Genomic DNA, 50,268 nt, shown 5'->3' with positions numbered 1-50,268 from the left:
GGGCCGGGGATACAATAGCGGCTTGCCACTGCGAGATTGTTACCATCTCGCACGACGTCGATCGCCAAAAGCGAACGCAACTCCCTATTTGGGCTTGCCCCAATCGAGATTCTTCCGCCCCTCCCCGCCCGCCACCGAATAGAGGGCGTTGGGGGCGTTGCGGGTCGCCTGGAACTGCTCCAGCGTCTCGCCGCGCATGGCGGCGTAGATATGGAGGTTGGAGACGCCGACCACGGCGCCCAGCTTTTCCAGCATGAAGAAGATCACGCCGTAGCGGATCAGCCCGTCCCAATCGCGGCGGCGCACCAGATCCCTTTCCTCCTCGCTCAGCTCCCAGGCGGCGAACGCCTCCTCGGGGCTTTCCAGGAAACGGCGGCGATGGCCGGGATCGATCATCCGGTGGAGGAACTTGTTGAGGCGGTAGGCCTTGACGCTGGCCGCCAGGGTGAAGGGATGGGTGCCGGGGATGGCCTCGACCCCGGCCAGTTGGCGGCCCATATGGGCGCGATGCTCCGCCGCCGTGTCCCTGGGCAGGGGCTGGTCCATGTTCTCGTACACCGCCGCGACGATGCCGGTCATGGACGGCAGGTAGTAGGATTGGTGCAGCACCCTGACATTGGCCGACAGGGCGCCGCGCATGATCAGCCACATGATCACCTCGGCCCCCTCGACGCCGCCCAGTTCGGCGTAATCGGCGACGGTGAGGCGGGTCAGGGCCTCCGGGTCCTTCTCGAACAGCTCCAGGAACGCATGGTCCCACCCGGTATTGTTGAAGCCGGCCCGCGCCCCGTGCACCTGATGGGACAGACCGCCGGTGGCGACGATCGCCACGTCCATGTCCTCGGGATAGCTCTCGATGGCCCGGCGCAGCGCCTTGCCCAGCTTCCAGCAGCGCAGGGCCGAGGGAATCGGGAATTGCAGCACCCCCACCGCCAGGGGCACGATGGGAACGGGCCAGCCCCCGGCGCCGTGGTCGCACAGCATGGAAAGCGGCGACAGGCCACCGTGATCCAGGCGCTTGTCCTGGAAGAACGCCATGTCGAACTCGTCGGCGACCAGCGAGGCGCCGATATGCTGCGCCAGGGCGGCGTGCCCCTTCACCGCCGGCAGGTCCCGTTCGCCGCCGCCCTCGTCGGCGACGCCGTATTCCGTGCCGATGCCCAGGGCGAAGGCCGAGTAGTGGTCGAAGAAGAACGACGTCACATGGTCGTTGAAGATCATGAACAGGGCGTCAGGTTTCTTTTCCCGCAGCCAGCGCCGCGCCGGCTCGAAGCCTTCGAAGATGGGGGCCCAGACCGGATCGTCGCGCTTGTTCCCGTCCACCGCGAAGCCGATGGTGGGGGTATGGGAACAGGCGATGCCGCCGATGATGCGCGCCATTGCTTTCCTCCTGGACCCGCGGCATGCCGATAGGGTGATGTTGACTATAAGCGGGGGAGAAGCGTCAGGGGCATTGCCCATTCGTGAAGATGCGTTCTAATTTTGTGATGTTCTATTCTATTTCCCCGCCGTTCGGCGCTACACTCCGGCCATGCCGCCCGTCCGGGATGGGGCCGGGCAACAAAATTGCATCCGCGGGGACAGCGAGAGTCCGATGGGCAGCGCCGGCATGGACATCATCGATCCGGAACAGGGGCTGTCCCATCTGCGCGCCTTCCTGTCGGTGGCCATGACCGGCAGCATCGCCAAATCCTCCGACGACATCCTCAAGGCGTCGTCGGCCATCACCCGTTCCATCCGGGAACTGGAGGGCGCGCTTGGCGTTGCCCTGTTCGAACGCAGGCCGCGCGGCATGCTGATCAACGCCTACGGCAACGCCGTGCTGCTGCGCGCCGTCCGCATCCACGACCAGGCGGAGCAGGTCGCCGATGAACTGTGCCGCTCCAAGTCCCTGGGTGCCATTTCCCGCAACGTGGTCTTCAACCTGATGTTCAGCGGACGGAAGCTGCAATTGCTGGAGCAGCTCTCCGAACTGCGCCACCTGTCGGCCGCCGCTGCCAAGCTCGGCGTCTCCCAGGCGGGGGCCAGCATGTCGCTGTCGCGGATCGAGAGTTCCGTCGGGCAGCCGCTGTTCCATCGCATGCTCCAGGGCATGATGGCCACCGACACCGCCGACAAGCTGGTGGCGGCGGGCAAGCGGGTCTTCGCGGAGCTTCGCCACATGGAAGCCGACATCTCGGCCATCGCCGGCACCCAGCAGGGCACGGTGATCATCGGCGCCCTGCCGCTGGGCCGTACCTACATCCTGCCCACCGCCATCGCCCACGCCTTGAAGAGCCTGCCCAACATCCGGGTGAAGATGGTCGAGGCCCCCTACGACGTCCTGGTCTCGGGGCTGCGCACCGGCGACATCGACCTGATCTTCGGCGCCCTGCGCCCCGAAGTGCTGTGCCGGGGGTTGATCACCGAGCCGCTGTTCAGCGACCGGATCGGCATCCTGGCCCGGACCGGACACCCGCTGGCCGGCCTGTCCGGCATCCCCCTGGGCGATCTGCTCAACGAGCAATGGATTCTGCCCCGTTCCGATGCCCCCGGCCGCCGCCTGATCGACGATTCCTTCGCCGAACTCGGCCTGTCGCTCCCCAAGGCCTCGGTGGAGAGCGGCGACCTGGCCATCGTCCGCCAGTTGCTGCGCAGCAGCGACATGCTGACCGCCATGTCGCCCCGCCAGATGCGGGTGGAAATCGAGAGCGGCATGCTGGTGGAACTGCCGGTGGCCCTGGGCCAGACCACCCGACGGATCGGCCTGACCCTGCGCGACGGCGCCCGGCTGCCGCCCATCGCCCATTCCATCCTGGACAGCATCCGGCTCCATGCCCGCGACCATTCCGGCAAGACCGGAGCCCCCGGTCATGGATGATTCCGGAAAGGTCTCGCCCCTCTCCCTTCTGGTCCTCTTCACCCGGCTGGCGCTGATCGGCTTCGGCGGCGTCCTGCCGTGGGCGCGGCGCAGCCTGGTCGAGACGCGGAAAATCATGACGGCGGAGGAATTCGCCGAGGTGCTCGCCCTCGCCCAACTGATCCCCGGCCCCACCATCTGCAACCTGGCCATCATCATCGGTCACCGCCGGAGCGGCGTTGCCGGCGCCTGCGCCGCCCTGTGCGGGCTGGTCGTCCCGCCCTCGGCCGTGGTCCTGGCCCTGGGATACGGCTATGGCCGGGTGGGGGATATTCCGCTGATCCAGGACGCGTTGCGCGGCATGTCCGTGGTCTCCGCCGCCCTGATCGCCGCCATGGCGGTCCAGATGGCCCGCGCCCTGCCCATCGCCATCGGACCGCTGCTGTTCGCCTCGGCCATGTTCGCCGGAGTCGGATTGCTCCACTGGCCGCTGCTCGCCGTCATGGCCGGGCTGTTCGTCCTGTCGCTGGCCGTTGGATCATGGAGGCCGAAATCATGAACTCGGACATGGAGATTTCCTCGGCGATCTTCCTGCACTTCGCCCTGCTGTCCATGATGGCCATCGGCGGCGGGGTGATCGCCCTGGCCCCCGACATGCTGCGCTTCGTGGTCGAGACCCATGGCTGGATGAACGCCGAGACCTTCGTGCGCTGCTTCACCCTGGCCCAGATCGCCCCCGGCCCCAATTTCCTGTTCGCCACCCTGGTGGGAATGCAGGCGGCCGGACTGGCCGGGGCCGCGGCGGCCACCGTGGCCCTGGTGGTTCCCCCCGCCGGGCTGGCCATCCTGTCCCTGCATTTCGGGTCGAAGATCCGCTGGGGCGGCCGGGGACGGGCCTTGCGGGCGGCGGTCCTGCCCCTGTCCATCGGCATGGTCGGCACCACCGCATGGTCCCTGGGGACCATGACCGTCCATTCCACCGGGCAGGGCCTGCTGTTCCTGGCGGCGACCGGCGTGCTGCTCAAGACCCGCCTCAACCCCCTTTGGCTGATCGCCGCCGGAGCCGCCGCCGGCGCGGCCGGCTGGGTCTAGCCCCCCGCATTTGGAAGAAGGAGAAGGACGATGACCGACGAACAGGCCATGGCCGCCGTGCTGGCCGCGACCGCCAAGGCGCGCTCCATGGGATTGCGGATCACCGCCGTGGCGGTGGATGCCGGCGGCCACCCCAAGGCCCTGGTGCGCATGGACGGCGCCCCGTTCCACGGCGTGGTGATCTCCACCGACAAGGCGAAGACGGCGGCGGGCTTCGGCATCCCCACCGCCGCCTGGAAGGCGCGGATCGGCGAACGCCCCCATGTGCTGGAGGGACTGAACGGCCGCGCCGGCTTCATCCCCATCGGCGGCGGCGTCCCGGTCCTGGCGAATGGAGAACTGATCGGCGCCCTGGGCATTTCCGGCGCCCACGAGGACCAGGATTGCGAAATCGCCGCGGCGGGCGTCGCGGCGATCCCCGGCCCATAGCCACCGGAAGAGTCAAGGCGGCGAACAATGCCCCGTCGCGCACCGGATCGGCGCCACATCCATTTGGCGTTAAAATTGTTAATAGAACAACTATCGATAATCGCCACTCATAATTCGCGCATTTTTAAGAGAAATAATCAAACAAGAGGCCATTCCCACCCCACGAAAAACACCCCGCGTCCGATACGAAGCACGAACATGCTTGCTTTTGATCGACAATCGACCAAGACTGTCCGAGTCGATCATGCCATGAGCAAAATTCAGAGATGGTCGGCATCTGATGCAGGCCGCGAAGCGCGTGGCTTGTCTATCTCAATTTCGGAGAAATCTTCATGCCGAATGGCAGCGTCAAGTGGTTCAACAGCACCAAGGGTTTTGGCTTTATCGCTCCGGACAATGGTGGTCCCGACGTGTTTGTGCACATCTCTGCCGTCGAGCGGGCGGGCCTCTCTGGGCTGAATGACGGCCAGAAGGTTTCCTTCGAAGAAGAGCGCGACCCCCGCAAGGGCAAGACCTCCGCGGTCAATTTGAAGGTCCTCTAGCCTTCCAATGGCACGGCCGGCATCAATACGCATGCCGGCCGTGTTCATGGAAGAATGGGGAACCCGCCTGGGCGCACCCCGCCCCTACTGATCCCCGAAACTCATATAGCGGGTATCGTCCTGGACAAATCCGCCCGCCATCTTCATGAAGGCTTCGGCGGTCAGGACAGCATCAAGCAGAGCCCCATGATGTTCGAACCGGTCGGACCGGTCGACCCACAGACGATCGCACAGCACGTCCAGTGATCCGGGGACGCCGGGAAAGAACTGCCGGGAAAGGTCCTGGGTGCAGACGAAATCCGTGGCGCCGAAGATCATCTCGTCGAATCCGCAACGCCCTGCCCTTGCATACTCGAAATTGAGAAACTCCATCTCGTTCTCGGCACTGTGGGCAAGCAGCACGTCCTGACCGATAAAGGCCTCAAATTCATCCAGGACATCGCGGAATGATGGGGCGTTCTTCAGTTCCGCGGGATTAATCCCATGGACATCGATCGACGCCTTGGAAACCGGTCCACCTGGCTGGATACGGCGCTGCCAGCTTTCGCCGGCCTTCCATCCGTCATCACCATTCCGCAGCAATTCGAGACAGCCGATCTCGATGACAACGCCGGGCAGGCGCAGCCCCTTTGGCATCTTCTTGATCTCGGCAGGGGATGGAACCCTGAACCCCGTCGTCTCCGCATCGATGGCGACGATCCGCTCGATGGAGGTCAAATCTTCAAGGGACAGCATGGCAGCTTATTCCTGAGGGCTGTGGATGGAATGCAAAGCCGGCCCCCGCCGCACGACTGGAAATCGCGGCCGGCCTTGTCAGGCCAGAACCTCGACATGAACCGCGGGCGTGAAGAACCGGGGGTCGGTCAGCGCGGAAACGGAGATGATCCGGGTCTCCCCCTGATGGAGGAAACTCTCCATCCGGACGTGCGGAATACCGTCAACCGTCTCCCAAACCCGGGACACCACCCAGACCTTGTTGGGTTGGTCCCCGATCTTGACAAACCGGTCTCCCGGCTTAACGGGAGGGGGGGTGCGCTTAAACCAGGACATTTGTCGGCTCCATCCGAACAACATACCACGTTGGAGCAGCAAGGAGTGCTATCTGACTGCCCCGCTTTCCGGATCTTCAATCCGGCAGACGGCGGCAAGGCCCCAGATCGAGGCGCGCCTGGGGGCGGTCGTGGATTGATGGGCCGGGCTGTAGTGCCGCCCCTCACCTCCCGCCCCGGAGCCATGCGTGGCGAATGTCTCCACGAAATATTTGAAGAGCTAAGGGTAGCCGGCCGAGAAATCACGGTAGCAATGGACGGCTAGCCCAGCCACTTGTCCCGCAGGGATTGCCGTTCCAGCGTCAGCCACTGGATGGCCAGCACCGCCATGGCGTTGTTGATGCGTCCGTCGCGGCACATGGCCAGGGCCTCGGCGGGATCGACGACGAACACCCGGATGTCCTCGCCCTCGTGGGCCAGTCCGTGGGTGCCGGCGATGGTCGACGCATCGACCCTCGCGCAATAGAGGCGGCAGCTTTCCGACGACCCGCCGGCGGTCACCAGATAATCGCCCACATGGACCATGTCGGTGGGGTCCGAGCCCGCTTCCTCGCGGGTTTCGCGCCTTGCCACATCCTCGGGATGCTCGCCCTCCTCGATGATGCCGGCCACGCATTCGATCAGCCAGGGATGCCAGCCGGCGGCATAGGCGCCGGGCCGGAACTGCTCGATCAGCGCGATCCGGTCGCGGTCGGGATCATAGAGCAGCACCACCACGGCGTGGCCGCGCTCGAACACCTCGCGCATCATCTCCTCGGTCCAGCCGCCGGCGAAGGTGCGGTGGCGCAGACGGTAGCGGTCCACCTGGAAATAGCCCTTGAAGACCGTCTCCCTGGAGATGATCTCCACGTCCTTGTCGCGATCCATGGCCATCACGCCCCCAGGAGCGAGCCGGCCACCCCGACCACGATGCTGAGCAGGCCGAGGATCAGGTTGACGGTGACGATGTGGCGGATGCGGACCTGATATCCGGCGGCCTTGGGGAAATCGCCATCGGCGAAGGCCCGCTTGAAGCCCTGCCAGGGTCCGAAGAACAGCTGGAAATACAGGGCGATCATCACCAGCCCGATCAGCTGCATGATGTCCACATGGCCGGGACCGCCGGTAAAGCCGGCCTTGAAGCCCAGCAACAGGGTGGAATAGCCGGTGGCCAGCAGCACGGCGATGCTGATCCACACCCAGAAGAAGAAGCGCGGGAACACCCCGCGCCATACCGCCAGCCGCTCGGCCGCCGCCCGCTCGGCCAGCACCGGACGCAGGATCAGATGGGCGAAGAACATGCCGCCCACCCAGACCACCGCCGCCAGGGTGTGCAGCGCCATGGCGATGGCGTAGGCATGGTCGGAAAGCATGGCGGCGAAGTCGCTCATGATGTCAATCCAGTCCCAGGATGCCGGCGATCTCGTCGGCCAGCGCCTTGATCTCCTTGGTGGCGGTATGGCTGGGATTGCTTTCCACCACGCCCTTGCCCTCCATCATGGAGGCGGCGAAGGCCACTCGGTTGCCCAGCACCGTCTGGGCCACCGGCACCTCGGAATCCTTGATCTTCTTGCGCACCGCGTCCACCAGCTTGCCGCGCGACGGCGTGCGGTTGAACACCATCAGGGCCGGCGATTTCTCCTTGCGCGCCATGTCCAGCGTCGGGCCGGTGGCCCACAGATCCATGGGCGAGGGCTGCATGGGGACCAGGATCAGGTCGGCGGCGCGTACCGCGATGCGCACTTCGGTCTCGGCGTGAGGCGGCGAATCGATCAGCACCAGATCCACGTCGCGCTTCAGGCGTTCCAGTTCGGTGGACAGCCGCCAGCCCGAGGCCTGGACGAAGGTGATGCCGCCGCCCGTTTCCTCGACCAGCGCCTTGCGGATGTCGTACCAGGCGGCCAGCGAGCCCTGGGGATCGATGTCCAGCAGCCCGACCCGGCGCCCGGCGCGGGCGAAGGCCACCGCCAGTTGCGCGGCGATGGTGGTCTTTCCGGCGCCGCCCTTCTGCTGGGCGATGGTTACGGCCTTGGCCGCCATGATGTCCCCCTCGTCACGATTGCTGGCAAGAAGGCTATCCCTTTGGCCTCATTTTGCAAGGGGGGTTGAGCCGTCGCAGCGGATTCCCAGGGTAAAGACGGTTTCCTCACCCGCCTCGCAGCGGTCGTCCGGAGCGAACCTTCCCAGTTCGCGGTTCGCCCAGGTTGGCAGCCGGTGCCCCTGGCTGCCGCGGAACACCGTGCAGGGCCAGGCGGCCACCACCTCGGCCACGCTCATGGGCTTGTTCCACTGCATGAAGCCGCTGCCCCACCAGGAATGCTCGTTGATGAACCAGGTGTAGTGGTCCTTGGGCATGAACTCGGCCAGCCGGGGCGAATAGCGGCCCTGGGAATTCATGTCGCCGCGCTGCAGGGCGTAGGGCAGGCTGGACGCCGAATCGTAGTCGATCTTGGCGCAGGCCTTGAACCGGCTCATGTCGAAGGCCTGGGTCTCGGCGGTCCAGCGGGCCAGTTCGGCATATTGCTTCCACGAGGCCTGGGCGCTGACCGCCACCAGGACGAGGCCGAGCACGCCCCACGCCCGCAGATGAGGCCGGGACGGAAACACCTTGGCCGACAGAACGAACAGAATGGCGAGGCTGGGCCCGGTCAGCAGCAGGGCCGGCACCAGGTAATGGGCGGCGGGCTGCTTGGCCACCGCCAGGATGGTGAACACCTCGGCCGCCACCAGACCGGCCAGCAGACCGGCCAGCCTGTCGGCCTTGATCAGGCCGCGCCGGCGCAGCCGGACATAGCCGCCCAGAGCGAACAGCGACAGCCCCACCACCATGGTGAAGATGATCTTCGAGCCGAACAGGCCGACCACCGCCTTGCCGTAGCGGCCGGACTGGACCATTCCTGCCTCGCCGGCGCCATAGGCGCCGCTGTGGGTCAGCACCTTGGCCCACCAGCCCAGGAAGATGTCCAGCGACGGCAGGGCGGGCGAAAAGAAGATCAGGAACCCGGCGATGGTGGAGAGCGGCAGCACCAGGAACAGCCGGCGGCGGTCAAGGATGAACAGCGGCACCAGCCCCAGCGCCACGAACTGAATCTTGCAGGCGATGCCGAAGCCCAGCGCCAGCCCCAGCCACCCCACCTGGCGGTCGGTCGGCGTCCCGGCCCTCGCCACCTTCAGCGCGGCGACCAGCACCCAGCAGACGGCGATGATCAGGAAGCCCTCGGGCTTGGGATGCAGGCCGAACTTGGGGATGATCATGGACAGGAACGGCGCGCCCTGGGCCAGCAGGGCCGGGGCCAGCCGGCCGGTGGCCGAGCGGAAGCCGTGGCCCAGCGCCACCAGCGACAGGCCGATCAGCAGGTACATGGCATAGGAGACCATGGCCAGATGGCGCTCGGGGTCGCGCAACACCGCGTCGACGATGGCCCCGGTGGGCTCGCCCACATGCATCAGCCGGAAGACCAGGGCGAAGAACACATGTACCGGCGTGCCGGGATGGCCCATGTCGGTGGGAGCCAGCCCCTCGACCAGCAGCAGGCCGTTGGTCAGGTAATAGTAGTCGGGGTCCAGGTTGAACACCTGCCAGAACGGCTGCGAGGCGATCCCCATGGCGAACAGCAGGGCGGTGAACAGGGCGGGCAGGACCAGGAGGGCAAGGTTACGGTTCACGGCTTCACCTGCAGGACGGCGATCAGGTTGGCGCTCCAGATCTCGGGCGGATTGAGCAGGGCCCAGGACAGCAGCCTGCCGACCACGGCGTCGGTGAAACGCCGCCGGGCCGAGCCCTGGCGCTGGCCGTAGAGCAACGGCGCGGCGAAGCCGGCGGCGTCGGCCAGCTGGCGCACGGAAATGGGGGCGAAGGCGGTGCGGTGGGTGAGATCGCCGTACTGGTAGGGCAGCCCCCAGGGCGAACCGGCATTGGGTACCTTGAGGATCACCCGCCCGTCCTCGGCGAGGCGTCCGCGCAGGGATTGCAGCAGACGCAGCGCGTCGGAAGCCTCGAAATGCTCCAGCACGTCCAGCAGGACGATGCGGTCGAAACGGCCCAGGGAATCGTCGGCCAGCACCTCCCACACGTCGCGGCAGAGGAAATCGTCACGCGCCGCCTCGGGCATCACCTTGGCCAGGGCCGGATCATGGTCGATGCCCAGGACGCGGCGCACTCCCTTGCCGCGCAGATAGGCGAGGAAGCCGCCGGTGCCGCAGCCGATCTCCAGAAAGGAATGGGACGACGCGCATCGGGCCGGCTCCCAGATTTCGGCGTCGAAGCGCCTGACCTGCTTCGGGCCGATCTCGGGCGTCGCATAGCCCTTGTGGCTGGCATAGGTGCCGTAGAATCCCGGCGCACGCTGGTTCAAACCGGCCTCCCCTGTCTGTGCGTTGGGTGTAACGGATCAAGGCGGCCTTGGGCAAGCCGGCGATTTGGCCCTATAGTGCATGCTCCAACCGCGCGCGAGGACCCCATGCCCGGCAAACCCGCGTCCCCCGGCAAGACGAAAGCCCCCGCTCTCCTCTTTCTCACCGTCAACGGCGCCGAGCGCAACGCGGCCATAGCCGACGGCGACATGCCGCTGATCTACTGGCTGCGCGGCGAACTGGAGCTTACCGGCACCCATCTCGGCTGCGGCAAGGGCGAGTGCGGCGCCTGCACCGTGCTGATCGACGGCCAGCCGGCCCGCGCCTGCCAGATTCCCGTGGCGGCGGCGGCGGGCCGGTCGGTGACCACCATCGAAGGCCTGGGCACCCCCCTGGCGCCCCATCCGCTGCAGGCGGCGTTCATCGCCGAACAGGCCGCCCAGTGCGGCTGGTGCACCCCCGGCATGGTGATGGAAGGCGCCGCCCTGCTGGCCCGCGACGCCCAGCCCGGCCGGGACGAGGTCAAGGCGGCGCTGGACGGCCATCTGTGCCGCTGCGGCAGCCATCACCGGGTGCTGCGCGCCGTGCTGCGCGCCGCCGGGGGAGCCAAGCCATGAACCCGGCCCTGTCGCGCCGCGCCCTGCTGCGGGCCGGGGCAGCCCTGACGGTGGCCTTCGCCCTGCCCCGCCCGGCCAGGGCCGCCGCGGCCAAGACCAACGACCCGGGCGAGGTGGACGGCTTCCTGAGCATCGGCGCCGACGGCCGGGTGACGGTCTATTGCGGCAAGGTCGATCTCGGCCAGGGCCTGCGGGTGGCCATCCGCCAGATGGCCGCCGAGGAGTTGGGACTGGGCATGGACGCCATCACCCTGGTGGAGGGCGACACCCTGCTCACCCCCGACCAGGGCCCCACCGCCGGCTCCACCGGGGTGGCCCGGGGCGGCGTGCAGATCCGGCAGGCCGCCGCCACGGCGCGCCACGCCCTGATCCGTCTGGCCGCCGCCCGGCTGGACCGCCCGCCCCAGGACCTGGACCTCAGGGACGGCGTGGTCGCCCCGGCGGATGGCGGGCGCTCCATCGCCATGGGCGATCTGATAGGCGAGGCGGGTTTCGCGCTCAAGCTCGATCCCCAGGCCAGATTGCGCGATCCGGCGGAATACCGGTTGGTGGGCAAGCCGCTGCCCCGTCCCGACCTGCCGGCCAAGGTCTACGGCAGTCACACCTATGTCCACGACGTCAAGCTGCCCGGCATGCTGCACGCAAGGGTGATCCGCCCGCCCGTAGTGGGGGCCACGCTGCTCAAGGTGGACGAATCCTCCATCAAGGCGGTCAAGGGCGCCCGCGTGGTGCGCCTCAAGGATTTCCTGGCGGTGGTGGCCGGCCGCGAATGGGAGGCCGTGCGCGCCGCCGCCCTGCTGAAGGCCGTCTGGTCGGATTCCGCCCCGCTGATGGGGCACGGGGCGGTGCGCGGCTGGCTCAAGGCCGGCCCCTTCGCCGCCGAGGAGGTGCTGAAGGCCAAGGGCGACGCCACGGCCCGCCTGGCCGACGCCCCACCCCCGGTGGAGTATTACTGGCCGGTGCAATCCCACGCCTCGCTGGGGCCGAGCTGCGCCGTGGCCCAGGTGGGGAGCGGCGCCGCCACCATCTGGACCGCCTCGCAGGCCACCCACCGCTTCCGCCCCGCCTTCGCCGCCATGCTGGGGCTGCCGGTGGACAAGGTGCGGCTGATCTATCTCGACGGCTCGGGCTGCTACGGCATGAACGGCCACGACGACGCCGCCGCCGACGCCGCCCTGCTGGCCAAGACGGTCGGCAAACCGGTGCGCGTCGCCTGGAGCCGCGACGACGAGTTGGGCTGGGACCCCAAGGGACCGCCCCAGCTGATCGCCATGCGCGGCGCCATGTCACCGGCCGGACAGGTGCTGGGCTGGAGTACCGAGATGTGGCTGCCCAAGGCCACCGCCGGCCTGTCCCATGTGCCGCTGCTCGCCCCCGAGGCGGCGGGCATCGCCCAGCCCAGAGGCCTGGTCACCGGCCTGCTGGCCCAGAACGGCGATCCGCCCTATGCCGCCGTCGACCTGGAGGTCAAGGTCCACTGGCTGGCCGACGCCCCCTTGCGCCCCAGCAACATCCGGGCGCCGGGCAAGATCGCCAACAGCTTCGCGGTGGAAAGCTTCTTCGACGAGCTGTGCGCCCGCGTCGGGCTGGACCCGCTGGTCACCCGCCTGATCGGGCTGCGCGACCTGAGGGGCGTCGCGGTGCTGACCAAGGCGGCGTCCATGATGGCCTGGGCGCCGCGCCCCATCCCCAATCCCCGGCGCGACGGCACCGGGCGCGGCATCGCCTATGTCCACTACAAGCACTCGGAAACCTACGTGGCCATCGCCATGGAGGTGGCCGTCGACGCCGAGGCCGGGCGCATCGCCGTAAAGCGGGTGACCTGCGCCCATGATTGCGGGCTGGTGATCAATCCCGACGCCCTGAGGATGCAGATCGAGGGCTGCATCCTGCAGACCCTGTCGCGCACCCTGCTGGAGGAAACCACCTTCGACCGCGCCCGCGTCACCGCCACCGACCAGTCGGGCTATCCGATCCTCGGCTTCCTGGGTGTCCCCGACATCGCCGTCGAGTTGATCGACCGGCCCGGCCAGCCGCCCATGGGCGGCGGCGAGGCGGCGGCCACCCCGGTGCCCGCCGCCCTGGCCAACGCGGTGTTCGACGCGGCGGGACTCCGCCTGCGGACGGTGCCGTTCACCCCGGTGCGGGTGAGGGAGGCGTCACAAGCCTTGTAGTTCGCTATCCGGCTAGCTACATTATTGCTATGGTAATTATACGGAAACTACACCAGCCATGACGGACATTCGCGACGGCTTCCTCGACTCCATCGGCAACACCCCCCTGATCCGCCTCAAGCGCGCCTCGGAGGAGACAGGCTGCGAGATCCTGGGCAAGGCCGAGTTCCTCAATCCCGGCGGTTCGGTCAAGGACCGCGCCGCCCTGGCCATCATCCGGGACGCCGAGGCCAGGGGTCTTCTGAAGCCCGGCGGGGTGATCGTCGAGGGTACGGCGGGCAATACCGGCATCGGCCTGGCCCTGGTGGCCAACGCCCTGGGCTACCGTACCGTCATCGTCATGCCCGAGACCCAAAGCCAGGAAAAGAAGGACATGCTGCGGCTGGTGGGCGCCGATTTGCGCCTCGTCCCGGCGGTGCCCTATGCCAATCCCGGCAATTACGTGCGCTATTCCGAGACCCTGGCGGGCGAGTTGGCCAAGACCGAGCCGGCCGGCGTGCTGTGGGCCAACCAGTTCGACAACGTCGCCAACCGCATGGGCCATTTCCACACCACCGGCCAGGAAATCTGGCGCCAGACCGACGGCAAGGTGGACGCCTTCACCTGCGCGGTGGGCACCGGCGGCACCCTGGCCGGCACCGGCATGGCGCTGAAGGAGCACAACAGGAACGTCAAGGTGGTGCTGGCCGACCCCCTGGGCTCGGCGCTCTACAACCACTACGCCCACGGCGAGCTGAAGGCCGAGGGCACCTCCATCACCGAAGGCATCGGCCAGGGCCGCATCACCAAGAATCTGGAGGATGCCCCCATCGACGATCAGGTCCAGGTCACCGACCACGAGGCGCTGCCGCTGATCTTCAACCTGGTCAGGCAGGAAGGCCTCGTCCTGGGCGGATCGAGCGGAATCAACGTGATGGCCGCCATCAAGGTGGCGCGCATACTCGGTCCCGGACACACGGTGGTGACAGTGCTGGCCGATTATGGTACCCGCTATCAAAGCAAGCTGTTCAATCCGGCCTTCCTGCGCGAGCGCGGTCTGCCGGTGCCCGATTGGCTGGACTGAGCGGCGACCAAACAAGAGCAAGCCCGCAAGGGGGGAAGCAAGCATGACCTATCCCAATCCGGACGCCCTCGTCAGCACCGAGTGGCTGGCCTCGCACCTCGCCGCGCCCGACGTCCGCGTCGTGGATGCCAGCTGGTACACGCCGGCCCAGAACCGCAACGCCCGCGAGGAATACGACGCCGAGCACATTCCCGGCGCCGTGTTCTTCGACATCGACGAGATCGCCGATACGGATTCCACCCTGCCCCACATGCTGCCCGCGCCGGAGAAGTTCTCCAGCAAGGTGCGCAAACTCGGCCTGGGTAACGGCAACAAGATCGTGATCTACGACGGCTCGGGCTTCACCAGCGCCGCGGCGCGCGCCTGGTGGATGTTCCGCACCTTCGGCCACCGCGATGTTTCGGTGCTGGACGGCGGCTTCCCCAAGTGGCTGCGCGAGGGCTTGGCCGTCGAGGACCTGCCGCCCGTGCCGCGCACGCGGCACTTCATCAGCCACTACAACCACCTGCTGGTCCGCGACCTGGACCACATGAAGGCCAACCTGGAGAACAAGCGCGAGCTGGTACTCGACGCCCGCGCCCGCGCCCGCTTCAAGGGCGAGGCGGCCGAGCCGCGCCCCACCAAGCACCAGGGTCACATTCCCGGCTCGGTCAACGTGCCCTTCGCCGACCTGATCGACGAAAAGACCCGCTGCATGCTCCCCGCCGACCAGTTGAAGGCCCGCTTCGACGCCGCCGGCATCGAGCCCAAGCAGCCGGTGGCCATCACCTGCGGCTCGGGCGTCACCGCCTGTACCGTGGCGCTGGCGCTGGACCTGCTGGGCCACAAGGACGTGGCGGTCTATGACGGCTCGTGGGCCGAATGGGGCAACCGCGACGACACCCCCGTCGAGAAGTAATTCCCCCCTGCCATCCCTCCCCCCCGAAGCCACACCGGCGGCTTCGGGGGGGATGCCTATTCCGGGCTCCACTCCCCCATCACCGCCATCATCTGTGCCACCGTCGCCTCGTCCAGGTCGACGATGGTGAAGCGGGCGCGCCCTTCCTTGATGCGCATCCTCAAGATGCGCAGGCCGCTTTCGTGCTCCACGGCGGAAAAGGAAATCTCGCGGCTCCACGGTGCCGCCAGGGTGGCGAGCGGAGTGACGGCTTCCTTGGCGAATTCGGGATCGTCGGTGGTCACGGCCGGTCCTTTCAGGTTTCCACCACCCGCTGGTGATAGCGCGCCCGGTAGAGCAGACGCGGCATGGCGGGATCATCGCGGAAGGGTTCACGGGTATGGAGGGGGTTGTTGGAGACCAGCCCCTGGCCGGGCTCCAGCACATGCTCGAAGACATGGGGCGACGGCCCGTCCAGCAGGCGCCGGATGGAAGCCGCCGCCGGGGCGGCGCGCTCCGACCAGATCACGTGGCGCGAGCGCGCCGTGTAGCGCATGTGGAGCGAGCCGTCCGGGCCGACCGAAAACACCGGCCCCACCGTCGCCGGGCGGGCCAGGCCTTCCTCGTCGTTGCCGGGAATGGTCATGGCATCGGGCGCCATCAGCGCCCGGACCAGTTCCGGGTCCTCGTCCCGGAGCAGGATGTACAGAATATCGTGGTCCATCAGCCGGTTGGCCCCGCCGTCCGCCGCCTTTCCGGCGCAATGGAGCAGCAGCGCCCGCACATTGCGGTCCGGCGGATTGTAGTAGCCGTCGGTATGCCAGGCGATGGGCCGCTCGGTATAGGGGATGTAGCGGGAACGCGCGCCCTCGCGGTGCACCGTCAGCGGCGTGATGCCGTCGTCGTCGGCCAGGGCGTTGGCGTCCAGCGAGACCAACCCCAACCGTTCCCCCAAGGCCTTCAACGCCGCCTTGTGGTCGCGTCCCGGCTTCGGCCCCTCGGCATAGACCGCCATGTTGGACCGGCGCAGGCGCTCCAGCAACGCCCGGTGCTCGGCCGGGGTCAGCGCCGTGATGTCGCCCACCTCGACCACCAGACCGGCGACGCAAGTGGGGGCGGCGGCCAGCCGCCCGTCCCGCCAGCGTCCATAAGCCTCCCGGTCGTCCATACGGAAACAGCCTGGAATCATTGAAGCTTTTCCTCCCTCGCCATTTTCATGCGAATTCGCTAAAGAATCCACTTGGATCGATGCCTTCCGTAATATTATCATCCTCGAATGTAATCGGCCGCATAGAACGGCCGGACGAATCAGGAGAGGTCCGGGAGCAACGCTTCCCAACGGATCGCACAATTCATCCAGCGTATTGCCGCGCCGCCTTGGCGTGCGTGCGGGCGCATAGTGACGACGGCGAGGGAGCGAGAAGCAATGACCAAGAAGATGCCGCCCACCCCCATGCTCGACCAGTTGGAAAGCGGTCCCTGGCCCAGCTTCGTGACCGGCCTGAAGCGCCTGGCCGAAGGCGACGAGGGCAAGGCCCATTCCGGCATCATGAAGAGCCTGCTGGGCCAGCTGGAGCACAGCTACCAGACCCGCAAGGGCTATTGGAAGGGCGGCACGGTGGGCGTGTTCGGCTATGGCGCCGGCGTCATCCCGCGCTTTTCCGAGGTGGCCGAGCAATATCCGGAAAGCTCGGAATTCCACACGCTGCGCATCATGCCGGCGCCGGGCTTCTTCTACGACACCAAGACGCTGCGCCAGATGTGCGACATCTGGGAAGAGCACGGCTCGGGCCTGATCGCCTTGCACGGCCAAAGCGGCGACATCATGTTCCAGGGCTGCCGCACCGATCAGGTCCAGCCCGCCTGGGACAAGCTCAACGAGATGGGCTTCGACATGGGCGGCGCCGGGGCCGGCGTGCGCACCGCCGCCTCCTGCGTCGGCCCGGCCCGCTGCGAGCAGGCCTGCTTCGATACCCTGGAAGCCCACCGGACCATCATCAACGACTTCACCGACGACATTCACCGGCCCTCGCTGCCCTACAAGCTGAAATTCAAGTTCTCGGGCTGCGCCAACGACTGCGCCAACGCCACCCAGCGGGCCGACGTGGCCATCCTGGGCACCTGGAAGGACGACATGCAGGTCGACCAGACGGAGGTGCAGGCCAAGGTGCGCCAGTTGGGCCGCAAGGAATTCATCAACCAGGTGATCCGCATGTGCCCGACCCAGGCGCTGGGGCTCAACGACGACGACACGCTCGACATCGACAACAAGTCCTGCGTGCGCTGCATGCACTGCATCAACGTCTGCACCAAGGCCCTGGAGCCGGGCAAGGACAGAGGCATCTGCATCCTGGTGGGCGGCAAGCGCACCCTGAAGATCGGCGACCTGATGGGCACCGTGGTGATCCCCTTCATGAAGCTGGAGAGCGAGGAGGATTACGAAAAGCTCCTGGAACTGGCCCACAACATGCTCGACTTCTTCGCCGACAACGCGCTCGAGCACGAGCGCACCGGCGAGATGATCGAGCGCATCGGGCTGGTCAATTACCTGGAGGCCCTGGGCCTGCCGCTCGACGTCAACATGATCAACCAGCCGCGCACCAACTCCTACATCCGCACCGACGGATGGGAAGAGGAGGCCCGCAAGTGGGCCGGGCGCAAGACCTCAGCCGCCGAGTAGGAGACAACGACCATGAGCGAACTTCGTCGTCCCATCGAAAGCGGCGTGCCGGATTCCAAGCAATTCATGCATCCGGCCCTGGTCAGGAATTACGGCAAGTGGGCCTTCCACGACCGGCCGCGCCCCGGCGTGCTGCGCCACGTCTCCGACACCGGCGAAGCGGTGTTCACCGTCAAGGCCGGCACCCAGCGCCAGCTGGACGTCTTCACCATCCGCAAGCTGTGCGACATCGCCGACGCGTTCTGCGACGGCCATGTGCGCTTCACCATCCGCTCCTCGGTGGAGTTCATGACCACCGACGAGTCCAAGGTCCAGCCGCTGATCGACCGCCTGGAGGCCGACGGCTTCCCGGTGGGCGGCACCGGCAATTCGGTGGGCTTCATCAGCCATACCCAGGGCTGGCTGCACTGCGACATCCCCGGCACCGACGCCTCGGGCGTGGTCAAGGCGCTGATGGACGAACTGGTCGACGAGTTCAAGTCCGAGGAGATGCCCAACCGCGTCAAGATCACCACGTCATGCTGCCAGATCAATTGCGGCGGCCAGGGCGACATCGCCATCAACGTCCAGCACACCAAGCCGCCGGTGATCAACCACGCGCTGGTGGCCGGCGTCTGCGAGCGCCCGGCGGTGATCGCACGCTGTCCGGTGGCGGCCATCCGCCCCGCTTTGGTGGACGGCAAGCCCTCGCTGGAAGTGGACGAGAAGAAGTGCGTGTGCTGCGGCGCCTGCTATCCGCCCTGCCCGCCCATGCAGATCAACGACCCCGTCCATTCCAAGATCGCCATCTGGGTGGGCGGCAAGCATTCCTCCACCCGCTCCAAGCCCATGTTCCACAAGCTGGTGGCCGCCGGCCTGCCCAACAACGCGCCGCGTTGGCCGGAAGTGGCCGAGGTGGTGAAGAAGATCCTCAGCGTCTACAAGGCCGACGCGCGGGCCTGGGAGCGCATGGGCGAGTGGATCGAGCGCATCGGCTGGCCGCGCTTCTTCGAACTGACCGAACTGCCGTTCACCAAGTACCATGTGGACAACTGGCGCGGCGGAAGGGCCAATCTCAACGCCTCGGCGCACCTGCACTTCTAGGAGGACGGAGCATGAAGTTCGCCGTTCTGGTCAATGAAGGCCCCTACAACCACCAGGCCGCCGATTCCGCCTTGCAATTCTGCAAGGCGGCGGTGGACAAGGGACACGAGATCTTCCGGGTATTCTTCTATTACGACGGGGTCAACAACGCGACCAAACTGGGTGAGCCGCCCAGCGACGACCGCAACGTGACGAGGAACTGGCAGAAGCTGGCCGAGGACCACAAGGTCGATCTGGTGGTCTGCGTCGCCGCCGGCCTGCGCCGCGGCATCACCGAATCCAACCTCGCGCCGGGCTTCCGCATCTCGGGCCTGGGACAGCTGATCGAGGCAGGCATCCATGCCGACCGCCTCGTGACTTTCGGGGATTAAAGCCATGGACGATATGGAAAGCGGCATCGTCAAGAAGTTCATGTTCGTCAACCGCAAGGCCCCCCATGGCACGGTCTACGCCCTGGAAGTCCTCGAGATGGTGCTGATCTCGGCGGCCTTCGACCAGGATGTCCATCTGGCCTTCCTCGACGACGGCGTGCTGCAGATCAAGAAGGGCCAGACCCCCGCCGGCATCGGCGTCAAGAACTTCTCGCCCACCTACCGGGCGCTGGAGGGCTACGACATCGAGAAGCTGTACGTGGAGGCGGAAAGCCTGGCAGAGCGCGGCCTGACCGAGGACGATCTGCTGGTCCCCGTCGAGGTTCTCAGCCGCGCCGAGATGGGCAAGCTGATGGCCGGGATGGACGTGGTTCTGACGGCGTAACTCCGAGGGGCGCAGGCCCCGAGGCAAGGGCAAGGCCCGCCGCGCCTTATGGCGCGAGAGCCAAGGGTTTCGCGAGAAACCCGCCCGACGATTGAGGGCAAAAAGGAATCTTGCAATGAGCACGCTGCACACCGTCAACAAGTCGCCCTTCGAGCGGTCCTGCCTGGATGCCTGCCTGGGCCACGCCCAGCCGGGCGACGCCATCCTGCTGATCGAGGACGCCGTCATCGCCGCCCTGTCCGGCACCGCCTTCGAGGGCAAGATGGCCGATGCCGCCAAGACCCTGAAGCTGAATGTCCTGGGTCCCGATCTCGCCGCGCGCGGGCTGGACCCGGCCAAGGTGATTAAGGGCACCCACGTTGTCGATTACGCCGGATTCGTCGATCTGGCGGCCGGGACCAGGGCGACCAACGCCTGGCTGTAACTCAAGAAGAGACCTTAGGAGAGGAACACATGGCTTATACCAGCAACGGCGCCGCCATCGAGGCCGATGAAGAGGGCTACCTCACCGATATCAACCAGTGGAACGAGGACCTCGCCGGGCAGATCGCCAAGGACGAGGGCATCACCATGACGCCCGAGCACTGGGAAGTGGTCAACTTCCTGCGCGAGTACTATTCCGAGTACCAGATCGCCCCGGCGGTGCGCGTGCTGACCAAGGCCATCGCCAAGAAGATGGGACCCGACAAGGGCAACAACAAATACCTCTACGAGCTGTTCCCCTACGGTCCGGGCAAGCAGGCGTGCAAGATCGCCGGCCTGCCCAAGCCCACCGGCTGCGTATAGCAAAAATCCCCGGAGCGCGGGCGTCCCGCCCGCCTCCTTTCCGGGACCTGCGGGCGGGACGCCCGCGCTCCGACGAAAGGGCCGTCGTGACGATCTTTTTCGCCATCCTCTTCAGCGTCTCGACCCTGGTCTTCGTCGCCGGGCTGGCGATGAAGATCGCCCAATACGCCCGCACGCCGGCGCCCTTGAAGATTCCCACCACGCCGGCCCCGCTGACCAAGGGCGGCGTGGCGCTCCGCCTGGGCCGCGAGGCCTTGCTGTTCGAAAGCCTGTTCCGCGGCGACAAGCTGCTGTGGTTGTTCGCATTCGTCTTCCACCTGGGCCTCGCCGTGGTGCTGGTCCGCCACGCCCGCTATTTCCAGGGCGAGGCCGGGCCGCTGGTCGCCCTGGTCCAGCCCCTGGCCCAGCCGGCCGGGCTGGCCATGGTGGCGGGCCTTACCCTGCTGCTGGCGCGGCGCTTCGTGATCGAGCGGGTGCGTTACGTCACCGGCCCCTCGGACATCCTGATGCTGGCGCTACTGCTGGCCATCGGGGTGACCGGCATGCTGATGAAATGCGTCATCCACACCGACATCGTCATGGTGAAGGCTTTCTTCACCGGTCTGATGGGATTCGAGCTGCGCCCCCTGCCCGCCGACCCGCTGCTGGGCCTTCACCTCCTGCTGGTCTGCCTGCTGATGATCGTCTTCCCGTTCTCCAAGCTGCTGCACGCGCCGGGCCTGTTCTTCAGCCCGACCCGCAACCAGACCGACAACCCGCGCGAGGTGCGCCATCTGGCCCCCTGGGCCGCCAAGCTGGACGAAGGGCAATAAGCATGGCCGCCGCTCCCTTCGACATCCCCGCCTTGGGCGACCCGGCCGAACATCCCGTTCCGGCCTTGAAGCCCGGCGCCATGGCCGCCTCCAAGCCCTATGTGGCCGCCGAGGCGCACCAGCAGCCCCTGGGCTTTCCCGGCGAGTTGGCCGAGGGCTGGGAGAAGCGCGCCATCGATCACATGGGCGGCTTGCTGTCCAAGTACCGCTCGCTCCAGGTGTTCATGGACATCTGCGTCAAGTGCGGCGCCTGCACCGACAAGTGCCACTACTTCCTGGGGACAGGCGACCCCAAGAACATGCCGGTGGCCCGCGCCGACCTGTTCCGCAGCGTCTACCGCCGCTATTTCACGCCCGTGGGCAAGATCGCGCCCGGTCTGGTGGGGGCGCGCGACATGACGAGGGAGGTGCTGGACGAGTGGTACAGCTACTTCCACCAGTGCTCGCAATGCCGCCGCTGCTCGGTGTTCTGCCCCTACGGCATCGACACCGCCGAGATTTCCATGGCGGCCCGCGACATCATGGATTCCATCGGCCAGGGCCAGAAGTACTGCAACGAGATCATCGGCAAGGTCCACAGGATCGGCAACAATCTCGGCCTGCCCGCCCCGGCCCTGCTGGATACGCTGGAGGGGCTGGAGGAGGACATCCTCGACGAGACCGGCGTGCCGGTGAAGCTGCCCGTCGACGTGGCGGGCGCCGAGGTGCTGCTGGTCACCCCCTCGGCCGACTTCTTCGCCGAGCCGCATGTGCTGGGCCTGATCGGCTATGCCAAGGTCTTCCATGCCGCCGGCGTGTCGTGGACACTGTCGACCAAGGCCTCGGAAGCCGGCAATTTCGGCATGTTCATCGGCAATTACGAGCAGATGAAGAAGATTTCCATGCGCATCCGCGAGGCGGCGCGGGAACTGGGCGTCAAGCGCATCATCTTCGGCGAATGCGGCCATGCCTGGCGCGTCGCCTATTCCTTCCTCAACACCCTGGCCGGGCCCTGGGACTTCCTCGATTCCCGCTATCCAGTGCCCCAGCACATCCTGGAATTCACCAGTGACCTCATCCGCCGCAAGGGCATCAGGCTCGACAAGTCGGGCAATGACGGCATGGTGCTGACCGTCCACGATTCCTGCAATGTGGCGCGCGGCGCCCGCATGGGGACCGAGCCCGGCGGCCAGTTCACCATCCCGCGCGCGGTGATCGCCGCATCGGTCCCCAAGCTGGTGGACATGCACCCCGACACCATCTGCGACAAGACCTTCTGCTGTGGCGGCGGCGGCGGATTGCTCACCGACGAGCTGATCGAGCTGCGCGTCAAGGGCGCCAGCCCCCGCATGGAAGCCCTCAAGGACGTGGTAGACAAGCAAGGCGTCACCCACATGGCTGCCATGTGCGCCATCTGCAAGGCCCAGTTCACCAAGATCCTGCCCTATTACGACTTCGACCGGGAAATGGTGGTCAGCGTTCACCAGTTGGTGAGCAACGCCATCGTGCTCGGCGACAACGACTAAAAATCATTCGGGGAGACGACCCATGGCCGCCAGGACCAGCGCCGAGACCATCACCGAGGGACGGAACTACCGCCGCTACCAGGACGGCGATTTCAAGCCCAGCCAATGGCAGGACGAGATCTTCAAGGCCGGCTGGTCGCACAAATGCCCGACCTATGTGCTGAGGACGCCGCCCTGCTCGGGCTCGTGCCCGTCGGGCCACGACATCCGCGGCTGGCTGGACATCGTGCGCGGCGTGGAGAAGCCCCCGGCCGGCATGGCGTGGCAGGAATACGCCTTCCGCCGCATGGTCGAGGCCAACCCCTTTCCCGCCGTGATGGGCCGTGTCTGCCCGGCACCGTGCGAAAGTGGCTGCAACCGCAACATGGTCGAGGAACACGTCGGCATCAATTCGGTGGAGCACCATATCGGTGACTGGGCTATCGCCAACAAGCTGACCTTCCCCAAGCCGGAGCATGAGACCGGCCGCCACGTGGCGGTGGTGGGCGGCGGCCCGGCCGGCCTGTCGGCGGCCTATCAGTTGCGCCGCGCCGGCCACGCCGTCACCGTCTTCGAGGAAAAGGCCGAGCTGGGCGGCTATGTCCGCTACGGCATCCCCGGCTACCGCACGCCGCGCGAGGTGCTGGACGCCGAGATCAACCGCATTATCGATATGGGCATCACGGTGCGCGCCAGGTGCCGCATCGGCACCGACATCACCGTCTCGGAACTGGAAGAGAAGTTCGACGCCATCTTCTGGGGCATCGGTACCCATGCGGGCCGAGGCCTGCCCATTCCCGGCTGGAAGGACACCGTCAACTGCGTGTCGGGCGTCGCCTTCCTGAAGGCCTTCAACGAGGGCCGGTTGCAGCACGTTCCCGGCCGCATCATCGTTGTGGGCGGCGGCGACACCTCCATCGACGTAGCCTCGGTGGCGCGGCGCCTGGGCCATATCGACACGGTGTCCGAGCAGGACCGCGCCGACAACGTCATCCTCGGCCACGTGGCCCACGACGTGGCGGCCACGGCCCGGCGCGAAGGCGCCAACGTAACGCTGACCTCGCTGTTCGCGGTGGAGAAGATGTTCGCCGCCCAGCGCGAGATCGACGACGCCAAGCGCGAAGGCGTCGACATCCGGGGCGGCATCATGCCGCTGGAGGTGATCCTGAGCGCGGGCGGCCGCGCCACCGGCCTCAAGCTCTGCCGCTGCACCATGGAGGGCATGGTTCCCAAGCCCATAGAGGGCACCGAATTCATCCTGGACGCCGACCTGATCGTCTCGGCCATCGGCCAGAGCGGCGACTTGGCCGACCTGCCGGAGATGGATAACGGCAAGGGCTTCATCAACGCCGACAAGGCCTATCGCGTGCCGGGCAGGCCCAAGCACTTCGTGGGCGGCGACGTGGTCAAGCCGCATCTGCTGACCACCGCCATCGGCCATGGAAGGGTGGCCTCGGCCGGCATCAGCGAATTCCTCGAGCACGGCGACGTGGCCAAGCGGCCCAAGGTGGACGTCCATCACTTCAACCTGCTGGCCAAGCTGCACGAAAGCAACCTGGACCCCGCCCCCTACGCGGCTGGTCCGGTGCGCGGCACCGATGAAGCCAAGTTCGCTGTCCACAATTTCGAAAACCGCGCCGCCGCCGAGATCATTCCCCATGACGACCTGTTCCTGGGCCACTTCACCCGCACGGCGCGGCACCACCGCCACGAGGTGCACATCGACGCCGACAAGGTGATCGGCAATTTCGACGAGCGCCTGCTCCTGCTCACCGACCAGGAGGTGGTGGACGAGGCCAAGCGCTGCATGTCGTGCGGCCTGTGCTTCGAGTGCGACAATTGCGTGGTGTTCTGCCCGCAGACCGCCGTCAGCCGGGTGCCCAAGACCGAGCGCACCACCGGGCGCTACGTGGAGACCGATTATTCCAAGTGCATCGGCTGCCACATCTGCAAGGACGTCTGCCCCACCGGCTACATCCAGATGGGGCTGGGGGAATAGGGATGCTGACGCCGAGAACCCCCACCCCGCCCCTCCCCCAGGCAAGCTGGAGGAGGGGGATCATCGCCTCCCTCCCCCGCCTTTGGTGGGGGAGGGTCGGGGTGGGGGCCTTGGCCGTCCTTATCACGCTGCTTGCCCTGCCCGCCTTCGCCGCCGACCTGCCCCAATGGCCCAAGGCCAAGGGCGAGGCCTGCATCGCCGCCAATGACGTGATGCGCCGCGAGCATCCCGACATGCTGAAGCACCAGCGCGACGACACACTGCGTCTGGGAATTCGGGGTGCCAAGGCCTCGCTGAAGGCCTGTGTCGAGTGCCACGCCGCCACCTCCGCCGATGGACATGCGGTGCCGGTCGACGCTCCCGGCCAGTTCTGCCAGTCCTGCCATTCCTACGTGGCGGTGAAGCCCGACTGCTTCGAGTGCCACGCCACGACGCCCAAGGCGACCGTCCGGGAGGCGTCGCGATGATCAACCGCCGCCACATGATCCTCGCCTCCGGCGCGATGCTGGTCGCCGCCCCCGCCACCGCGCGGCAGGCCGGGCAGCCCGCCTCCGCCGCCCAGCGCTGGGGTCTGCTGATCGACACCAGTAAGTGCGGCGTCGAATGCACTGTGTGCGTCGAGGCCTGCAAGGCCGAAATGGGACTTTCCGGCCACGACCGGCCCCGCACCGACGCCCAGTACGTCCGCAAGGTCAATGTCCGCGATCCCGCCACCGGGGCGGCCCATTCCGTGCCGGTGATGTGCCAGCACTGCGCCAAGCCGCCCTGCGTCGACGTCTGCCCCACCGGCGCCTCCATGAAGCGGGCCGACGGCATCGTGCTGGTCGACCGTCACATCTGCATCGGCTGCCGCTACTGCATGATGGCCTGCCCCTACAAGGCGCGCTCCTTCGCCCACGAGGATCAGAGCGGCCAGCAGCCGCACCTGCCGCGCGGCAAGGGCACGGTGGAGGGCTGCACGCTGTGCGTCCACCGCATCGACGAGGGCAAGCCCCCCGCCTGTGTCGAGGCCTGCGCCGCCAGGGCCAGGGGCGCCATGCTGTTCGGCGACCTGAACGACCCGAAATCGGAAATCGCACAAAAGGTGGCGCGCGAGGCCACCACCCGCATCCGCGCCGACCTGGGGCTGGAGCCCGGCGTGCGTTACCAGGGGATCTGAGCCATGAGCGCCATCACCAGCTACACCCAGGTGCGCCCCTACACGCGGGGCTGGCTGGCCCTGATGGCGGGATTGGGCGCGGTGATCGCCGTGGCGCTGGGCGCCGTCTGGCATATGGAGCACCAGGGCCACTGGGTCACCGGCATGACCAATCAGGTGGTGTGGGGTCTGCCCCACGTCTTCGCCGTGTTCCTGATCGTCGCCGCCTCGGGGGCGCTCAACGTCGCCTCCATGGGGTCGGTGTTCGGGCGGGTGGGGTACCAGCCGCTGGGCCGCCTGTCCGCCCTGCTGGCGGTGGCGCTGCTGGCCGGCGGCCTTGCCGTGCTGGTCCTCGACCTGGGCCGGCCCGACCGTCTGTCCGTCGCCATGACCCACTTCAACTTCAAATCCATCTTCGCCTGGAACGTCATCCTCTATTCCGGCTTCATGGCCGTGGTGGCCGCCTACCTGTGGACCATGATGGACTGGCGGGCGAAGCGCTTCTACAAGCCGGCGGCGCTGGCCGCCTTTGGCTGGCGGCTCATTCTCACCACCGGCACCGGCTGCATCTTCGGTTTCCTGGCGGCGCGCGAAGCCTATGGCGCGGCGGTGATGGCGCCGCTGTTCATCGCCATGTCCTTCGCCTACGGCCTGGCGGCATTCATCCTGGTGCTGTCGCTGTCGTTCAAGATGACCCGGCGGAGCATGGGCGACGCCCTGCCGGCCCGGCTGGTGCGGCTGCTCGGGCTGTTCGTCGCCGCCAACCTCTACTTCACCGCGTTGCATCATGTCACCCAGCTGTATTTCGCCGGCCGCTCCGGGGTCGAGGCGTTCATCCTGTGGAACGGCGGCATCCACACCGCCCTGTTCTGGGGGGGCCAGGTGGGGCTGGGCGGCATCCTGCCCCTGGCCGTCGCCTATGGCGGCTGCGGCCACGCGCCGCGCAAGCGGGCCATGATGGCCTCGGTCATGGTGGTGCTGGGCGGGCTGGCCCAGGTCTGGGTCATCGTCATCGGCGGCCAGGCCTGGCCGCTGGACCTGTTCCCCGGCATGGAGGCGTCCTCCACCTTCGCCGACGGACATGTCCACGACTATGCCCCCAGCGCCTGGGAGGTCATGCTGGGCCTGGGCGGCATCGCCATCGCCCTGGTCGTCACCACCCTGGGAATCACCGCCTTGCGTCTGCTGCCGGCCCATCTGGGGGAAGCAACCGGATCGTGCCGCTCGCCCGATTAGGACACATATGACGCGCCACCAACTGAAGTATGGTTCCGTTAACAATTTATTGATGTTTGCGCCACTCCATGTCCATCCTTGCCGTAGGGTTATGGGCAAATAACCATCACTTCCCGGGGGGGAGAGTGTGACCGCAAGCATCAACACCCGCAAAGGGTCTGCAGCGCAGCAGCAGGATGATGGATTGGACGCGGTGCGCAATACGCTGCGCACCCAGGTCTCCGACATCCTTCGCATCAATATCGGACAACTTTCCGCGGTTCCGCAGCATGAGGTCTACGACCACGTCCTGAACACGCCGGGCCTGCTGCACGAATGCTTCCAGGTGTTCCGCAGCCAGCCGGACCTGTTCCGCAAGGTGGTGCTCCGCAAGGACAAGCGCCCGGCGACCGAAGGCGGCGAGGAACTGTGGTGCGGCCGCACCCTGGACCATGTGGTGGCGCTGGTGGTGCGGGCCTCGGCCAAGCGCTACTTCCGCGATGCCATGCCGGCCCCCGAGGCGCCGCCGCCCGTCGCGGTCCAGGCGCCGTCCCTGCTGCACAAGACCGCCATCAAGCTGGGCATCAAGAAGCCCATCCACCGCGCCCCCTACGTGGCGGCCAAGGGACCGGGCGACAAGCTCTACGAGGTTTTCCGCGACAACCTGCGCTATGAATGGCAGGCCCAGTTGATCCCCAGCTACTCGGCGCTGCATCCCAGCACCGTGCGCGTCCTGGGGCCGCGCATCCTCAAGCTGCGGGAATCCGCCCAGATCGACATCCTGGCGGCCGAGGGGCTGGGCCCCGACGGGCGCCTGCCCCTGCTGCTGGAGGACGCGCGCCGCCTGCGCGCCGTGGATGGCAGCATCGATTCCAACGCCCTGATGGAGGCCTTCACCAAGCAGGGCCTGGAGGCCGTATTCCCCGAGTTGGACGAAGTGGCGCTGCGCAAGGCGGTGTCGCAGATCGCCGTCATGGAGACCAAGACGGTGGACATGATCTTCCCCGCCCTGGAATTCGCGCTGAAGCCGGTGACGGTGTTCCTGTTCGCCGCCTACACCAAGCTGGAGATGAAGGGTTTCCGCCAGGCCTTCGGCCCCCACTGCGCCCTGTGGGCGGTGCAGAAATTGGGCAAGCACCTGGAGACCCAGCGGCCCTGGCCGCGCTCCATGCCCGGCATGAAGGCGGCCTCCCTGGCCGCCATGGCCCACGCCATCGACCTGGACAGCGGCATGCCGGCCAGCGCCACGGTCCGGCCGCCGCCGAAATCGGTGACCGGCGTGCCCAGCAACGCCGCGGTGCCGTCCATGGCCTCGGCCCCGCCGCCCCTGCCGCCTTCGCTCAAGCCCTCGGGCACCGCGGCCAACAACAGCGGCCTGGAGCGCGCCTCGCGCCGCGCCAAGCCGCTGTCCAGCGCCGGGGCGCGATAGTTCACCCCCAGCCCCGGTCGTGCCCGCCGCATGACCGGGGTCAAGGCTTCCCCCGCCGATTCCGCCAAGCATTCCCGCCGTGCAGCGGTCGTCATTGACACCGCGTGGCGGGCGGTGCTGTTGTTTGCCGCGAGAAGGCTCGAGGAAGACATCATGGCGTGGATCAAGGCGGCATTGACGGCGGCCCTGCTGCTGACCGGAATTGCGGCGCAGGCGGCGGAACCGGGCGGCTCGGACTGGGCGTCCAGCGAATCCGGCAAGGTCCGCCTGATCTCCGCCACCACCGGCATCGGTGAAAAGGGGGCCGGCGAGGCCGGTCCGCTGCGTCTCGGCCTGCATTTCAAGCTGGAACCGGGCTGGAAGATCTATTGGCGCACCCCCGGCGACGCCGGCTATCCGCCCAAGCTGGACTGGACCGGCTCGGCCAACCTGGACAATCCCCTGCCGCGCTGGCCGGCGCCGCACCGCTTCGTGCTGGCCGGGCTGCAGAACTACGGCTACATGGACGAGGTGATCCTGCCGCTGGACGCCACGGCCGCCGACGCCTCGCGCCCGGTGGCGGCGCGGCTGTCGGTGGACTTCCTGGCCTGCGCCCAGATCTGCGTGCCGCAAAAGGTCGACCTCGCCCTCGACCTGTCGCCCGGCCCGGCCGCGCCCTCGTCCTTCGCCCACGACATCGGCCGCTTCACCGCCCTGGTGCCCGGCGACGGGCGCCGCCACGGCCTCGCCCTGGATTCCGCCGAGGCCCTGGGCGGCGGCGACACCGCCGCCCTGCGGCTGGCGGTATCCTCCATGGAGCCGTTCACCGACCCCGACGCCTTCGTCGAGGCCGAGGAGGTGGCGGCCTTCGGCCAGCCGCGCGTCAGCCTGTCCGCCGACCGCCGCCGCGCCGTGTTCGAGATTCCGGTGCCGCCCGGCGGGCTGCTGAAGCCGCTGGCCGGCGCCGCCATGACCGTCACCGTCACCGACGGGTTGCGCGCCTTCGAGACCTCCATGATTCCGGTGCCCGGCAGCGCCGCCCCCATGGCGGCGGGCGATGCCCCCGGCCTGGGCGGGATGCTGCTGATCGCGCTGCTGGGCGGGCTGATCCTCAACCTGATGCCCTGCGTCCTGCCGGTGCTGTCCATCAAGGTGCTGGGCGTGCTGGGCCATGGCGGCGGCGAGCGCCGCCATGTGCGGGCCAGCTTCATCGCCTCGGGGGCCGGCATCGTCGTGTCGTTCCTGGCCCTGGCGCTGCTGGCCATCGGGCTGAAACAGGCCGGGGCGGCGGTGGGCTGGGGCATCCAATTCCAGCAGCCGGGCTTCCTGGCCGTGATGGTGGTGCTGCTGGCCCTGTTCGCCGCCAATCTGTGGGGAATGTTCGAGATTCCCATGCCCGCCGTCCTGTTCAGCCGGGGCGGCGGCGCGGCCCACCACACCGTGCTGGGCCACTTCCTGTCGGGGGCCTTCGCCACCTTGCTGGCCACCCCGTGCTCGGCGCCCTTCCTCGGCACCGCCATCGGCTTCGCCCTGGCGCGCGGCCCCGTCGAGATCGCCCTGATCTTCACCGCCCTGGGGCTGGGCATGGCCGCCCCCTATCTGGCGGTGGCGGTCTGGCCGGACGCCGCCCTGAAGCTGCCCAGGCCGGGGCGCTGGATGGTCACCGTGCGCAAGCTGCTGGGTCTCGCCCTGGCCGGGACCGGGCTGTGGCTGCTCACCGTGCTGATGGTGCAGGCGGGGACGCTGGCCGCCCTGGTCACCGGCGGCGCCATGGCCTGCGCCGTGGCCGTTCTCGGCCTGCGGCACCGGCTGCCGGCGGCGGCGCGGCCGGCGGTGACCGCCTGCGTGGTGGCCCTGGCCGGCCTGGCCCTGGCCGCCCCCTTCCACGGCTCGGCCGACGGCGAAAGCGGCGGCGAGACCGGCGGCGCGGTGGCCTGGGGCCGCTTCGACAGCCAGACGCTGGCCCGGCTGGTGTCGGACGGCAAGGTGGTGTTCGTGGACGTCACCGCCGACTGGTGCATCACCTGCAAGGTCAACAAGGCGGCGGTGATCGAGCGGGGCGAGGTGGCTAGCCGCCTGTCGTCGCCCGGCGTGGTGGCGCTGCGTGCCGACTGGACCCGGCCCGACGAGGGTATTTCCCGCTATCTGGCGTCGTTCGGGCGCTACGGCATCCCCTTCAACGCCGTCTACGGCCCCAGCGCCCCGGACGGCATCGCCCTGCCGGAACTGCTGAGCGAGGCCGAGGTGCTGGCGGCGCTCGACAAGGCGCGTTAGATCCGGAACGGCATGGGCTACCGCGCCGGAACCGCCGCCGGTGGTGGCTTGGGCTTGGCCGGGACGGTGGGGGCCGGGGCCGGAAGCTTCGGCTTGGGCGGCTGGCCCGCCGGCTGAGCCGCCGGGGGCGTGCCGGGCTTGGCGGCGACGCCGGGGGTGGTTTCCTCGACCCAGCGCATGGGGCACAGGCCGGCATCGCGGCTGTGCCAGTCCTTGATCAGGGTCGAGCGCAATTCCTCGGTGGGGCGGCCCTTGGCGTCGCGGGTGGTGCGGCGCAGATAGACGCTGACCGAGGGGAAATGGTTGGAATCGAAGCGGAAACTTCCGCGTACCGAGGGGAATTCGGCGCGGCGCAGGGCGTTGCGCACCGCCTCGCGGTCGTTGGTGCGCCCCCCCGTGGCGCGCAATGCGGCGTCCAGCATCTGGGCGGTATCGTAGCCCTGAGCCACCCAGCCGGTCACCGGGCGGCCGAATTCCTGCTCGAAATCCGAGATCAGGCGCTTGCCCAGCGGCGTGTCGAGATCGGGGCTCCACGGCGCCACGTTGAGCACCTCCATGCCGGAATCGGTCATGGCGGGCAGCAGGGGACGCTCCCAGCCTTGCCACACGCCGATCATGGGAATGTCGGTCTTCAGCCCGGCGGCGGCGTATTCGCGGGCGAAGGCGCCGCCCATGCCGCCGGTCAGCAGGTTGATCACCGCGTCGGGGGCGGCGTGGCGCATGGCGGCGATCTCGTCGGGAAAGCGGGTGGCGCCGTGGCGGGGGCGCAGCACCTCGGCCACCTCGCCCGGCCAGGCGCGGCGGATGGTGGCCACCGCCTGGTCGGTGGCGGGGGCGTCGGTGCCGATGATCACCACGCGGCGCATCTTCTCGGCGGCCAGATGGATGCCGATGGCCTCGTGCACCGCCTGGACCGGCGTCGCCACCTGGAAGAACCAGGGCGAGCAGCCGGCCCCGGCCAGGCTGGCCGGGGCGGCGTCCAGATTGAGGACGAAGGTGCGGGACTCGGTCAGCGTCCTGACCATGGCCGACATGGAGGGCAACGGCACCGCCGTCACCACGAAGTCGACCTTTTCGCGCTCCAGCAGCTTGCGCGCCACCGCCAGGGCGGTATCGGGCGAGCCCCTGTCGTCCTGGACGACAACCCGCACCTCCTGGTTGGCGAAGCGGCCGCCCAGGTGGCGCATGGCGGTGGTGAAGCCGTCGACGCTGTCCTGCCCGGCCATGGCGCCGGGCCCCGACAGCGAGGCGATCACCGCCACCACGATGGTGGGATTGGACACGCCGGTCGCCGACGGCAGGGCAAGGGCGGCGGAGGAGGACAACAGCAGCAGAAGGACGGCGAGGGCGGCGCGGACGCGGCGCATTTACGGCCTCAGCCGCTCGGCCACCCGCTCGAAGCTCTCCACCTTGCCCAGGGGGCCGATGGCGGCGAAGGTGGGGGTGCCTGCGAACAGGCGCCGCGCCACCCGGGCGCAATCCTCGGCGGTGATGGCCTCCACCTTCTCGACCACCTCGGCGACGGGCACGGGGCGGCCATAGACCACCACCTGGCGGGCCAGCTGCTCGCAGCGCGACGTGGTGCTTTCCAGGCTCATCAGGATCGAGGCCTTGAGCTGGGCGCGGGCGCGCTGCACCTCGGCCTCATTGACGCCGCCGCACACCTTGACGATCTCGTCGCACATGACGGGAATCAACTCGGCCACCTCGTCCTCGCCGGTGCCGGCATAGACGCCGAACAGGCCGCCGTCGTTATAGGACGAGGCGAAGGAATAGATGGAATAGACCAGACCGCGCTTCTCGCGCACCTCCTGGAACAGACGGCTCGACATGCCGCCGCCCAGCAGGGTGGACAGCACCGAGGCCGAGTAATAATCGGGGTCGTCATAGGCGACGCCGTTGAAGCCCACCACCACGTGGACCTGCTCCAGCTCGCTCCGCTCCTCGCGGAAATCGCCGCCCACGTAGCGGGCCTGATCGGTCACCGCCGCCTGATGGGGCGGCAGTTGCGAGAAGGCCGCCGCCGCCGTGGCCACCAGATGGTCGTGGTCGATGCGGCCCGAGGCCGACAACACCATGCGCGGCGCCGAATAATTGCCGCGCAGGTAGCCCATCACCTGGTCGCGGCTCATGGAGCGCACCAGTTCCTCGCTGCCCAGCACCGGGCGGCCCAGGGGCTGGTCGGGATAGGCGGTGGACTGGAAGTGGTCGAAGATGATGTCGTCGGGGGTGTCGATGGCCTGGTTGATCTCCTGGACCACCACCGCCTGCTCGCGGGCCAGTTCCTCGGATTCCAGGGTCGAGTGCTGCAGGATGTCGGCGATGATGTCGAGCGCCAGCCCGGCATCCTCCTTCAGCACCTTGGCGTAATAGGCGGTATGGTCGCGGGCGGTGTAGGCGTTGAGGTGGCCGCCCACCGCGTCCATCTCCTCGGCGATGTCGAGCGCCGAGCGCCGCGCCGTGCCCTTGAAGGCCATGTGTTCGAGCAGATGGCTGACGCCGTTGATCTCGGCCGGCTCGTGCCGTGTCCCGGCATCGACCCAGACGCCCAGCGACGCCGTCTCCACCGTGTCCATGGGATCGGTGACGATCTTCAGCCCGGAAGGCAGCCGGGTCTCGCGGATGGTGCTCATGCGCTTGTCCGTCCGGCGAAAGTCCGGACATAGCCCTTCAGGGCCTCGGCATCGTTGCCCAGGCGGTCCAGGCGCTCGGTCCGCGAGAACAGGTCGGCCATGTGGGGCGGCAGGCCGGGGCGCACGCCCGTGGCCTTCTCCACCGCGTCGGGGAACTTGGCGGGATGGGCGGTGGCCAGGGCCACCATGGCGCAATCCTTGGCGGCATGGGCCTTCAGCGCGGCGGCAACGCCGATCACCGAATGGGGGTCGAGCGTCTCGCCGGTGGAGCGCTTGAGCGAGCGCATGGCGGCCAGGGTCGCCTCGTCGTCGAAGCAATAGGCCTCGAAGACCTCGCGCATGGCATTCCAGGCGCCCTGGGGCATGACCATGGCGCCGTTCTTGCGGAAGTCGTCCATCAGCTTGGCCACGGCGGCGCCGTCGCCGCCCAGGGACAGGAACATCAGCCGCTCGAAGTTGGAGGAAACCTGGATGTCCATGCTGGGCGACAGCGTCGGCACCACGCCGTCGGTCTTCATGATTCCACCCTCGAAGAAGCGGGTCAGGATGTCGTTGGTGTTGGAGCCGACGACCAGCCTGTCCACCGGCAGGCCCATCAGCCGGGCGGCATAGCCGGCGAAGACGTTGCCGAAATTGCCGGTGGGCACCGAAAAGCTCATGGGCACGTCGGGCGCCCCCAGCGCCACCCCGGCGGCGAAGTAATAGACGATCTGGGCCATGACGCGGGCCCAGTTGATGGAGTTGACCGCCGACAGGTTCATCTCGTCGCGGAAGGCCGCGTCGTTGAACAGCGCCTTCACCAGATCCTGGCAATCGTCGAAGGTGCCATCCACCGCCACGTTGCGCACGTTGGCGGACAGCACGGTGGTCATCTGGCGGCGCTGCACCTCGGAGACGCGGCCGAAGGGATGCAGGATGACGATGTCGACGGCGGCGCGGTCGCGGCAGGCCTCGATGGCCGCCGAGCCGGTGTCGCCCGAGGTGGCGCCGACGATGGTGACCTTCTGGCCCTTCTTCTTCAGGACGTGGTCGAACAGGCGGCCGACCAGTTGCAGGGCATAGTCCTTGAAGGCCAGCGTCGGGCCGTGGAACAGCTCCATGACCCACTGGTTATGGCCCAGCTGCTTCAAGGGCGCCACCGCCGGATGGCTGAAGGCGCCGTAGGATTCGGCGCACAACCGGGTCAGCTCTGCATCGCTCAGGCAGCCCTCGACGAAGGGGCGCATGACCCGCGCCGCCAGTTCGGCATAGGACAGGCCCCGCATGGCGCGGATTTCGGCGGCCGAGAACACCGGCCAGCTTTGCGGCAGGTAAAGGCCGCCGTCACGGGCCAGACCGGCCAGCAGGACGTCGTCGAAATCAAGGACCGGCGCGGCGCCGCGGGTGCTCACATACTTCAAGGGAAGCCTCGTCAAGGGCGAAATGCAAAAGTGGGATACACTAGCGATGCCGGAACGGCGGAGCAAGCATGCCGCTGTCCGGGGGGTAAACCCAAAGCGCAAAGGAATAAGCCTGAACTTTCAGGTTGATACGGGTTTCACCTGACCATACTCTACGAATAGACATATTTCGCTACATTTCGTTTCAGCGGGGTCGGGAAGCGGTGGTGGCTGGCATAACGGCGAGAAGCGAGGGGATGGACGCCGTGGGATCAGGCGAAAACCGCTTTCGGGACAATATGGTGCGACGGTTGGCGACCATGCCGCTGAACGTCCTGTTCGTAGGCGGAAGCGTGTTCGCCGTGGTGGTCGCCGAACTGGTCGCCGCCTCGGTCAGTCTGATGATGATCGGCCATGTACCGCCGGTGGTCTGGGTGGGAGCCTTCTTCGCCCCCTTGGTGGTGGCGCCCGCCGAACTGGCGGTGCTGGTGGCGGTGATCGGCCGCCTGCGCGACGAGACAACCCGCCGGCGTCAGGCCGAGCGCGACCTGCTCGACGATTCCTCCCGCCGCCGTCAGGTGGAGGCGGAACTCCATGCCAACGAGGCGAAGCTGCGCGCCATGTTCGAGATGTCGCCGCTGGGCATGGTGCGGACCACCCCGGACGGCGCCTTTCTCGAGGCCAATCCGGCCTTTCTCGGCATGGTCGGCTACAGCCTGGAGGATCTGCGCGCCCTGAGCTATTGGGATCTCACTCCGGTCCGCTTCGCCGAGGATGCGGTCCGCCTGCTGGACAGCCTGGAGAGAGAGGGGCATTTCGGTCCCTACGAGAAGGAGTACATCCACAAGGACGGCCGGCGGATTCCCGTCCGCCTGTCCGGGGTGCTGATCACCGGCGGCGACGGCGAGGGCTACGTCTGGTCGATTATCGAGAACATCACCGAATCCCGCATGGTGGAACGGACCCTGACCGCCAAATCCGAGGAACTGGCCCGTTCCAATGCCGACCTCGAACAGTTCGCCTTCATCGCGTCCCACGACCTGCGCGAGCCGCTGCGCATGGTCAGCGCCTATATGGGCCTGCTGGAGCGGCATTTCGGCCCGATGGTCGGCGCCGAGGGCGCCGAATACATCGCCTACGCCAAGGAAGGCGCCCAGCGTATGGACCGCCTGGTCCTCGACCTGCTGGAATTCTCCCGCGTCGGCCGCATGGAGGAAGCGCCGGAACCCGTCCCCCTGGACGAGGTGCTGGACGGCGTGCTCGCCAACCTCTCTCCCACCCTGGCGGAATGTGGCGCCCAGGTGGGGCGTCCGGCCCCGCTGCCCGCCATTCCGGCCGTACGGGGCGAGATGGCGCAGGTGCTCCAGAACCTGATCGGCAACGCCGTCAAGTACCGCGACCCGTCCCGCCCCCTGGTGATCGAGGTTTCCGCCCGCCAGGAGCCGGGGCAATGGGTGGTGGCGGTGGCCGACAACGGCATCGGCATCGCCCCGGAATACCGCGAGCGCATCTTCCGCATCTTCCAGCGCCTGCATACCCGCGAGCGCTTCGAGGGGACCGGCGTCGGGCTGGCCATCTGCAAGCGCATCGTCGAGCGGCACGGCGGCCGCATCTGGGTGGATTCGGTGCCGGGCGAAGGCGCGATCTTCAGCTTCTCCCTGCCCGCCTGAGCGGTTGCCGGCCAAGAATACAGACGGCCTGCGGAAGACGGGCTTGACAGGAAAGCGCCCCTAAATCACGTCCGCCAGGGTCTTGCCGTCGAACACCGCCAGGAAGGCGGCCAGGGCGTTATCGACCAGGGAGCGCAGCCGGCACTCGGCGATGGGGCAGGTGTCGCAGGGCTCGTGACAGGGCAGCAGGGCCAGGTTCTCCTGCTGGCGGAACAGCCGGCCCAGATCGATGGCCTCGGGCTCACGGCCCAGGCGCAGGCCGCCATGCTTGCCCCGCACCGTCTGGATATGCCCCTGCTCGGCCAGGGAGCGGACGATCTTCTTCAGATGCTCGGCGGAGATGGCGTAGTACTCGGCCACCTCGCGCACCGTCACCACCCGGTCGCGATGGCGCGACAGGTAGATCAGCAGGCGGATGGAAAAGTCGGTGAACTGGGTGATCTTCATCGTGATTCCGCCTGGGGATAGGGCCCCATGGTGCTACAGGCGGCCGACCCGTTCAACGACCTTGGCGACCAGACGGGTGATTTCGCCGCCGTCGCCCAGGGGGGCCAGGGCCTCCAGATCGCCCAGCAGGGTATAAAGCACCTCTTCCCCGAACATGCCGCATTTGCCGCGCATGGCATGGGCGTGGTCGGCCAGGGCGCCGCGGTCGCGGCCCTCGGCCAGGGCGCGCAGCATCTGCTGGTCCTTCAGCATCTCGGCCATGAAGGCGGGCAGCAGATGCTCGAGGCCGGCGGGAATGTTGATCCCCGCCGCCAAGCCCGCGTCGAGCGGGGCAGCGTCGATATCGGCGGGCGGCAGCATCTCGGCCATGGCGGCCAGCAGATCCGAGCGGGCGATGGGCTTGGACAGGAAGCGATCGAAACCGGCGTCGCGCGCCCGCGCCCGGCTGGCGTCGGAATCGTCCACGGTCAGGGCGATCAGCGGAACCGGGGTCAGACCGTGGCTGGCCTCGAACAGGCGGATGGCCTTGGCGGCCTCGAAGCCGTCCACCCCGGGCATGCAGAGGTCGAGCACCACCAACTGGTGGCGGTTGCCGCCATCGGGGCGTATGGCGGTGGCCTTGGCGATGGCCTCCGCCCCGTCGGCGGCCTCGTCGACGATGCAGCCGGTGCCGTCGAGGAAGTCGCGGAACACCAGGCGCACCAGTTCCATGTCGTCGGCGAACAGCACCCTGACCCCGTGGGGCGCCACCCCGGGCATACCCTCCGGCTCGGGCAGGCCCAGGCGGTCGATCACGAATTCGCGGAAGCGCGGGCCGGAAAGCGGCGGCGAGAAGAAATAACCCTGGGCCACGTCGCAGCCCCGCGACGCGATGAAAGCCAGTTGCTCCTCGGTCTCCACTCCCTCGGCCACCACCTCCAGGTGGAGGGAATGGCCGAGCGCGATGATCGCCTCGACCATGGTGGCGTCGTCACCGTTCACCCCCATGTCGGAGATGAACGAGCGGTCGATCTTCAGCACGTCCACCGGGAAGCTCTTCAGATAGGACAGCGAGGAATAGCCGGTGCCGAAATCGTCCACCGACAGGCTGACGCCCAGGGCGCGGATGGCCTCCATCTTGGCCAGGATCTCCTCGCCGTTGGACAGCAGCAGGCCCTCGGTGATCTCGATGGTCAGCAGCCAGGGCGGCAGGCGGGTGTCGTCCAGGGCGCGGCGGATGATGCCGACGATGTCGCCCTGCTGGAACTGCCGGGGCGAGATGTTGACGGCGATGTTGATCTCGCCCAGCCCCATGCCCTGCCAGACCAGCGCCTCGCGGCAGGCCGCCGTCAGCAGCCATTCGCCGATGGGACGGATCAGGCCGATCTCCTCGGCCAGGGGCACGAACTGGTCGGGACTGACCACGCCGAGATAGCGGTTGTGCCAGCGCAGCAGCGCCTCGGCCGCGTTCACCTTGCCGGTCTTCACGTCGACCAGCGGCTGGAACACCAGATGGAATTCACCCTGGGCCAGGGCGCCCGACAGCTCGTCGGCCAGCTTGGAGCGCGCCTGGGCGCGGGCGTCCATGGCCGGGGTGAAGAAGCGGAAGGTGTTGCGCCCGGCCTGCTTGGCCTGCTGCAGCGCCGCCGTGGCGTTGCGCATCAGCGCCTCCACGTCCTCGCCGTCGCCCGGCCACAGGCAGACGCCGATGGAACACGAGATCAGGATGTGGTGGTGCTCGACCACGAAGGGTTCCTGCAGCGCCTCGAGCACGGCGCGGACCACGCCCTCGACCTCCGAGGTGGCGCGGACCCCGGACAGCACCACGGTGAACTCGTCGCCGCCGAAGCGCGCCGCCGTGTCGCCCTGGCGCAGGCAGGTCTGGAAGCGCCGCGACGCCTCCTGCAGCACCTTGTCGCCGATCCAGTGGCCGAGGGAATCGTTGATATTCTTGAAGCCGTCCAGGCCGATGAACAGCATGGCCGCCTTGGCCCCCTCGCGCCCGGCCAGGACCAGGGCCTGCAGCAGGCGGTCGAGAAACAGGTTGCGGTTGGGCAGTTCGGTCAGCGGGTCGAAATTGTTGCGCTGCCAAAGCTGTTCCGCCGTCTCGCGCGCCTCGGTGATGTCGCGGAACACCGCGATGCGCCGGGTCGCCTGCCCCTCGGTGCCGCGCTGGGTGGTGATGGACAGCATCAGGCGCACCGGCCGCCCGTCCTTGTGCCGGTCGATGATCTCGCCCAGCCATTGGCCGGTGGTGGAGATCTGGCGCCACATCTCCTCGTAGAAGGCGCGGTCGTGGAACCCCGAGCTGAGCATATGGGGGTCGTTGCCGATGGCTTCATCGACGGAATAGCCGGTGATGGCGGTGAAGGCCGGATTGACGGCGATGATCCGATTGGTGGAATCGGTGGCGAACATGCCCTCGAAGGCGTTGTCGAACACCGCCTGGTAGAGCGAGAGACGCTCCACCTGCTGCGTCAGTTCCTCGACCCGCCGCTGCGGCGACTTACCCTTACCCTCGACCACGGTGCCCCCAGAAATCGGCTGGTGAGAGCATGGCCCCGAACAATCTTCAACGCAAGAGGGCTACCCCAGCAACAGCGAAGAAAGCTGGCGGAAGTCGTCGACGATCCAGTCGGCGCCAAGCTCGGCCACCGGCCCGTGGCAATAGCCGAAGGACAGCGCCACGCTCCTCACCCCGGCGCGGCGGGCCGACAGGATGTCGTTGGCAGAATCGCCCACCATCACGGCGGAAGCGGCCGGCACCCCCAGGCGGTCGAGGATGCAGGTGACATGGGCCGGGTCGGGCTTGATGGAAGGCGCGTCATCGGCGCCGACCACCAGATCGAACCAGCGCTCCAGGTCCAGCGCCGCCAGGATTTCGGCGGTGGCGCGGCTGGGCTTGTTGGTACACACCGCCAGCATCAGGCCGGCGGCCTTCAGCTCGGCCAGGGTCTCGGGCACGCCGGGCCAGGGCACCGTGCTTTCCGCCGAGCGCGGTTCGTAATCGGCCAGGAAACGCTTGAGGTAAGGCGCCACGTCGGGACCGGGCATGCCGCCGCTGGCCATGAAGGCGCGGCTGACCAGGGTTCCCGCCCCGTCGCCCACCATGGACATCACCGCACCCTCGTCCAGAGGACCGCGCCCCTCGGCCGCCAGCAGGCGGTTGACCGCCGCCACCAGATCGGGAAGCGAATGAATCAGGGTGCCGTCCAGGTCGAACAACACCGCCCGCAAGCCCATGCCCATTGAAACCTTCCGAAACAAAGATTGACTTGGCCCACTCGGGCCTTTTGTGGCACCTTCCGGCCTCAACCGCAACAGATTGGGTCCAGCCCGCATCATGGCTTCCAGCAAGCTCGCCGTCATCGTCCTTGCCGCCGGCATGGGGACGCGCATGAAGTCGTCCCTGCCCAAGGTGATGCATCCGCTGGCGGGGCGGCCCATGGTGAGCCATCTGCTCGACACCGTCTCGGGCCTGTCCCCCGACCGCATGGTGGTGGTGGTCGGCCCCGACATGGAGGTGGTGAGCAAGACCGTCGCCCCCCATCCCACGGTGATCCAGGCCGACCGCCTGGGCACCGGCCACGCCGTTCTCCAGGCCAAGGCGGCGCTCGGGCAGTTCGACGGCGACGTGCTGGTACTGTATGGCGATACCCCGCTGATCACCCGCGCCACCCTGGAGCGCATGCTGGCCGAGCGGCGCGGCCCGCGCGACCCGGCGGTGGTGGTGCTGGGCTTCAAGCCGGAAGACCCCGGCCATTACGGCCGGCTGGTGGTGGGCGCCGAGGGGCTGAAGGCCATCGTCGAATACCGCGACGCCACCCCGGAGCAGCGCGAGAACCCGCTGTGCAATTCCGGCGTGATGGCCATCGACGGCAACCGGCTGTGGAGCCTGATCGAGCGGGTCGACAACCGGAACTCCAAGGGCGAGTACTACCTGACCGACATCGTCGCCCTGGCCCGCGCCGACGGCGCCACCTGCTCCCATGTGGAGGGCGACCCGGCCGAGCTGCTGGGCGTCAATTCCCGCTCGGAGCTGGCGGTGGCCGAATCCCTGATCCAGGCCCGCCTGCGCGAGGCCGCCATGGAAGGCGGCGCCACCCTGATCGATCCCGCCACCGTTTGGCTGTCGTGGGACACACGCATTGGCCGCGACGTCACCGTCTGGCCGCATGTGGTGTTCGGCCCCGGCGTCGTCGTCGGCGACAAGGTGGAGATCAAGGGCTTCTGCCATTTCGAGGGCTGCACCATCGAGGACGGCGTCCTCGCCGGCCCCTTCGCCCGCCTACGCCCCGGCGCCGAGATCGGCGCGAACGCCCATATCGGCAATTTCGTCGAGGTCAAGAAGGCCACCATCGAGGCCGGCGCCAAGGTCAACCACCTGACCTATATCGGCGACGCCCGGGTGGGGGCCGGCGCCAATGTGGGGGCGGGCACCATCACCTGCAATTACGACGGCTTCAACAAGTCGTTCACCGACATCGGCGCGGGGGCTTTCATCGGCTCCAACACCTCGCTGGTCGCCCCGGTGAAGATCGGCGACGGCGCCGTGGTCGGCGCCGGCTCGGTGATCACCAAGGAGGTGACCGAGGGGGCGCTGGCGGTGGCGCGCGGCTCGCAGATGGAACTGAAGGGCTGGGCCGAGCGCTTCCGCGCCCAGCAGGCCGCCAAGAAAGCGAAAAAGGACTGAACCCCATGTGCGGTATCGTCGGCATCATCGGCAAGGTGGAAGTGGCTCCTCTCCTGGTGGAGGGCCTGCGCCGCCTGGAATACCGCGGCTATGATTCGGCCGGCATCGCCACCCTGGTCGACGGCGAGATCGAGCGCCGCCGCGCCGAGGGCAAGCTGGCCAACCTGGAAACCCTGCTGAAGACCGCCCCGGTCGGCGGGCTGATCGGCATCGGCCACACCCGCTGGGCCACCCACGGCGTGCCCAACGAAAGAAACGCCCACCCCCACGCGACCAGGCGGGTGGCGGTGGTTCACAACGGCATCATCGAGAATTTCCACGAACTGAAGGCGGAACTCTCCGCCCGGGGCCACGTCTTCGAAAGCGACACCGACACCGAGGCGGTGGCCCAGCTGATCGACCACCACCTGGGCCAGGGGATGAGCCCGGAGGACGCCACCGCCAGGGCGCTGCAGCGCCTGCAGGGCGCCTTCGCTCTCGGCATCATCTTCGCCGGGCGGCCCGACATGATGATCGCGGCGCGCCAGGGATCGCCGCTGGCCATCGGCTATGGCAAGGGCGAGATGTATCTCGGCTCGGACGCCCTGGCCCTGGCGCCGCTGACCCAGAGGATCAGCTATCTCAATGACGGCGACTGGGCGGTGCTGACCGCCGAATCCGTGGTGATCCGCGACCGCGCCGGCGCGGTGGTGACGCGCGAGGTGCGCCAGACCCAGTTCTCCGGCGCCATGATCGGCAAGGGCGAGCACCGCCACTTCATGCTCAAGGAAATCTTCGAGCAGCCGGAAGTGGTGGGCGGCACACTGAACACCATGCTGAACCCCGCCGACCGCACCATCACCCTGCCCAAGCTGCCCTTCGATCTGGCCGCGGTGAAGCGGGTGCGGATCATCGCCTGCGGCACCTCGTTCTATGCCGCCTCGGTAGCCAAGTACTGGATCGAGACGCTGGCCCGCCTCCCGGTCGAGGTGGATATCGCCTCGGAATTCCGCTACCGCCGCCCGCCCATGGAGGCGGACGGACTGGCCATCTTCATCTCGCAATCGGGCGAGACCGCCGACACCCTGGCGGCGCTCCGCTATTGCCGCGAGCACGGCCAGAAGACCCTGTCCCTGGTCAACGTGCCGGAAAGCACCATCGCGCGGGAATCCGAGGCCGCCCTGCTGACCATGGCCGGTCCCGAGATCGGCGTGGCCTCGACCAAGGCCTTCACCACCCAACTGACCGTGCTGGCCTGCCTCGCCATCGGCATGGGCCGCGCCACCGGCGCCCTGTCGCGTGAGCAGGAGGCGGAAGTCTGCCGCTCGCTCTCCGAGATCCCGGCGCGCATCGCCGAGGTGCTGCGCCGCGACGACGACATCCGGGTGATCGCCCAGGGTATCGCCGAGGCCCGCGACGTGCTCTATCTCGGGCGTGGCACCGGCTATCCCATCGCGCTGGAAGGCGCGCTGAAGCTCAAGGAAATCAGCTACATCCATGCCGAGGCCTATGCCGCCGGCGAGCTAAAGCACGGTCCCATCGCCCTGATCGACGATTCGGTCCCCGTGATCGTCATCTGCCCGACCGACGAGCTGTATGAAAAGACCGCCAGCAACGTCCAGGAGGTGGTGGCGCGCGGCGGCCGCGTGGTGTTCTTCTCCGACCGGGAAGGCATCGACCGCCTGTCGGTCAAGGTCCACGCCTCCCTGGCTCTGCCCTCCGTCGACCCCGTCGTCGCCCCCATCCTCTACGCCATCCCGGTGCAATTGCTGGCCTATCACGTCGCCGTGGCCAAGGGCACCGACGTGGACCAGCCCCGCAACCTGGCGAAAAGCGTCACCGTCGAATGACCTCCCCGGCGCCCAAATGGCTGAAGCCCACGGTGGATTTCGGTCCGCTGGCGGTGTTTCTCGGCCTTTACTGGCTGAAGGGCCTGCTGCCCGCCACCGCGGCGCTGATGGCGGCGACGGCTTTGGCCCTGGTGCTGTCCTTCGCCTTCACCCGCAAGGTCGCCCTGATGCCGCTGGTCACCGCCTTCGTGGTGGGGGTGTTCGGCGGCCTGACCCTGTGGCTCAACGACGAAACCTTCATCATGATGAAGCCGACCATCGTCTACGGCCTGTTCGCCGTGGTGCTGGGCGGCGGGCTGGCCCTGGGCAAGCCCACCGTCAAGGCGGTGCTGGGCGAGGCGCTGCGCCTGGACGACGACGGCTGGCGCGCGCTGTCGCTGCGCTTCTGCCTGTTCTTCATCGCCATGGCCCTGCTCAACGAGGTGGTGCGCCGCGTCGCCAGCCTGGACACCTGGGTGCTGTGGAAGGTGCCGGGCAGCATGGCGCTGACCTTCGTCTTCATGCTGTTCCAGATGCCGCTGATCCGCCGCCACATGCAGGACGAGCCCACCGCCGCCGGCGAGTGAGGCAATATCCGCCCGGCAAATTGTGCCCTGGGCAAATTTTGCCGGGACGGGCCTGCCAATCCTCCTTATAAGAAACCCCAGGAATTCTCCCACTTCCCGTTACGGGCAGGGTTCGGCATGTTTCTTGCGTTGCCACGCGAAATCAGGTCTGGCGTCACCGCGATCACCTAGGGTCCGGTCGGAGAAGCACTCATGGTCTCGTCCATATCGTCGCTGAACGAGGCGCAGATCGCTCAACTGAGCGGCGCGGCCATCCGGGACCTGACCGCGTCCGACATCCGCGAACTCAGCACCTTCCAGATCGCCGCCTTCACCGTTCCCCAGATCCAGGAACTGAGCGGCACCCAGCTGGCGGTGTTCAGCACCACCCAGATGCTGGGGCTGACCGAGACCCAGATCGGCGCCCTGACGCCCTCCCAGGTGGCGTTCAGCGGCGAGCAGCTCTCGGTGCTGCTCGACGCCCAGTTCGACGCCTTCGGCGTGGACGTCATCCAATCGCTGTCCACCCTGCAGATCAAGGGCCTGACCGCCACCGACCTGGGCGAGATGACGGTGACCCAGTTCCGCGCCCTGGCCCCGAGCCAGCTGGCGGCGCTGACCACCGCCCAGGTCAAGGGGCTGACCGTCACCGAGACCGGGGCGCTGACCCCCACCCAGGCGACGGGACTGGCGGCGAGCCAGATCACCGCCCTCAACGGCACCCAGGTGGGCGGCCTGCCGGGCGAGACCCTGGCGGCGCTGACCCTGGCCCAGCTGGGCGGCCTGTCCGTCACCGGCATGCTGGCGCTGTCCTCCACCCAGGTGACGGCGTTCAGCGCCTCCCAGGTGGCGGCGCTCAGCACCACCCAGGTGCGCGGCCTGACCCAGACCGCCACCGGCGCCCTGAGCGCCGGTCAGGTCGCCGCCCTGAGCGGCGAGCAGATGGCCTCGCTCAGCGCCTTCGGCATCCTGGGCCTCAACGAGACCCACATCGCCGGACTGGCCGACACCCAGCTGGCGGCCATCACCGCCTCGCAGTTCCAGTTCCTCAGCACCTCGGCCATCGCCACCCTCGACCCGGCCCAGATGGCCGTCCTGAGCCAGACCCAGCTGGCGGCCATGACTTCGAAGCAGGTCGCCGGCCTGACCGACGCCCAACTGGCGGCGCTGACCACCACCCAGATCTCCCACCTGACCACCCGCGGCCTGGGCGGCCTGGGCGCCACCCAGGTGGATCAGCTGTCGGCCACCCAGGTGGCGGCGTTCAGCACCGTCCAGATCCGCGGCCTGTCCACCGCCGCGGTGGAATCCCTGGACGCCACCCAGATCGGCGGCCTGTCGGCGGCCCAGGTCGGCGTCCTGACCACCACCCAGTTCAGCACCTTCTCCACCGGGGAACTGGCCGGGCTGACCGCCACCCAGGTGGGAGGACTGTCCACCACCGGCGTCACCTGGCTGTCGCAGGAGCAGGTGGAGGCCTTGACCCCCACCCAGCTGGCGGCGTTCAGCGCCGGCCAGATCAAGGCGCTGTCGGCCACCGAGATATCCTATCTGTCCGCCGGGCAGATGCAGGCCCTGAGCGGCGCCCAGATCGCCGCCCTGGCCCTGACCGCCATGGCGGGCCTGGCCGAAACCCATTTCCAGGCCCTGTCGGCCACCCAGTTCGCCGCCCTGTCGGCGGCCCAGATCGGCATGCTGGGCGCCGATCAGCTGCACGCCCTGGACGCGTCGCAGATCGCGGCCCTCAGCCAGTATCAGGTGAAGGGCTTCGGCGCCCGCGCCCTGGCGGAGTTGGACGAGACCCAACTGGCGGCCCTGGGCACCACCCAGATGGCCGCCCTGACCACCACGGCGCTGCGCGGCCTGAACGAGTTCCAGATGGTGCAGTTGAGCGCCACCCAGCTGGGCGCCCTGAGCCAGAGCCAGCTGGGCGGCCTGCTCACCGCCCAGGTGGCGGCGCTCAGTCCCACCCAGATCGGCAGCCTCAGCGCCACCCAGGTGACGGGCCTCGGCATCACCCAGGTCGCCGCCCTGTCCAACGAGCAGATCGAAATCCTGTCCACCGCCCAGCTGGCGGCCCTGAGCCTGACCCAGCTCCGCGCCCTGTCCCCGACCCAGCTTTCGGTGATCACCCCGACCCAGGTCAACGGCTTGTCCACCACCCAGGTGGGGGCCCTGACTCCGACCCAGATCAGGGGATTGCCGTCCGAAACCATCGAGACCATGGCCGATTCCCGGCTGGCGGCGCTGTCCTCGCTGCAACTGGGCGGCCTGAGCATCGAACAGGCGGCCCGGCTGAGCGAAACCACCCTGGACCGGCTGTCCACCGTCCAGATCGGCGGCCTCACCGCCGGCCACATCCGGGCGATGAGCGACGAGATGTTCGCCTCGCTGGACGCCAGCCAGTTCCGCGCCCTGTCCACCACCGGACTGCTGGGGCTGTCCGCCGACCGGATGGCCACGCTGAGCGCCACCCAGTTGGCCGCCATGTCCACCACCCAGATCGGCGGGCTGGGCGCCGCCGTCATCGCCGCCATGAGTTCGGAGCAGATCAGCCGGCTGTCCACCACCCAGATGAAGGGGTTGATGGACACCCAGCTGGCGGCGCTGTCCGACGAGGCGCTGCAGGGGCTGACGGCCACCTCCCTCGCCGGCCTGTCCACCAGCCAGGTCACCGGCCTGACCGCCACCCAGATCGGCCTGCTGGCCACCGAACAGCTTTCCGCCCTGACGCAGACCCATCTGGCCGCCCTGCGCCCGACCCAGCTGGCCGGCCTGACCGCCACCCAGCTGGGCGAGTTGCCGGCGGCCCAGGTCCGCGCCCTGACCATCACCCAGATTTCCGCCCTGTCCGAAAGCGCGGTGGCCGCCCTGTCGCCCACAGCCATCGCGGCGCTGAGCAGCGCCCAGGTCCGCGCGCTGACCGCCGGCAACGTCGCGCTGCTGTCGGCGGCCCAGTTGGAGGCCCTGGCCCCGTCGCAGGTGGCGGCGTTGGGCGTCGCCACCCTGCGCGCCCTGAGCGAGACCCAGGTGGCGGCGCTGTCCGTCACCCAGATGGACGCCATGACCGCCACCCAGGTGGCCGGCCTGACCCCGACCCAGATGTCGGGCCTGAGCGCCGAGCAGGTGGCGGAACTGTCCATCACCCAGGTGCGGTCCTTGAACTCGCTGCAGCTGGGCGCGCTGAACGGCACACAGCTCCAGGGCCTGAGCGGGAGCGGGCTGGCGGCCCTGACCGCCACCCAGATGCGCGGCCTGGGCGCCGCCACCCTGGCCGAACTGGCCACCACCCAGATCGGCATGCTGAGCTTCACCCAGCTGGCCGCGCTGTCCACCACCGGCGTCACCGGCCTGTCCAGCAGCCAGATCGACGCCCTGGCGGCCACCCAGGTCCGGGTGCTGTCCACCACCCAGATCGCCGGCCTCAGCCCCGATCAGGTGTCGAACCTGTCGCTGACCGTGCTGTCGGCCCTGACCCGTACCCAGCTGGGCGGCATGACCGCCACCCAGGTGGGGTCCATGACCCAGACCCAGATCCAGGGGCTGGACGCCGCCAGCATCGCCGCCCTGTCGGTGACCGGCATCGGCGGCCTGACCGAGACCCAGGTGGCGGCGCTCAGCATCACCCAGCTGGGGGCCTTGACCCCGACCCAGCTGGCCAGCCTGTCCGCCTCGCAGTTGGCCAACCTGGATTCCGGCGATATCGGCGATCTGTCCGTCACCCAGCTGCGCGGTCTGACTCCCGCCCAACTGGCCAGCCTGACCACCACCCAGGTCGGCGGCCTGAACCAGACCCAGCTGTCGGCGCTGACCCCCACCCAGGTCGGCGGCCTGGACGCCGCCCAGTTGGAGGCGCTGGGGCCGTCGCAGCTGGGCCTGCTGTCGGCCACCCAGGTCAGCGGCCTGAGCCGGACCGCGCTGTCCGGCCTGTCCAGCGCCCTGGTCGGCGGGCTGGGCACCAGCCAGCTGCGGGCCTTGTCGGCGACCCAGATCGGCGCCCTGTCCGAGGACGGCCTGGACGGCCTGGACAGCGACGAACTGGGCTTCCTGTCGGTGTCCCAGGTCCGCGGCATGACCGCCACCCAGGTGGCCAGCCTGGATTCGGCCCAGTTGGCCTCGCTCTCCACCACCCAGGTGGCCTCGCTGTCCACCACCGCCCTGAGCGGCCTCACCACCACCGGCATCGTCGGGCTGGCTCCGTCCCAGCTGACGGCGTTCACCACCACCCAGATCGCCGCCCTGGCGGTCGAGCAGGTGGGCGGGCTGGAAACCTCGACCATCGCGGCGCTGACCGTCACCCAGATCCGCGCCCTGGGCCAGCAGCAGATGGCAGGGCTGGGCGCCACCCAGCTTTCCGCCTTCACCGCCACCCAGCTGGCGGCGCTGTCCACCACCCAGATGCGCGGCCTGGCCGGCGACACCATCGCCAACCTGGACGTGGGCCAGTTCAGCGGCACCCAGATGGCGGCGCTGTCCGCCGCCGGTATCGGCGGCCTGAGCCAGGGCCAGATCGCCCTGCTGTCCTCCGTCCAGTTGCGGGCGCTCAGTCCCACCCAGGTGGGATGGCTGTCGGCCGGACAGGTGGAGGGCCTGACCTCGGCCGAGCTGTCGGTGCTGTCCACCACGCAATTGTCCGGCCTGACCGCCACCCAGATGGGCGCGCTGACCACCACCACCCTGGACGGCCTGACCGCCACCCAGATGGGAGCGCTGTCGGCCGCCGCCATGAGCGGCCTGACCGAGACCCAGATGGCCACCCTGGGCGAGACCCGCATCCGGGCGCTGTCGGCCGCCCAGGTGGGGGGGCTGAGCGAGACCCAGACCCAGGCGCTGACTTCGGCGCAGCTGGCCGCCCTGTCGGTCACCCAGGTGGCGGCGCTGGCCACCACCGCCCTGGCTGGGCTCAACGCCACCCAGCTGGACTCGCTGACCAACACCCAACTGCGCGCCCTGTCGGCCACCCAGGTCGCCGCCCTGTCCGAGGACGGCCTGGACGGATTGTCGGCCGCCGACATCACGCTGCTGTCCACCGTCCAGTTGCGCGGCCTGACCGCCACCCAGATGGAATCCCTGTCCACCCAGCAGGTGGGCGCCTTCTCCACCACCCAGGTCGGCGCCCTGTCCGCCGTGACGGTGGCCGGGATGACCAACACCCAGATCGCCGCCATGAGCGACACCCAGGTCAGGGTCCTGACCGCCGGGCAGATCGCCGGTCTCAGCCAGGATCAGGTGGCCGGGCTGGGCGCCACCACCCTGGGCGCCCTTTCCGTCACCCAGTTGCGCGGCCTGAATGCCTCGCAGCTGGCCGCCCTGGATGCCGGCCAGCTGGCCGGTCTATCCAATACCCAGCTGGCCGGCCTGTCCCTCACCCAGATGCAAGGACTGGCCGGCGACACCGTCGCCAACCTTTCCACCTCCCAGCTGGCCGCCTTCGGCGCCACCCAGATGGCGGCGCTGTCCGCCTCGGGCATCGCCGGCCTGAACGCCACCCAGATCGAATCGCTGTCCACCGTCCAGTTGCGCGCCTGGAGTGCCAGCCAGGTGGCGGCGCTGACCGCCGCCCAGGTGGAAGGCCTGAGCGCCACCGACCTGGGGGCGCTGTCCACCACCCAGCTGAGCGGCTTCACCGCCACCCAGGTGGAATCGCTCACCACCACCACCCTGGCCGGCATGACCGCCACCCAGATGGCGGCACTGTCGGCCGGCGCGGTGGGCGGCCTGTCGCCCACCCAGATGGCAGTGTTCAGCGAAACCCGCATCCGGGCCATGACCACCACCCAGGTCGCCGGCCTGCGGGAAGAGCAGCTGAGCGCCCTGGCCACCACCCAGCTGGGCGCGCTGGGCGCCGGCCAGATCGCCGCCATCGCCGCCTCGGCCATCGACGGATTGTCGGCGGCCCAGACGGGCAGCCTTTCGACCACCCAGCTGCGGGCGCTGTCGGCCACCCAGATCGCGGCGCTGTCCGAAACCGGCATCGACGGCCTGTCCGACACCCAGATGGCGGGGCTCACCACCACCCAGATCACCGGCCTGGGCAGCGGGCAGCTGGCCGGGCTGGCCACCGGCCAGCTGGCGGCGCTGTCGGCCACCCAGGTGCGCAGCCTGGGCACCGCCCAGCTGGCGGCGCTGGATTCCGTCCAGTTCGCCGGATTGTCCACCACCGGCCTGGCGGTGCTGACCCCCACCCAGGTGGCCGGGCTGGCCGGAACGCAGCTGGGCGCCCTGAACCAGACCCAGTTGGGAATCCTGTCGGCCACCCAGGTCCGCGCCCTGTCGGGGGCCGGCGTGTCCGGCCTGTCCACCACCGGGCTGTCGCAGATGTCGGTCACCCAGCTGGCCGCCCTGAGCGCCGTCCAGGGTGGGGGCCATGACCTCGACCCAGACCGGCGCCCTGCCCATCGCCGCCCTGGCCACCCTGACCGCCACCCAGCTGGCCGGCCTGAA

The 50,268-nt window shown here is 68.2% G+C and carries 44 protein-coding genes; 28 read left to right on the top strand and 16 right to left on the bottom strand.

Annotated elements, in window-relative coordinates; translation table 11 throughout:
* Positions 1 to 84: 84 nt before the first annotated feature.
* Entirely contained in the window at positions 85 to 1,380 is a 1,296-nt protein-coding gene (locus H261_RS12630; RefSeq protein WP_008618042.1) for a gallate dioxygenase, read from the bottom strand.
* A 214-nt stretch (positions 1,381 to 1,594) separates the two neighbouring features.
* On the opposite strand from H261_RS12630, the gene H261_RS12625 reads away from it, so the two are divergent.
* The 5 genes from H261_RS12625 (at position 1,595) to H261_RS12605 (ending at position 4,902) form a co-directional block, all read left to right on the top strand.
* Positions 1,595 to 2,860, top strand: a complete 1,266-nt coding sequence (locus tag H261_RS12625; protein ID WP_008618041.1) for a LysR family transcriptional regulator — start codon at positions 1,595 to 1,597, stop codon at positions 2,858 to 2,860.
* On the top strand, positions 2,853 to 3,398 hold the full coding sequence (locus tag H261_RS12620) for a chromate transporter (RefSeq protein WP_008618040.1): 546 nt from the start codon (positions 2,853 to 2,855) through the stop codon (positions 3,396 to 3,398). Before H261_RS12625 ends, H261_RS12620 begins: the two co-directional genes overlap by 8 nt.
* A complete protein-coding gene (locus tag H261_RS12615; protein ID WP_040476382.1) occupies positions 3,395 to 3,931 on the top strand; it encodes a chromate transporter in 537 nt (178 codons plus the stop codon). The genes H261_RS12620 and H261_RS12615 overlap by 4 nt, the downstream gene beginning before the upstream one ends.
* A 30-nt stretch (positions 3,932 to 3,961) precedes the next feature.
* Positions 3,962 to 4,360, top strand: coding sequence for a GlcG/HbpS family heme-binding protein (locus tag H261_RS12610; RefSeq protein ID WP_008618037.1), 399 nt, complete (start codon positions 3,962 to 3,964; stop codon positions 4,358 to 4,360).
* A 332-nt stretch (positions 4,361 to 4,692) separates the two neighbouring features.
* Positions 4,693 to 4,902: a cold-shock protein gene (locus tag H261_RS12605; RefSeq protein WP_008618036.1), complete on the top strand. Its 210-nt coding sequence runs from the start codon at positions 4,693 to 4,695 to the stop codon at positions 4,900 to 4,902.
* 84 nt (positions 4,903 to 4,986) lie between these two features.
* Here the strand turns inward: H261_RS12605 and H261_RS12600 are convergent, their stop codons facing one another.
* The 7 genes from H261_RS12600 to H261_RS12570 form a co-directional block, all read right to left on the bottom strand.
* A complete protein-coding gene (locus H261_RS12600; RefSeq protein ID WP_008618035.1) occupies positions 4,987 to 5,637 on the bottom strand; it encodes a 3'-5' exonuclease in 651 nt (216 codons plus the stop codon).
* Between the two features lie 78 nt (positions 5,638 to 5,715).
* Positions 5,716 to 5,952, bottom strand: a complete 237-nt coding sequence (locus H261_RS12595; RefSeq protein WP_008618034.1) for a hypothetical protein — start codon at positions 5,950 to 5,952, stop codon at positions 5,716 to 5,718.
* 260 nt (positions 5,953 to 6,212) lie between these two features.
* On the bottom strand, positions 6,213 to 6,824 hold the full coding sequence (locus H261_RS12590) for an NUDIX domain-containing protein (RefSeq protein WP_008618033.1): 612 nt from the start codon (positions 6,822 to 6,824) through the stop codon (positions 6,213 to 6,215).
* Complete coding sequence (locus H261_RS12585; RefSeq protein WP_008618032.1) at positions 6,824 to 7,321, bottom strand: integral membrane protein; 498 nt, start codon at positions 7,319 to 7,321, stop codon at positions 6,824 to 6,826. Before H261_RS12585 ends, H261_RS12590 begins: the two co-directional genes overlap by 1 nt.
* A 4-nt stretch (positions 7,322 to 7,325) precedes the next feature.
* A complete protein-coding gene (gene parA, locus H261_RS12580; RefSeq protein WP_008618031.1) occupies positions 7,326 to 7,970 on the bottom strand; it encodes a ParA family partition ATPase in 645 nt (214 codons plus the stop codon).
* Positions 7,971 to 8,018: 48 nt separating this feature from the next.
* The gene (locus tag H261_RS12575; RefSeq protein WP_008618030.1) at positions 8,019 to 9,596 is read right to left on the bottom strand and encodes a hypothetical protein; all 1,578 of its coding nucleotides are present in this window, start codon (positions 9,594 to 9,596) and stop codon (positions 8,019 to 8,021) included.
* Positions 9,593 to 10,285 (bottom strand): class I SAM-dependent methyltransferase, encoded by a 693-nt coding sequence (locus H261_RS12570; RefSeq protein WP_008618028.1) that lies wholly within the window; start codon positions 10,283 to 10,285, stop codon positions 9,593 to 9,595. Before H261_RS12570 ends, H261_RS12575 begins: the two co-directional genes overlap by 4 nt.
* Positions 10,286 to 10,390: 105 nt before the next feature.
* Between H261_RS12570 and H261_RS12565 the strand changes: the two genes are divergently transcribed.
* From H261_RS12565 to sseA, 4 genes are read left to right on the top strand one after another with little or no spacing between them, the layout of a single operon-like run.
* Positions 10,391 to 10,900 (top strand): (2Fe-2S)-binding protein, encoded by a 510-nt coding sequence (locus H261_RS12565; protein ID WP_008618023.1) that lies wholly within the window; start codon positions 10,391 to 10,393, stop codon positions 10,898 to 10,900.
* On the top strand, positions 10,897 to 13,074 hold the full coding sequence (locus H261_RS12560; protein ID WP_008618019.1) for a xanthine dehydrogenase family protein molybdopterin-binding subunit: 2,178 nt from the start codon (positions 10,897 to 10,899) through the stop codon (positions 13,072 to 13,074). Before H261_RS12565 ends, H261_RS12560 begins: the two co-directional genes overlap by 4 nt.
* Positions 13,075 to 13,132: 58 nt before the next feature.
* Entirely contained in the window at positions 13,133 to 14,137 is a 1,005-nt protein-coding gene (locus H261_RS12555; protein WP_008618018.1) for a cysteine synthase A, read from the top strand.
* 43 nt (positions 14,138 to 14,180) lie between these two features.
* A complete protein-coding gene (sseA, locus tag H261_RS12550; protein WP_008618017.1) occupies positions 14,181 to 15,035 on the top strand; it encodes a 3-mercaptopyruvate sulfurtransferase in 855 nt (284 codons plus the stop codon).
* A 56-nt stretch (positions 15,036 to 15,091) separates the two neighbouring features.
* Here sseA and H261_RS12545 read toward each other — a convergent pair whose 3' ends face one another.
* Both H261_RS12545 and H261_RS12540 read right to left on the bottom strand, forming a co-directional pair.
* Positions 15,092 to 15,319: a DUF6967 family protein gene (locus H261_RS12545; RefSeq protein ID WP_008618016.1), complete on the bottom strand. Its 228-nt coding sequence runs from the start codon at positions 15,317 to 15,319 to the stop codon at positions 15,092 to 15,094.
* A gap of 11 nt (positions 15,320 to 15,330) precedes the next feature.
* Positions 15,331 to 16,182, bottom strand: a complete 852-nt coding sequence (locus H261_RS12540; protein WP_008618015.1) for a TauD/TfdA family dioxygenase — start codon at positions 16,180 to 16,182, stop codon at positions 15,331 to 15,333.
* Between the two features lie 258 nt (positions 16,183 to 16,440).
* Between H261_RS12540 and dsrA the strand changes: the two genes are divergently transcribed.
* From dsrA to H261_RS12470, 14 genes are all read left to right on the top strand, one after another.
* The gene (dsrA, locus tag H261_RS12535) at positions 16,441 to 17,694 is read left to right on the top strand and encodes a dissimilatory-type sulfite reductase subunit alpha (protein WP_008618014.1); all 1,254 of its coding nucleotides are present in this window, start codon (positions 16,441 to 16,443) and stop codon (positions 17,692 to 17,694) included.
* Positions 17,695 to 17,706: 12 nt separating this feature from the next.
* A complete protein-coding gene (gene dsrB, locus H261_RS12530) occupies positions 17,707 to 18,777 on the top strand; it encodes a dissimilatory-type sulfite reductase subunit beta (protein WP_008618013.1) in 1,071 nt (356 codons plus the stop codon).
* Between the two features lie 11 nt (positions 18,778 to 18,788).
* Complete coding sequence (tusD, locus tag H261_RS12525) at positions 18,789 to 19,148, top strand: sulfurtransferase complex subunit TusD (RefSeq protein ID WP_008618012.1); 360 nt, start codon at positions 18,789 to 18,791, stop codon at positions 19,146 to 19,148.
* A gap of 4 nt (positions 19,149 to 19,152) precedes the next feature.
* Entirely contained in the window at positions 19,153 to 19,533 is a 381-nt protein-coding gene (gene tusC / locus H261_RS12520) for a sulfurtransferase complex subunit TusC (RefSeq protein WP_008618011.1), read from the top strand.
* Positions 19,534 to 19,648: 115 nt separating this feature from the next.
* Positions 19,649 to 19,957 carry a sulfurtransferase complex subunit TusB gene (tusB, locus tag H261_RS12515; RefSeq protein WP_008618010.1) on the top strand — a complete coding sequence of 103 codons (309 nt, stop codon included), beginning with the start codon at positions 19,649 to 19,651 and terminating at the stop codon, positions 19,955 to 19,957.
* Between the two features lie 29 nt (positions 19,958 to 19,986).
* Positions 19,987 to 20,319: a TusE/DsrC/DsvC family sulfur relay protein gene (locus H261_RS12510; RefSeq protein WP_008618009.1), complete on the top strand. Its 333-nt coding sequence runs from the start codon at positions 19,987 to 19,989 to the stop codon at positions 20,317 to 20,319.
* An 86-nt stretch (positions 20,320 to 20,405) separates the two neighbouring features.
* Positions 20,406 to 21,131, top strand: a complete 726-nt coding sequence (locus H261_RS12505) for a respiratory nitrate reductase subunit gamma (RefSeq protein WP_008618008.1) — start codon at positions 20,406 to 20,408, stop codon at positions 21,129 to 21,131.
* 2 nt (positions 21,132 to 21,133) lie between these two features.
* Positions 21,134 to 22,636 carry a sulfate reduction electron transfer complex DsrMKJOP subunit DsrK gene (gene dsrK / locus H261_RS12500; RefSeq protein WP_008618007.1) on the top strand — a complete coding sequence of 501 codons (1,503 nt, stop codon included), beginning with the start codon at positions 21,134 to 21,136 and terminating at the stop codon, positions 22,634 to 22,636.
* A 22-nt stretch (positions 22,637 to 22,658) separates the two neighbouring features.
* Complete coding sequence (locus H261_RS12495; protein WP_008618006.1) at positions 22,659 to 24,614, top strand: NAD(P)-binding protein; 1,956 nt, start codon at positions 22,659 to 22,661, stop codon at positions 24,612 to 24,614.
* 101 nt (positions 24,615 to 24,715) lie between these two features.
* A complete protein-coding gene (locus H261_RS12490) occupies positions 24,716 to 25,081 on the top strand; it encodes an Hdr-like menaquinol oxidoreductase cytochrome c subunit (protein WP_008618005.1) in 366 nt (121 codons plus the stop codon).
* Positions 25,078 to 25,773, top strand: coding sequence for a sulfate reduction electron transfer complex DsrMKJOP subunit DsrO (gene dsrO / locus H261_RS12485; protein WP_008618004.1), 696 nt, complete (start codon positions 25,078 to 25,080; stop codon positions 25,771 to 25,773). The genes H261_RS12490 and dsrO overlap by 4 nt, the downstream gene beginning before the upstream one ends.
* A gap of 3 nt (positions 25,774 to 25,776) precedes the next feature.
* Positions 25,777 to 26,988, top strand: coding sequence for an NrfD/PsrC family molybdoenzyme membrane anchor subunit (gene nrfD / locus H261_RS12480; RefSeq protein ID WP_008618003.1), 1,212 nt, complete (start codon positions 25,777 to 25,779; stop codon positions 26,986 to 26,988).
* Positions 26,989 to 27,115: 127 nt separating this feature from the next.
* Positions 27,116 to 28,396 (top strand): hypothetical protein, encoded by a 1,281-nt coding sequence (locus tag H261_RS12475; RefSeq protein WP_152426848.1) that lies wholly within the window; start codon positions 27,116 to 27,118, stop codon positions 28,394 to 28,396.
* A 153-nt stretch (positions 28,397 to 28,549) separates the two neighbouring features.
* Entirely contained in the window at positions 28,550 to 30,649 is a 2,100-nt protein-coding gene (locus tag H261_RS12470; protein ID WP_152426847.1) for a protein-disulfide reductase DsbD family protein, read from the top strand.
* 17 nt (positions 30,650 to 30,666) lie between these two features.
* Here the strand turns inward: H261_RS12470 and H261_RS12465 are convergent, their stop codons facing one another.
* The 3 genes from H261_RS12465 to thrC are packed head-to-tail and all read right to left on the bottom strand — an operon-like array spanning position 30,667 to position 34,682.
* On the bottom strand, positions 30,667 to 32,016 hold the full coding sequence (locus tag H261_RS12465; protein WP_008617999.1) for an ABC transporter substrate-binding protein: 1,350 nt from the start codon (positions 32,014 to 32,016) through the stop codon (positions 30,667 to 30,669).
* Entirely contained in the window at positions 32,017 to 33,282 is a 1,266-nt protein-coding gene (locus tag H261_RS12460; protein ID WP_008617997.1) for a M16 family metallopeptidase, read from the bottom strand.
* Complete coding sequence (gene thrC / locus H261_RS12455) at positions 33,279 to 34,682, bottom strand: threonine synthase (RefSeq protein WP_008617996.1); 1,404 nt, start codon at positions 34,680 to 34,682, stop codon at positions 33,279 to 33,281. Before thrC ends, H261_RS12460 begins: the two co-directional genes overlap by 4 nt.
* A 299-nt stretch (positions 34,683 to 34,981) precedes the next feature.
* Here thrC and H261_RS12450 point away from each other — a divergent pair, with 299 nt between their 5' ends.
* Complete coding sequence (locus H261_RS12450) at positions 34,982 to 36,331, top strand: sensor histidine kinase (protein WP_235062921.1); 1,350 nt, start codon at positions 34,982 to 34,984, stop codon at positions 36,329 to 36,331.
* 60 nt (positions 36,332 to 36,391) lie between these two features.
* Here the strand turns inward: H261_RS12450 and H261_RS12445 are convergent, their stop codons facing one another.
* The 3 genes from H261_RS12445 to gph are packed head-to-tail and all read right to left on the bottom strand — an operon-like array spanning position 36,392 to position 40,006.
* Positions 36,392 to 36,778, bottom strand: coding sequence for an RrF2 family transcriptional regulator (locus H261_RS12445; RefSeq protein WP_008617994.1), 387 nt, complete (start codon positions 36,776 to 36,778; stop codon positions 36,392 to 36,394).
* Between the two features lie 33 nt (positions 36,779 to 36,811).
* Positions 36,812 to 39,283, bottom strand: coding sequence for an EAL domain-containing protein (locus tag H261_RS12440; RefSeq protein WP_235062920.1), 2,472 nt, complete (start codon positions 39,281 to 39,283; stop codon positions 36,812 to 36,814).
* 60 nt (positions 39,284 to 39,343) lie between these two features.
* Positions 39,344 to 40,006 carry a phosphoglycolate phosphatase gene (gene gph, locus H261_RS12435; RefSeq protein WP_008617992.1) on the bottom strand — a complete coding sequence of 221 codons (663 nt, stop codon included), beginning with the start codon at positions 40,004 to 40,006 and terminating at the stop codon, positions 39,344 to 39,346.
* Positions 40,007 to 40,100: 94 nt separating this feature from the next.
* Between gph and glmU the strand changes: the two genes are divergently transcribed.
* The 4 genes from glmU to H261_RS25455 all read left to right on the top strand — a co-directional run.
* Positions 40,101 to 41,450 (top strand): bifunctional UDP-N-acetylglucosamine diphosphorylase/glucosamine-1-phosphate N-acetyltransferase GlmU, encoded by a 1,350-nt coding sequence (glmU, locus tag H261_RS12430; protein ID WP_008617991.1) that lies wholly within the window; start codon positions 40,101 to 40,103, stop codon positions 41,448 to 41,450.
* 5 nt (positions 41,451 to 41,455) lie between these two features.
* Entirely contained in the window at positions 41,456 to 43,279 is a 1,824-nt protein-coding gene (gene glmS, locus H261_RS12425) for a glutamine--fructose-6-phosphate transaminase (isomerizing) (RefSeq protein WP_008617989.1), read from the top strand.
* Positions 43,276 to 43,845, top strand: coding sequence for a septation protein A (locus H261_RS12420; protein WP_008617988.1), 570 nt, complete (start codon positions 43,276 to 43,278; stop codon positions 43,843 to 43,845). The genes glmS and H261_RS12420 overlap by 4 nt, the downstream gene beginning before the upstream one ends.
* Before the next feature lie 192 nt (positions 43,846 to 44,037).
* A partial coding sequence (locus H261_RS25455) for a beta strand repeat-containing protein (protein WP_008617987.1) occupies positions 44,038 to 50,268 on the top strand: 6,231 nt, incomplete at its 3' end.

This window comes from Paramagnetospirillum caucaseum, from assembly GCF_000342045.1.
In the GTDB taxonomy this organism is placed as follows: domain Bacteria; phylum Pseudomonadota; class Alphaproteobacteria; order Rhodospirillales; family Magnetospirillaceae; genus Phaeospirillum; species Phaeospirillum caucaseum.
Note: the sequence above shows the minus strand (reverse complement) of the source record. Positions and strands in the feature narration are given on the sequence as shown.

Excerpts from the sequence above, each read along its gene's own strand:
- parA (WP_008618031.1), bottom strand. The coding sequence starts at position 7,970 with ATGGCGGCCAAGGCCGTAACCATCGCCCAGCAGAAGGGCGGCGCCGGA.
- H261_RS12450 (WP_235062921.1), top strand. The coding sequence starts at position 34,982 with ATGCCGCTGAACGTCCTGTTCGTAGGCGGAAGCGTGTTCGCCGTGGTG.
- H261_RS12625 (WP_008618041.1), top strand. The coding sequence starts at position 1,595 with ATGGGCAGCGCCGGCATGGACATCATCGATCCGGAACAGGGGCTGTCC.
- H261_RS12495 (WP_008618006.1), top strand. The coding sequence starts at position 22,659 with ATGGCCGCCAGGACCAGCGCCGAGACCATCACCGAGGGACGGAACTAC.
- dsrO (WP_008618004.1), top strand. The coding sequence starts at position 25,078 with ATGATCAACCGCCGCCACATGATCCTCGCCTCCGGCGCGATGCTGGTC.
- H261_RS12470 (WP_152426847.1), top strand. The coding sequence starts at position 28,550 with ATGGCGTGGATCAAGGCGGCATTGACGGCGGCCCTGCTGCTGACCGGA.
- H261_RS12420 (WP_008617988.1), top strand. The coding sequence starts at position 43,276 with ATGACCTCCCCGGCGCCCAAATGGCTGAAGCCCACGGTGGATTTCGGT.
- H261_RS12555 (WP_008618018.1), top strand. The coding sequence starts at position 13,133 with ATGACGGACATTCGCGACGGCTTCCTCGACTCCATCGGCAACACCCCC.
- dsrB (WP_008618013.1), top strand. The coding sequence starts at position 17,707 with ATGAGCGAACTTCGTCGTCCCATCGAAAGCGGCGTGCCGGATTCCAAG.
- nrfD (WP_008618003.1), top strand. The coding sequence starts at position 25,777 with ATGAGCGCCATCACCAGCTACACCCAGGTGCGCCCCTACACGCGGGGC.
- H261_RS12620 (WP_008618040.1), top strand. The coding sequence starts at position 2,853 with ATGGATGATTCCGGAAAGGTCTCGCCCCTCTCCCTTCTGGTCCTCTTC.
- H261_RS12630 (WP_008618042.1), bottom strand. The coding sequence starts at position 1,380 with ATGGCGCGCATCATCGGCGGCATCGCCTGTTCCCATACCCCCACCATC.
- H261_RS12465 (WP_008617999.1), bottom strand. The coding sequence starts at position 32,016 with ATGCGCCGCGTCCGCGCCGCCCTCGCCGTCCTTCTGCTGCTGTTGTCC.
- H261_RS12560 (WP_008618019.1), top strand. The coding sequence starts at position 10,897 with ATGAACCCGGCCCTGTCGCGCCGCGCCCTGCTGCGGGCCGGGGCAGCC.
- H261_RS12460 (WP_008617997.1), bottom strand. The coding sequence starts at position 33,282 with ATGAGCACCATCCGCGAGACCCGGCTGCCTTCCGGGCTGAAGATCGTC.
- dsrK (WP_008618007.1), top strand. The coding sequence starts at position 21,134 with ATGGCCGCCGCTCCCTTCGACATCCCCGCCTTGGGCGACCCGGCCGAA.
- dsrA (WP_008618014.1), top strand. The coding sequence starts at position 16,441 with ATGACCAAGAAGATGCCGCCCACCCCCATGCTCGACCAGTTGGAAAGC.
- H261_RS12510 (WP_008618009.1), top strand. The coding sequence starts at position 19,987 with ATGGCTTATACCAGCAACGGCGCCGCCATCGAGGCCGATGAAGAGGGC.
- H261_RS12565 (WP_008618023.1), top strand. The coding sequence starts at position 10,391 with ATGCCCGGCAAACCCGCGTCCCCCGGCAAGACGAAAGCCCCCGCTCTC.
- H261_RS12590 (WP_008618033.1), bottom strand. The coding sequence starts at position 6,824 with ATGGCCATGGATCGCGACAAGGACGTGGAGATCATCTCCAGGGAGACG.
- H261_RS12605 (WP_008618036.1), top strand. The coding sequence starts at position 4,693 with ATGCCGAATGGCAGCGTCAAGTGGTTCAACAGCACCAAGGGTTTTGGC.
- sseA (WP_008618017.1), top strand. The coding sequence starts at position 14,181 with ATGACCTATCCCAATCCGGACGCCCTCGTCAGCACCGAGTGGCTGGCC.
- H261_RS12610 (WP_008618037.1), top strand. The coding sequence starts at position 3,962 with ATGACCGACGAACAGGCCATGGCCGCCGTGCTGGCCGCGACCGCCAAG.
- tusC (WP_008618011.1), top strand. The coding sequence starts at position 19,153 with ATGGACGATATGGAAAGCGGCATCGTCAAGAAGTTCATGTTCGTCAAC.
- glmU (WP_008617991.1), top strand. The coding sequence starts at position 40,101 with ATGGCTTCCAGCAAGCTCGCCGTCATCGTCCTTGCCGCCGGCATGGGG.
- tusD (WP_008618012.1), top strand. The coding sequence starts at position 18,789 with ATGAAGTTCGCCGTTCTGGTCAATGAAGGCCCCTACAACCACCAGGCC.
- glmS (WP_008617989.1), top strand. The coding sequence starts at position 41,456 with ATGTGCGGTATCGTCGGCATCATCGGCAAGGTGGAAGTGGCTCCTCTC.
- H261_RS12445 (WP_008617994.1), bottom strand. The coding sequence starts at position 36,778 with ATGAAGATCACCCAGTTCACCGACTTTTCCATCCGCCTGCTGATCTAC.
- H261_RS12615 (WP_040476382.1), top strand. The coding sequence starts at position 3,395 with ATGAACTCGGACATGGAGATTTCCTCGGCGATCTTCCTGCACTTCGCC.
- H261_RS12595 (WP_008618034.1), bottom strand. The coding sequence starts at position 5,952 with ATGTCCTGGTTTAAGCGCACCCCCCCTCCCGTTAAGCCGGGAGACCGG.
- gph (WP_008617992.1), bottom strand. The coding sequence starts at position 40,006 with ATGGGCATGGGCTTGCGGGCGGTGTTGTTCGACCTGGACGGCACCCTG.
- H261_RS12540 (WP_008618015.1), bottom strand. The coding sequence starts at position 16,182 with ATGGACGACCGGGAGGCTTATGGACGCTGGCGGGACGGGCGGCTGGCC.
- tusB (WP_008618010.1), top strand. The coding sequence starts at position 19,649 with ATGAGCACGCTGCACACCGTCAACAAGTCGCCCTTCGAGCGGTCCTGC.
- H261_RS12600 (WP_008618035.1), bottom strand. The coding sequence starts at position 5,637 with ATGCTGTCCCTTGAAGATTTGACCTCCATCGAGCGGATCGTCGCCATC.
- H261_RS12585 (WP_008618032.1), bottom strand. The coding sequence starts at position 7,321 with ATGAGCGACTTCGCCGCCATGCTTTCCGACCATGCCTACGCCATCGCC.